The organism is Microbacterium oleivorans (assembly GCF_013389665.1).
GTDB lineage: Bacteria > Actinomycetota > Actinomycetes > Actinomycetales > Microbacteriaceae > Microbacterium > Microbacterium oleivorans_C.
Genome location: NZ_CP058316.1, coordinates 3,237,481 through 3,293,815, shown reverse-complemented (window position 1 = coordinate 3,293,815; position 56,335 = coordinate 3,237,481). Strand labels below are relative to the sequence as shown.

52 protein-coding genes and 2 tRNA genes (2 of these 54 running past the window's edge) are annotated in these 56,335 nt (G+C 71.0%); 26 read left to right on the top strand and 28 right to left on the bottom strand.

The window, feature by feature from the left end; all coding sequences use genetic code 11:
- The 3 genes in view from HW566_RS15650 to HW566_RS15640 are tightly spaced (each overlapping or abutting the next) and all read right to left on the bottom strand, a layout consistent with a single transcriptional unit that may run on beyond the window.
- Positions 1-1,007 carry the 5' portion of an amidohydrolase gene (locus HW566_RS15650; RefSeq protein ID WP_178014440.1) on the bottom strand. 463 nt of this gene lie to the left of the window's left edge, so only the first 1,007 of its 1,470 coding nucleotides appear in the window; it begins with the start codon at positions 1,005-1,007; the stop codon falls past the left edge of the window.
- Entirely contained in the window at positions 1,004-1,651 is a 648-nt protein-coding gene (locus HW566_RS15645; protein WP_178014439.1) for an FMN-binding negative transcriptional regulator, read from the bottom strand. The genes HW566_RS15650 and HW566_RS15645 overlap by 4 nt, the downstream gene beginning before the upstream one ends.
- On the bottom strand, positions 1,648-5,112 hold the full coding sequence (locus HW566_RS15640) for a bifunctional proline dehydrogenase/L-glutamate gamma-semialdehyde dehydrogenase (RefSeq protein WP_178014437.1): 3,465 nt from the start codon (positions 5,110-5,112) through the stop codon (positions 1,648-1,650). The genes HW566_RS15645 and HW566_RS15640 overlap by 4 nt, the downstream gene beginning before the upstream one ends.
- Before the next feature lie 106 nt (positions 5,113-5,218).
- Here HW566_RS15640 and HW566_RS15635 point away from each other — a divergent pair, with 106 nt between their 5' ends.
- Positions 5,219-6,106: a LysR family transcriptional regulator gene (locus HW566_RS15635; RefSeq protein ID WP_178015020.1), complete on the top strand. Its 888-nt coding sequence runs from the start codon at positions 5,219-5,221 to the stop codon at positions 6,104-6,106.
- A 6-nt stretch (positions 6,107-6,112) separates the two neighbouring features.
- Here HW566_RS15635 and HW566_RS15630 read toward each other — a convergent pair whose 3' ends face one another.
- From HW566_RS15630 to HW566_RS15615, 4 genes are all read right to left on the bottom strand, one after another.
- Entirely contained in the window at positions 6,113-6,889 is a 777-nt protein-coding gene (locus HW566_RS15630) for an amino acid ABC transporter ATP-binding protein (RefSeq protein ID WP_306171780.1), read from the bottom strand.
- Positions 6,886-7,884, bottom strand: a complete 999-nt coding sequence (locus HW566_RS15625) for an amino acid ABC transporter permease (protein ID WP_256728769.1) — start codon at positions 7,882-7,884, stop codon at positions 6,886-6,888. Before HW566_RS15625 ends, HW566_RS15630 begins: the two co-directional genes overlap by 4 nt.
- Positions 7,881-8,804: a transporter substrate-binding domain-containing protein gene (locus HW566_RS15620; protein WP_178014435.1), complete on the bottom strand. Its 924-nt coding sequence runs from the start codon at positions 8,802-8,804 to the stop codon at positions 7,881-7,883. The genes HW566_RS15625 and HW566_RS15620 overlap by 4 nt, the downstream gene beginning before the upstream one ends.
- Positions 8,805-9,007: 203 nt before the next feature.
- Entirely contained in the window at positions 9,008-10,432 is a 1,425-nt protein-coding gene (locus HW566_RS15615) for a helix-turn-helix domain-containing protein (RefSeq protein WP_178014433.1), read from the bottom strand.
- A 124-nt stretch (positions 10,433-10,556) separates the two neighbouring features.
- Between HW566_RS15615 and solA the strand changes: the two genes are divergently transcribed.
- Positions 10,557-11,720, top strand: coding sequence for an N-methyl-L-tryptophan oxidase (gene solA / locus HW566_RS15610; protein WP_178014431.1), 1,164 nt, complete (start codon positions 10,557-10,559; stop codon positions 11,718-11,720).
- Positions 11,721-11,737: 17 nt separating this feature from the next.
- A complete protein-coding gene (locus HW566_RS15605; RefSeq protein ID WP_178014429.1) occupies positions 11,738-12,592 on the top strand; it encodes an alpha/beta fold hydrolase in 855 nt (284 codons plus the stop codon).
- A 21-nt stretch (positions 12,593-12,613) separates the two neighbouring features.
- On the opposite strand, the gene HW566_RS15600 is transcribed toward HW566_RS15605, so the two are convergent.
- Entirely contained in the window at positions 12,614-12,988 is a 375-nt protein-coding gene (locus HW566_RS15600) for a cupin domain-containing protein (protein WP_178014427.1), read from the bottom strand.
- A gap of 195 nt (positions 12,989-13,183) precedes the next feature.
- Between HW566_RS15600 and HW566_RS15595 the strand changes: the two genes are divergently transcribed.
- The 4 genes from HW566_RS15595 (at position 13,184) to HW566_RS15580 (ending at position 17,553) form a co-directional block, all read left to right on the top strand.
- Positions 13,184-14,209 carry an ornithine cyclodeaminase gene (locus HW566_RS15595; protein WP_178014426.1) on the top strand — a complete coding sequence of 342 codons (1,026 nt, stop codon included), beginning with the start codon at positions 13,184-13,186 and terminating at the stop codon, positions 14,207-14,209.
- Positions 14,210-14,320: 111 nt separating this feature from the next.
- Positions 14,321-14,935: a TetR/AcrR family transcriptional regulator gene (locus HW566_RS15590; RefSeq protein ID WP_178014424.1), complete on the top strand. Its 615-nt coding sequence runs from the start codon at positions 14,321-14,323 to the stop codon at positions 14,933-14,935.
- Positions 14,925-16,358: an MFS transporter gene (locus tag HW566_RS15585; protein WP_178014421.1), complete on the top strand. Its 1,434-nt coding sequence runs from the start codon at positions 14,925-14,927 to the stop codon at positions 16,356-16,358. The genes HW566_RS15590 and HW566_RS15585 overlap by 11 nt, the downstream gene beginning before the upstream one ends.
- Position 16,359: 1 nt before the next feature.
- Positions 16,360-17,553: a M20 metallopeptidase family protein gene (locus HW566_RS15580; protein ID WP_178014419.1), complete on the top strand. Its 1,194-nt coding sequence runs from the start codon at positions 16,360-16,362 to the stop codon at positions 17,551-17,553.
- Between the two features lie 54 nt (positions 17,554-17,607).
- On the opposite strand, the gene HW566_RS15575 is transcribed toward HW566_RS15580, so the two are convergent.
- Entirely contained in the window at positions 17,608-18,549 is a 942-nt protein-coding gene (locus tag HW566_RS15575; protein WP_178014417.1) for a LysR family transcriptional regulator, read from the bottom strand.
- A gap of 119 nt (positions 18,550-18,668) precedes the next feature.
- Here HW566_RS15575 and HW566_RS15570 point away from each other — a divergent pair, with 119 nt between their 5' ends.
- The 5 genes from HW566_RS15570 to HW566_RS15550 all read left to right on the top strand — a co-directional run bounded on the left by HW566_RS15570 (position 18,669) and on the right by HW566_RS15550 (position 22,635).
- Complete coding sequence (locus HW566_RS15570; protein WP_178014415.1) at positions 18,669-19,661, top strand: putative oxygenase MesX; 993 nt, start codon at positions 18,669-18,671, stop codon at positions 19,659-19,661.
- Positions 19,662-19,678: 17 nt separating this feature from the next.
- Complete coding sequence (locus HW566_RS15565; protein ID WP_256728767.1) at positions 19,679-20,710, top strand: methionine synthase; 1,032 nt, start codon at positions 19,679-19,681, stop codon at positions 20,708-20,710.
- Between the two features lie 118 nt (positions 20,711-20,828).
- On the top strand, positions 20,829-21,662 hold the full coding sequence (locus HW566_RS15560) for a formate/nitrite transporter family protein (protein ID WP_178014411.1): 834 nt from the start codon (positions 20,829-20,831) through the stop codon (positions 21,660-21,662).
- 12 nt (positions 21,663-21,674) lie between these two features.
- A tRNA-Leu gene (locus tag HW566_RS15555) sits at positions 21,675-21,756 on the top strand.
- Between the two features lie 51 nt (positions 21,757-21,807).
- Complete coding sequence (locus HW566_RS15550; protein WP_178014409.1) at positions 21,808-22,635, top strand: DedA family protein; 828 nt, start codon at positions 21,808-21,810, stop codon at positions 22,633-22,635.
- Here the strand turns inward: HW566_RS15550 and ku are convergent, their stop codons facing one another.
- Entirely contained in the window at positions 22,636-23,622 is a 987-nt protein-coding gene (ku, locus tag HW566_RS15545) for a non-homologous end joining protein Ku (RefSeq protein WP_178014407.1), read from the bottom strand.
- 61 nt (positions 23,623-23,683) lie between these two features.
- On the opposite strand from ku, the gene HW566_RS15540 reads away from it, so the two are divergent.
- Positions 23,684-26,110, top strand: a complete 2,427-nt coding sequence (locus tag HW566_RS15540; protein WP_178014405.1) for an ATP-dependent DNA ligase — start codon at positions 23,684-23,686, stop codon at positions 26,108-26,110.
- Between the two features lie 25 nt (positions 26,111-26,135).
- Here the strand turns inward: HW566_RS15540 and rdgB are convergent, their stop codons facing one another.
- From rdgB to murI, 3 genes are read right to left on the bottom strand one after another with little or no spacing between them, the layout of a single operon-like run.
- The gene (gene rdgB, locus HW566_RS15535; RefSeq protein ID WP_178014403.1) at positions 26,136-26,729 is read right to left on the bottom strand and encodes an RdgB/HAM1 family non-canonical purine NTP pyrophosphatase; all 594 of its coding nucleotides are present in this window, start codon (positions 26,727-26,729) and stop codon (positions 26,136-26,138) included.
- Complete coding sequence (gene rph / locus HW566_RS15530; RefSeq protein ID WP_178014401.1) at positions 26,726-27,457, bottom strand: ribonuclease PH; 732 nt, start codon at positions 27,455-27,457, stop codon at positions 26,726-26,728. Before rph ends, rdgB begins: the two co-directional genes overlap by 4 nt.
- A 31-nt stretch (positions 27,458-27,488) precedes the next feature.
- A complete protein-coding gene (gene murI / locus HW566_RS15525; protein WP_178014399.1) occupies positions 27,489-28,325 on the bottom strand; it encodes a glutamate racemase in 837 nt (278 codons plus the stop codon).
- Between the two features lie 38 nt (positions 28,326-28,363).
- Here murI and HW566_RS15520 point away from each other — a divergent pair, with 38 nt between their 5' ends.
- A complete protein-coding gene (locus HW566_RS15520; RefSeq protein WP_178014397.1) occupies positions 28,364-29,689 on the top strand; it encodes a nicotinate phosphoribosyltransferase in 1,326 nt (441 codons plus the stop codon).
- Positions 29,690-29,698: 9 nt separating this feature from the next.
- Here the strand turns inward: HW566_RS15520 and HW566_RS15515 are convergent, their stop codons facing one another.
- From HW566_RS15515 to HW566_RS15505, 3 genes are read right to left on the bottom strand one after another with little or no spacing between them, the layout of a single operon-like run.
- On the bottom strand, positions 29,699-29,965 hold the full coding sequence (locus tag HW566_RS15515) for a DUF3039 domain-containing protein (RefSeq protein WP_178014395.1): 267 nt from the start codon (positions 29,963-29,965) through the stop codon (positions 29,699-29,701).
- Positions 29,966-29,988: 23 nt separating this feature from the next.
- Positions 29,989-31,524 carry a hypothetical protein gene (locus HW566_RS15510; protein ID WP_178014393.1) on the bottom strand — a complete coding sequence of 512 codons (1,536 nt, stop codon included), beginning with the start codon at positions 31,522-31,524 and terminating at the stop codon, positions 29,989-29,991.
- Positions 31,500-32,951: an ABC transporter ATP-binding protein gene (locus HW566_RS15505; protein WP_256728766.1), complete on the bottom strand. Its 1,452-nt coding sequence runs from the start codon at positions 32,949-32,951 to the stop codon at positions 31,500-31,502. Before HW566_RS15505 ends, HW566_RS15510 begins: the two co-directional genes overlap by 25 nt.
- Positions 32,952-33,156: 205 nt before the next feature.
- Here HW566_RS15505 and HW566_RS15500 point away from each other — a divergent pair, with 205 nt between their 5' ends.
- From HW566_RS15500 to HW566_RS15490, 3 genes are read left to right on the top strand one after another with little or no spacing between them, the layout of a single operon-like run.
- Positions 33,157-33,849, top strand: a complete 693-nt coding sequence (locus HW566_RS15500) for a phosphocholine cytidylyltransferase family protein (protein ID WP_178014391.1) — start codon at positions 33,157-33,159, stop codon at positions 33,847-33,849.
- 37 nt (positions 33,850-33,886) lie between these two features.
- Positions 33,887-34,810, top strand: a complete 924-nt coding sequence (locus HW566_RS15495; RefSeq protein ID WP_178014389.1) for a hypothetical protein — start codon at positions 33,887-33,889, stop codon at positions 34,808-34,810.
- Positions 34,807-35,028, top strand: a complete 222-nt coding sequence (locus HW566_RS15490) for an SCO4848 family membrane protein (protein ID WP_178014387.1) — start codon at positions 34,807-34,809, stop codon at positions 35,026-35,028. The genes HW566_RS15495 and HW566_RS15490 overlap by 4 nt, the downstream gene beginning before the upstream one ends.
- 11 nt (positions 35,029-35,039) lie before the next feature.
- Here HW566_RS15490 and HW566_RS15485 read toward each other — a convergent pair whose 3' ends face one another.
- On the bottom strand, positions 35,040-36,308 hold the full coding sequence (locus tag HW566_RS15485) for a CDP-glycerol glycerophosphotransferase family protein (RefSeq protein WP_178014385.1): 1,269 nt from the start codon (positions 36,306-36,308) through the stop codon (positions 35,040-35,042).
- Positions 36,309-36,364: 56 nt separating this feature from the next.
- Between HW566_RS15485 and HW566_RS15480 the strand changes: the two genes are divergently transcribed.
- On the top strand, positions 36,365-37,453 hold the full coding sequence (locus HW566_RS15480) for a glycosyltransferase family 2 protein (protein ID WP_178014383.1): 1,089 nt from the start codon (positions 36,365-36,367) through the stop codon (positions 37,451-37,453).
- A gap of 18 nt (positions 37,454-37,471) precedes the next feature.
- On the opposite strand, the gene HW566_RS15475 is transcribed toward HW566_RS15480, so the two are convergent.
- Genes HW566_RS15475 through HW566_RS15465 form a run of 3 tightly spaced genes read right to left on the bottom strand, consistent with a single transcriptional unit; the run spans position 37,472 to position 41,667 of the window.
- Positions 37,472-38,923 (bottom strand): CDP-glycerol glycerophosphotransferase family protein, encoded by a 1,452-nt coding sequence (locus HW566_RS15475; RefSeq protein WP_178014381.1) that lies wholly within the window; start codon positions 38,921-38,923, stop codon positions 37,472-37,474.
- Positions 38,920-40,167 carry a CDP-glycerol glycerophosphotransferase family protein gene (locus HW566_RS15470; protein WP_178014379.1) on the bottom strand — a complete coding sequence of 416 codons (1,248 nt, stop codon included), beginning with the start codon at positions 40,165-40,167 and terminating at the stop codon, positions 38,920-38,922. Before HW566_RS15470 ends, HW566_RS15475 begins: the two co-directional genes overlap by 4 nt.
- Positions 40,168-40,209: 42 nt before the next feature.
- On the bottom strand, positions 40,210-41,667 hold the full coding sequence (locus tag HW566_RS15465) for a S1C family serine protease (protein ID WP_178014378.1): 1,458 nt from the start codon (positions 41,665-41,667) through the stop codon (positions 40,210-40,212).
- 100 nt (positions 41,668-41,767) lie between these two features.
- Between HW566_RS15465 and HW566_RS15460 the strand changes: the two genes are divergently transcribed.
- Complete coding sequence (locus tag HW566_RS15460) at positions 41,768-42,967, top strand: aminotransferase class I/II-fold pyridoxal phosphate-dependent enzyme (protein ID WP_178014376.1); 1,200 nt, start codon at positions 41,768-41,770, stop codon at positions 42,965-42,967.
- Here the strand turns inward: HW566_RS15460 and HW566_RS15455 are convergent.
- Positions 42,941-43,759 (bottom strand): carbon-nitrogen hydrolase family protein, encoded by an 819-nt coding sequence (locus HW566_RS15455; protein WP_178014374.1) that lies wholly within the window; start codon positions 43,757-43,759, stop codon positions 42,941-42,943. The genes HW566_RS15460 and HW566_RS15455 overlap by 27 nt on opposite strands.
- 134 nt (positions 43,760-43,893) lie before the next feature.
- Here HW566_RS15455 and HW566_RS15450 point away from each other — a divergent pair.
- Positions 43,894-43,967: transfer RNA gene (locus tag HW566_RS15450), tRNA-Met, on the top strand.
- Positions 43,968-44,058: 91 nt separating this feature from the next.
- Here HW566_RS15450 and HW566_RS15445 read toward each other — a convergent pair.
- Entirely contained in the window at positions 44,059-44,487 is a 429-nt protein-coding gene (locus HW566_RS15445) for a MarR family winged helix-turn-helix transcriptional regulator (RefSeq protein ID WP_256728765.1), read from the bottom strand.
- Positions 44,488-44,597: 110 nt separating this feature from the next.
- On the opposite strand from HW566_RS15445, the gene HW566_RS15440 reads away from it, so the two are divergent.
- The 6 genes from HW566_RS15440 to HW566_RS15415 are packed head-to-tail and all read left to right on the top strand — an operon-like array spanning position 44,598 to position 49,644.
- Positions 44,598-45,677, top strand: a complete 1,080-nt coding sequence (locus HW566_RS15440) for a polyprenyl synthetase family protein (protein ID WP_256728764.1) — start codon at positions 44,598-44,600, stop codon at positions 45,675-45,677.
- Positions 45,674-46,555 carry a phytoene/squalene synthase family protein gene (locus HW566_RS15435; protein WP_178014370.1) on the top strand — a complete coding sequence of 294 codons (882 nt, stop codon included), beginning with the start codon at positions 45,674-45,676 and terminating at the stop codon, positions 46,553-46,555. The genes HW566_RS15440 and HW566_RS15435 overlap by 4 nt, the downstream gene beginning before the upstream one ends.
- Entirely contained in the window at positions 46,552-48,132 is a 1,581-nt protein-coding gene (crtI, locus tag HW566_RS15430; RefSeq protein WP_178014368.1) for a phytoene desaturase family protein, read from the top strand. Before HW566_RS15435 ends, crtI begins: the two co-directional genes overlap by 4 nt.
- A gap of 2 nt (positions 48,133-48,134) precedes the next feature.
- Positions 48,135-48,467, top strand: a complete 333-nt coding sequence (locus HW566_RS15425) for a lycopene cyclase domain-containing protein (RefSeq protein WP_178014366.1) — start codon at positions 48,135-48,137, stop codon at positions 48,465-48,467.
- A complete protein-coding gene (locus HW566_RS15420; RefSeq protein WP_178014364.1) occupies positions 48,464-48,769 on the top strand; it encodes a lycopene cyclase domain-containing protein in 306 nt (101 codons plus the stop codon). The genes HW566_RS15425 and HW566_RS15420 overlap by 4 nt, the downstream gene beginning before the upstream one ends.
- Entirely contained in the window at positions 48,766-49,644 is an 879-nt protein-coding gene (locus tag HW566_RS15415) for a prenyltransferase (RefSeq protein WP_178014362.1), read from the top strand. The genes HW566_RS15420 and HW566_RS15415 overlap by 4 nt, the downstream gene beginning before the upstream one ends.
- A gap of 42 nt (positions 49,645-49,686) precedes the next feature.
- On the opposite strand, the gene HW566_RS15410 is transcribed toward HW566_RS15415, so the two are convergent.
- From HW566_RS15410 to aroB, 6 genes are all read right to left on the bottom strand, one after another.
- Positions 49,687-51,261: a Rieske 2Fe-2S domain-containing protein gene (locus tag HW566_RS15410; protein ID WP_178014360.1), complete on the bottom strand. Its 1,575-nt coding sequence runs from the start codon at positions 51,259-51,261 to the stop codon at positions 49,687-49,689.
- A gap of 121 nt (positions 51,262-51,382) precedes the next feature.
- The gene (locus HW566_RS15405; RefSeq protein ID WP_178014358.1) at positions 51,383-54,304 is read right to left on the bottom strand and encodes a DEAD/DEAH box helicase; all 2,922 of its coding nucleotides are present in this window, start codon (positions 54,302-54,304) and stop codon (positions 51,383-51,385) included.
- 51 nt (positions 54,305-54,355) lie between these two features.
- Entirely contained in the window at positions 54,356-54,766 is a 411-nt protein-coding gene (nusB, locus tag HW566_RS15400) for a transcription antitermination factor NusB (protein ID WP_178014356.1), read from the bottom strand.
- A gap of 19 nt (positions 54,767-54,785) precedes the next feature.
- The gene (gene efp, locus HW566_RS15395) at positions 54,786-55,346 is read right to left on the bottom strand and encodes an elongation factor P (protein ID WP_178014354.1); all 561 of its coding nucleotides are present in this window, start codon (positions 55,344-55,346) and stop codon (positions 54,786-54,788) included.
- 53 nt (positions 55,347-55,399) lie between these two features.
- Positions 55,400-55,843 carry a type II 3-dehydroquinate dehydratase gene (gene aroQ, locus HW566_RS15390; protein WP_178014353.1) on the bottom strand — a complete coding sequence of 148 codons (444 nt, stop codon included), beginning with the start codon at positions 55,841-55,843 and terminating at the stop codon, positions 55,400-55,402.
- Between the two features lie 32 nt (positions 55,844-55,875).
- Positions 55,876-56,335, bottom strand: the 3' end of a protein-coding gene (gene aroB, locus HW566_RS15385) for a 3-dehydroquinate synthase (RefSeq protein WP_178014351.1). Its footprint extends 617 nt past the window's final position; only the last 460 of its 1,077 coding nucleotides appear in the window; its start codon lies beyond the right edge, outside the window; it ends in the stop codon at positions 55,876-55,878.

The window sequence follows — 56,335 nt, the reverse complement described above, 5'->3', positions numbered from 1 at the left end:
ATCCCCGGCATCCCGAGTTCTTCGAAGGTATCGAGGACCTCCGTGTTGGCGCGGTCGCCGATGGCGTGCACCGCGGCCTGGATGCCACCGGCGCGGGCACGGACGAGCAGGTCTCGAAGCTGCGACACGGGGATGCTGCTCACCCCGCAGCTGTGTGCCGCATGAGCGTCGAGGCCCGGGTAGGGATCCCAGCAGTACGCGGTCCGTGTGTTGAGCGAGCCGTCGACGACGACCTTGAGTCGCCCCATCGTGACGAGGCCCGAGGGCTCGACGGGGTCGCCGGTGCGCAGGCCGCGCCCCAGCGCGGTGTCGAGCTCGTCGGGCCAGACCGCGGCATCCACGCGGAGGCTGTCGACGCCCCCTGCGACGCGCTCGGCCCACTCGTCGATGTTGAGCACGTTCTCGTACTCCACGATCCCGATGACACCGCGCGCGGCGGCGGCCTCGGCGGCCGTCCGGTAGTCGGCGACGGGCAGGACGGACTCCGTGTGGAACCGCTGCAGGACGCCGATCCACTCTCCCTCGCTGACCACGCCCGACGGATCGGGATGCAGACCGAGGCGCGCGGCCCCCGCGGAGTTCATCCATGCGCTGTGCAGGTCGCCGTTGATGAGCACGACGGGCTGCGCGAAGACGTCGAGAGCCGCCTGGGTCGTCGGCTCGTTCCACAGGCCGTCGCGGTAGCCGTATCCGAACAGCACGCCGTCGGTGGTCGGGAAGCCGTTCACGAGCGCCTGCCGCACGACCGCGACCGCGTCGGACGCACTGCGGGTGCCGGCGAGGTCGACGCGGCGCTGCTGGATCACCCACTGCGTGAAGTGCACGTGCGCGTCCCACAGGCCGGGACCGACGAAGCGGCCGTCGAGGTCGATCGTCTCGGCACCCTCCGGGTCCAGCACGCCCGCGGGGGCGACCGACCCGACCAGCCCGCCCGACAGACGTACGTCCAGCGGTTCTCCTCCGCCGTAGGTGCGGGCGCCGCGCAGCAGCAGGTCGGAGGCGGTCATGCGTTCTCCGTTCCTCGGCGGGGGTGGTGCACCCGCTCCATCCTGTCGGCGAGAGCCGGATTCGCGTACGGACCCGGTGACCGCAGATGCGCGAGCACCCGGTCGACCACGGCCGGCGGCTTGTCCTGGCTCATCTTCTCCTTGGCCTCGAAGCGGTCCACGCGCAGCCGGAAGCCGACGGTGCCGCCGACGATGCGGCGCGCGTACTCCTCGTTCTCGAGGGTGCCCGTCATGAGGAAAGGCGTGGCGAGCGGGCGCTCGAGATGCCGCACCATCCTCTCGAGCACGTCCAGGTTGTCCTCGTCGCTCAGCAGCTCGGGTGTGCCGTAGGCGTGCGCGACGGCGAAGTTCCACGTCGGAACGGCGGGCGTGACCTCGTACCAGCCTGGTGAGACGTACCCCTGCGGACCCGAGATGACGACCAGCAGTTCATGGCGACCGAGTTCGTGCAGCCGCTCATCGGGGCGGCCGACGTGGCTGACGATGACGATGGCGTCCGTGTCCTCCTCGAGCATGATCGGGTAGTGCGAGGCGACGAGGCCCCGGCCCGGCACGAACGAGATCAGCGATGCCCACGGGTTCTCCCGGACGAGGGCCTTCACCCAGTCGGCGTCCCCGACGGCGTAATCGGGGGTGCGCCTCATCGGATGCCGCCGACCGGAGCGGGGACCGGGTGGCGGCGCGGTGTGCCGAAGCGGTGCGCGGTGATGGAGACCGCCTGCTCGCGGAGGAAGGGCAGGGTCTCGATGCGACCGGCCGTCACCACCGGCGCGTCGTACACCGCCACCGCGGGGGATCCTGCCGTCGCTTCGACGAAGTCGGCGGCCGATCCGCCCAGCAGACGTACCCGACCGCCCGAGCGGGCCAGGGATGCCGCGCCACGTGACCACGTCGAGGCGTCCTCGACGCGCGCCGGGACGCCGGAGCCTTCGAGCCACGCCCGCACGCCGGGCGCGAGCTCGGCGGCGGAGCTGACCGAGACCTCGGCTCCCACTCGGAGTCCCGCGGCGACCGAGCGCACGAGAGCGACGTCCGCGGCCGCGTCGATACGCACCGTGACCGGCACCGGCGCGTAGCGGAAGACGTTCTGCTCGGACTGCAGCGCGCTGACATCGCGGGCGACGCCGAACTCCTCGCTCCACGCCGTGGCGTCGCTCGCGAGGGCCGCGGCGAGCCAGTCCCGGTCCTCGGCCGGCACCGCCGCGAGCGCGGCGGATGCGAAGCCATCGGGCCGAGACGGACGCGCCGGAACCGCTGCACCGTCCGACCACGTGCCGAACCCCGACAGGTAGTTCGGACCGCCGGCCTTCGCTCCCGGCCCCACGACCGACTTCTTCCAGCCGCCGAACGGCTGTCGCTGCACGATCGCGCCGGTCGTCCCGCGGTTGACGTACAGGTTGCCCGCCTCGATGCGGCGAAGCCACGTCTGGATCTCGCCGTCGTCGAGGGCGTGCAGACCCGAGGTGAGGCCGTAGTCGATCGCGTTGACGAGATCGATCGCCTCGTCCAGGGTCGCCGCCGTCATGACGCCGAGCACCGGCCCGAAGTACTCGGTGAGATGGAACTCCGAGCCCGCACGCACGCCGTCGCGGATGCCGGGGCGCCACAGCGCGCCGTCGGCGTCGAGCTGCTGCGGCTCGACGATCCACGACTGGCCGGCCTCGAGCGTCGTCAGGGCGCGCAGCAGCTTGCCGGAGGCCGGCTCGATGAGCGGCCCGACGCGGCTGGCGGCCTGCCAGGGCAGCCCCACCTCCAGCGAGGTGACCGCGTCGACGAGCTGCCCGCGGAAGCGCTCCGACGTCGCGACCGAGCCGACCAGGACCACGAGGGATGCCGCCGAGCACTTCTGACCCGCGTGTCCGAAGGCCGACATCGCGACGTCCTTCGCGGCGAGGTCCAGGTCGGCGCTCGGCGTGACGATGACCGCGTTCTTGCCGCTGGTCTCGGCCATCAGGGGAAGGTCGGGACGGAACGAGCGGAACAGTTCCGCCGTCTCGTAGGCGCCCGTCAGCACGACGCGCTCCACGGAGGGGTGGGCGACCAGTCGCGCTCCGAGCGTGGCCTCGTCGAGCTGGACGTAGGTGAGCACGTCGCGGGGCACCCCGGCCTCCCACAGCGCCTCGACCATGACGGCACCCGATCGCCGGGCCTGCAGCGCGGGCTTGATGATGACGGGGCTGCCGGCGGCGAGCGCGGCGAGCGTCGATCCGGCAGGGATGGCCACCGGGAAGTTCCACGGCGGCGTGACGACGGTCAGGCGAGCGGGGGTGAACTCGGCGCCGTCGATGTGCGCGAGGCCGCGACCCTGCTCGGCGTAGTAGTGGGCGAAGTCGATGGCCTCGGAGACCTCGGGGTCGCTCTGCTCCACGACCTTGCCGCACTCCGCCCCCATCACCTCGATGAGGTCGGCGCGTCGGCGTTCCAGCACGTCGCCGGCACGGTGGAGGATCTCGGCGCGCTCGTCGGCCGTGAGTGCACGCCAGGACGCGCCCGCGGCGACGGCGGCGTCCACCGCCGCGTCCACGGCGGCGGCGTCTGCGAGCGCGCTCGTCCGGGCCGTCTCGAACCCGAGGGCCGAATCGGACATGCGCTCGAGGATGCCGTCCGCCCATCGACGGTTGGCCGAGATGGCCGGGTCGGAGTCGGGTGTGTTCGCGAACCCCGTCGTGGGCGCCGGGGCCGGCTGCACGGTGCGGTCCTGCACACGGCGCGGCGCGGGAACGCCTGCCGGCATCGCATCGATCGCCGCGAGGAACCGATCGCGCTCCCGGGCGAACAACTGCTCGTCGGCATCGAGGTCGAACACGGCCGACATGAAGTTCTCGGCCGACGCCCCCTCTTCGAGCCGGCGGATGAGGTAGGCGATCGCGACGTCGAACTCCCGCGGGTGCACCACCGGCGTGTACAGGAGGATCGACCCGACGGTACGGCGCACGACGGCGGCCTGAGCTGTGGCCATGCCGAGGAGCATCTCGATGTCGATGCCCTCGACCACGCCCCGCCGCTCGGCGAGCAGCCAGGCCAGGGCGATGTCGAACAGGTTGTGACCGGCGACGCCGATACGCACGTGCGCGGTGTGCTCGGGTCGCAGCGCGTAGTCGAGCACGGCCTTGTACGACGCGTCCGACGCCTGCTTGGACTCCCACGTGGCCAGCGGCCAGTCGTGGATGTCCGCGTCGACGCGCTCCATCGGCAGGTTCGCGCCCTTCACGACGCGCACCTTGATCGGGGCGCCGCCGCCGGCGACGCGCGCGGCGGCCCACTCCTGCAGGCGGATCATGGCTCCGAGGGCGTCCGGGAGGTACGCCTGCAGCACGATCCCCGCCTCCAGGTCTCGGAACTCCGGCTCATCGAGGACGCGCATGAAGACGGCGATCGTCAGGTCGAGGTCCTTGTACTCCTCCATGTCGAGGTTGAGGAACTTCCGACCCGCGGCGGCGACGCGATACAGGGGGCGCAGCGCGTCGACGGCATCCGCCACGGCGTCATCGAACGCCCAGGGCGTGTGCGGCGCCACGGTCGACGACACCTTGATCGAGACGTAGTCGACGTCCTCGCGAGAGAGGAGCTTGCGCGTGCCGGCGAGGCGGCGCGCCGCCTCCTTCTTTCCGAGGATGGCCTCGCCCAGCAGGTTGACGTTGAGGCGGACGCCCTCCTCACCCCGGATCCGTGCGATCGCCGGACCGAGCTTGCGGTCGGTCGCGTCTACGATGAGGTGACGGACCATCGCACGCAGCGCCATCCGCGCCGCCGGAACCACGACGCCCGGCGCCAGAGGGGCCGCGAAGGCTCCCAGCCGGATGGCGGCCTTCAGCGGCAGCGGCAGGAATCCCGGGATGAGCGGGGAGAGCGCGGCGAGGTTGCGGGCGGCGACCCGGGTGTCCTCGGGCCGGACCACTCCGTCGACGAAGCCCACCGTGAAATCGAGGCCGTGCGGATCGCGCAACACGCCGGCGAGGCGTTCGGCGGAGGCGTCGACCTTCTCGTCACGGCTTGCTTCGAGCCACCGACGCACGAGCGTGACGGCATCGTCGGCGAGGTCGCCGACTCCGATCTCGGCGCGAGCGGCGGCCGGTGAGGCGGCGGGAGCGGTTGGCGCGGTCATGAGGGTCCTTCCGTGGGTGGGCTCAGTCTGCGGGGCAGAGTCCCATCGAGAAAAGCAATCGTTTACGATCAGTACCGTTCGATACTTTCGATGAATGGACTACCGCGTGTTCGACCTCCGACGCCTGCGCCTGTTGCACGAGCTATCGGTGCGGGGAACGCTCGCCGCGGTGGCCGAAGCCCTCGCGTACAGCCCGTCGACCATCTCGCAGCAACTCGCACAGCTCGAGCGCGAAGCGGGCGTCGCGCTCCTGCGCCCCGACGGCCGGCGCGTGAGGCTGACTGCGCAGGGCGAGGCTCTCGCAGCACACGCCGCGCGCATGCTCGCTGCCGACGAGGAGGTGCGCAGCGAGCTCGAGCGGATGCAGCCGTCTCTCTCGCCCGTCCGCGTGTCGGCGATGCAGTCCGCCGTCCACGGCCTCATCCCGCGGGTGCTGGAGCTGCTCGCCGACACGTCGCCCGGCCTGCGGCTCGAGGTCACCGAACTCCCGCCGGAGGAAGGACTGTTCGAGCTCGCCGCACGCGGGTTCGACCTCGTCGTCGCCGAACAGTACCCCGGTCACACCCGCGAGCACCGGGCCGGCCTCGATCGCGCCTTCCTCGGGCTCGACAGCATCCGTCTCGCCGTCGGTCCCGACGAGCGCGAGACCGAGCTCGCCGCACTCCGCGACCGCCCCTGGGTGATGGAGCCGGTCGGCACCGCCGCGCGGCACTGGGCCACGCAGCAGTGCCGGGCGGTCGGGTTCGAGCCGCACGTCCCGTTCGAGCTGACCGATCTGACCGCGCACATCCGGCTCGTTGCGGCCGGACGCGCCGCCGGCATGATCCCCGACCTGGTGTTCGCGGGCGACGACCCGCCGGTCCGGCTGTACGACCTGCCGGGGCGACCCCGCCGCGACGTCTTCACCGCGGTGCGGCACGGCGCCTCCCACCGCCCCGCCCTCGAGGCCGTGCAGACCGCACTCCAGCAGGCCTTCGACGAGATCGCCTCCTGACCGCCCTCAGAGCACCTTGGCCAGGAAGGCCCGGGTGCGCGCGTGCTCGGGATCGCCGAGCACCTGCGCCGGCGGGCCGCTCTCGACGACGACTCCCCCGTCCATGAACGTCACGGTGTCGGCCACCTCGCGGGCGAAGCCGATCTCGTGCGTGACGACGATCATCGTCATGCCTTCGTCCGCGAGGTCGCGCATCACGTCGAGCACCTCGCCGACCAGCTCCGGATCGAGCGCGGAGGTCGGCTCGTCGAACAGCATGAGCTTGGGACGCATGTTCAGCGCCCGGGCGATGGCGACCCGCTGCTGCTGGCCGCCCGAGAGCGACCGAGGGTAGGCGTCCGCCTTGTCTGCGAGGCCGACCCGGTCCAGCAGCGCGCGCCCGCGCTCCTTCGCGTCCGTCGCCCTCTCTCGGCGCACCATCACCGGGGCCTCGATGAGGTTCTCGAGCACGGTCATGTGCGGGAACAGGTTGAAGTGCTGGAACACCATCCCGATGTCGCTGCGCTTGCGCGCGATCTCGTCGTCGCGCAGCTCGTGCAGCCGGTCGCCCGCGCGTCGGTATCCGACGAGCTCGCCGTCGACGCTGATGCTCCCGGCGTCGATCTTCTCGAGGTGGTTGATGCAGCGCAGGAAGGTGCTCTTGCCCGAACCCGACGGACCCAGCAGACACCGCACCTGACCCCGTTCCACGACGAGGTCGATGCCGCGGACGACGTGGTTGGAGCCGAAACGCTTGTGCACGCCGACCGCTTCGACCATGGGCGTGATCGCGGACGCGGTCATCGGCGTCCTCCTTCGGTGTCGGTGTCGGTGTCGATCGGAGCGGTGACGGGCGCGGGGTCCACGGTCGCGTGTCGCGGAACCACACCGCTGAGCCAGGCCATGACGAAGGACGGCTCGACGCGGCGATCACCTCGCGTGAACCTGCGCTCGACGAAGTACTGCCCCGTGCTGAGGATCGTCGTGACGATGAGATACCAGAGACTGACGGTGATCAGCAGGGGGATCACCTCGAAGTTGCGCGAGTAGATCGTCTGCGCGGCGAACAGCAGGTCGCCGATGGCGATGACACTCACGAGGGCCGTCGTCTTCAGCATCGAGATGGTCTCGTTGCCCGTCGGCGGGATGATGACGCGCATGGCCTGCGGCAGCACGATCCGGCGGAAGATCTGCCGCCGCCGCATGCCGAGCGCCTCGGCGGCATCCGTCTGTCCCGGGTCGACCGAGAGCAGTCCCGCGCGGATGATCTCGGACATGTACGCCCCCTCGTTCAGACCGAGACCCAGGATCGCGGCGAGCATCGGCGTGATGAGGGTGTTCGTGTCGGCCTCGACGAACGTCGGGCCGAAGGGGACGCCGAACTGCAGAGTGGGGTACAACGCGGCGAGGTTGAACCAGAAGATGAGCTGGACCAGGAGCGGCGTGCCGCGGAAGAAACCGACATAAGCGGATGCCGCCCCCGATACGACGACGTTCCGCGACTGACGGCCGACCGCCATGACGACGCCGATCACCACCCCGATGACCATCGCGACGACCGTGAGCCACAGGGTCGTGCCGAGACCGCGCAGGATGCGGCCGTCGAGGAAGTACCCCCAGACCTTCCCCCACTCGAAGTTGGGGTTCGCCACGACCGACTGCACGAGCATGGCTGCCAGGAGCAGGATGATCGCCGAGGTGATCCACTGCCCCCATCGACGGACGGGCACCACGCGCAGCGGCGCCGCGTCGACGATGGCGCCGTCCGACCCGGCGATGTCCGGGGTCGCCGTGCTCACTTCGCCGCCTGCGACGGGTCGGTGTAGACCTCGGCGGTGTCGACGGCGCCCACCTCGACGCCGAAGCGCTCGAGGTTCTCGAGGTACAGGCCCTCGTCCATGAGCTTCTGCAGCGCTGCAGCGACGGCCTCGGTGAGCTCCGACCCCTTCGGGAAGGCCAGCCCCCACGGGGTGGGCTCGTGATTGATGTCGAGCGCCTCCATGGCGCCGTCCGACTGAGCCGCCTGATAGACGGCCGGCGGCAGAGCGCTGACCGTCGCCTCGACACGCCCGGACGAGAGCGCCAGCACCGCGTCCGCCGCGGTCGCGAACGTCGATATCTCGATGTCGGAGTCACCTGCGGCGGAGCACGCCTCCGCCCACACCGGGAGGGTGATGGTCTCCTCGGTCGAGCCCTTCAACACCCCGACGGCGTGGCCGCAGAGCGTCTCGATCGACAGGTCCTCGGGATTGCCCCCGGCGACGAGCAGCGTCGTACCGCCCTGGAAGTCGCTCACGAAGTCGACCGCCCCGAGCCGCTCCTGCGTGATGCCGAGCGAGGCGGCGGCCATGTCGACCTTGCCCGACTCGAGGGCGGGGAAGAGCGCGTCGAACTTGATGTCGTCGAAGACGATGTCGATGCCGAGCACCTCGCCGATCAGGCGCACCTCCTCCGGCTGCGAGCCCGACAGGGTGACCCCGTCCTCGGCGAGGTCGAGGATCGGCGGATAGCCCGGTCCGCTGGCGACGTGGATCTCACCGGCCTCGGCGATGTCCGCCGGCAGGAGGTCGGCGATGGCCTGGTCGAACAGCTCGCTCTCGCCGGCCGCGGGCGATGCCTCCCCCGACGATGCGCAGCCGGCGAGGAGGGCGACGCTCGTGAGAGACGCCCCCACGAGGAGTCCGAGGCGAGGGACGGGACGGAACGGACGGCGATTCATGGCACTCCTTGTTCGGGCGGGATGCTGCACGGTGACGGTGTCCGCTCACGGATCGAGCCGGTCTCCGATGCCGGAGGTCGCGGCATCCGTGGCGAGTGCGCTCATGATAGGAACGGCCGTTTTCGCCCCGTCGACGCCCCCGAGAACACGCAAACCCGACGCACCCGGATCGCGGTTTCGCGACCCGGCGAGGGACGCGGCCGTCAGGCCGCCGCGACCGCGGGGTCGGCGGCGCGGTAGCCGACCAGGCTGGAGAGGTCGGCCGAGAGCTCGAGCGCGACGGTCTTCAACTCGGGGATACGGGGCCGCATCTCGTCGGTCGTCCCCACCAGGCACACAGCGGCGGCCACGGCACCGCTCGCGTCGCGGATCGGCGCGGTCACGGCGGTCTGCCCTGCCTCCTCGAACGATTCCGTCGCGAGCACGCCGTCGCGCAGGAGCACCTCGACGCGCCGGCGGAAGTCGGCGAGCTCGCGCGCATCGGTCCGCCGCGGCAGGAAGGCGGGGATGTCGTCCGGGTCGAAGTCCATCACGAGCGTCGGCCCCCCGTCGGCGCTGGGGATCGGGCACGGGCGACCGAGCCAGGGCGTCATGTCCAGGCCCGCCCCCAGGCTGCGGATCTCCTCGACGAGGGTCACGGAGCGCATCCCCCGCAGCACCGTGATGAAGGCGCAGACGCCGGTGGCGTCGGCGGCTGCCGCGACGACGGGGGCGCCCTCCGACACGAGTGTCGGCCGTACGGCCGCCCGGAGCCAGCCGTGGAGCATCCACGACAGGTGCAGGCGCTCGCCGTCGGCGTCGAAGCGGATGAAACCAGCGCGGTGACACGACTCCAGCAGGCGCAGAGCCCGGTCCCGGCGGATGCCGGTTGCAGCGCAGAGCTCCGAGACCGAGGCCTCTGCGGGCCCGAGCGCCTCGAGGAGCATCTGGGCGGCCGCGAGAGCAGACGATGGGCGGCGTCTCGCACCCGGCGGCGTCGCACGCGACGTCGGAGCGGCCAGCGTGCGCTCGAGCGTGCGGCGCTCCGCGGCCAGCGCGCGTCGCGCGACGGGGACGCCCTCCTTCGCCCGGTTGACGGGCAGGCGCACCGCGAGGACCCCGACGCCCTCGCCCCCCGGATCGAGCACCGGCACGGCGAGCTCGACGCACTTGCCGATCCGCGACTCGGTCAGCTGACCGCCCATCCCGACGCCGACGCGCGCAAGGGCCTGCACGCTCGCGCTGCGCTGATCAGCCACGAGCTCCCCGACCCCGGCCGGAGAATGCAGCGTCCAGGGCGACGGGACGGCGTCGACGACACGAACGCCCCCGAGCGCGCCGACGGCGAGCACCGCCGTCTCGCCGGTGCCGTGCGCGAGCCGGGTGAGGGCCGACCGCGCGGCCGCGACGGTGGGCTCCGACGCGACTCCCGACAGGCGCAGCCCGGCGGGCCCCACCCGATACGAGCCGTAAGCGTCACCGCGCGCGAGCAGCCCGAGGTCGACCAGCTCCGCGCACAGCCGCGACGCACTGCTCAGCGGCATCCCCGCCGCTCGCGCGATCGCCCCGGTCAGCATCGGTTCGGTGGGGTCGGGGCGTCCCGACACCACCTGGACGACGCGGAGCCCCGCTTCCACGCGTGCGGTCATGCGTCCCCCTCGCCCGTAATCGGCAAACCTCTCGCATCGGGTTTGCGCGAGGCCAGCAGTGTAACAGCGTCGGGCGACGGCGCTCAAATAATGGCCAGCACCGAAGGGGAAGGACTGAAGCCACATGGAGAGATTCGATGTCGCGGTCGTGGGCATGGGCGCTCTGGGCAGCGCCGCCGCCTACCACCTGTCGCACACCGGGGTGCGGACGATCGCGTTCGAGCAGTTCGAGCTCGGCCACGTCCGCGGGGCGTCGCACGACACGTCGCGCATCATCCGGACCTCGTACGGCTCGTCCCCCTACGTCCGTCTCGCACAGGCGTCGTATCGCGACTGGGCCGCATTCGAGGCGGCCACAGGAGAACGTCTCACGACCGTCACCGGCGGGCTCGTGTTCATCCCGACCGACGGCCCCTTCGCCGCGTCCGACTTCGTGTCGAGCCTCACCGAGGCGCAGGTTCCCCACGAGCTGCTCGCCCCGGAGGACGTCCACGCCCGCTGGCCGCAGTTCTCCCTGCCCGCGAACGTCGAGACCGTCTACACGCCCGACTCCGGCATCGTCCACGCCGCCCGGTCGGTCGCCGCGTTCCAGATGCACGCCCGCATGAACGGCGTGGTCGTCCGAGACCGAACGCCCGTGCTGAGCCTCGTCCCCGACGAATCCGGCGTCATCGTGCGGACCGAGCACGGCGACGTCCACGCCGGCAAGGTCGTCCTCGCGGCCGACGCGTGGACCAACACGCTCCTTGCTCCGCTCGGCGCGGAGATCCCCCTCATCACGATGCAGGAGCAGGTGACGTACTTCGCCCCGGAGGAACCCGACGCGTTCGACCGCGACCGGTTCCCGGTGTGGATCTGGGAGGACGAGCAGTGCTTCTACGGCTTCCCGACCTACGGCGAGCCGACGATCAAAGCGGCGCGCGACCGCTCCGACAACGTCATGTCGCCCGAGGAGCGCACGTTCGTGCCCTCCCCGGAGCTGCTCGCGGAGCTCACGGACTTCATGTCGTCGACGATCCCCGGCAGCGGCGGCGTGCTCCGCACGGTGACCTGCCAGTACGCCATCACCCCTGATCGCAACTTCGTCATCGGCCCCGTGCCCCGGCATCCCGACATCATCGTGGCGCTCGGCGCCGGACACGCGTTCAAGTTCACCCCGACCATCGGCCGCATCCTCGCCGAGCTCGCGGTCAACGGTGAGACGACCGAGGACATCTCGACGTTCGGGGTCGCCGACGCGCACGATCCGGCCTCGGGCATCGACCACCGACCCGTCTTCGTCGACTGACGCCGGAGAGGAACCCCGTGCCGTACACCGACACCACCGACGTCGCGCTCTATTTCGAGGCCTTCGGCGACGAGGGCGACCCGCTCGTCGTGCTGATCTCGGGCGGCGGTGCGCAGCTGCTGTCCTGGCCCGAGCCCTTCGTCGAGCTGATCGCAGCTCAGGGCTTCCGCGTCGTCCGCTTCGACAATCGCGACACCGGTCTCTCACCCCGCTTCGGTGGACGGGACGACATCGACGGCGGCTACGGCCTGGAGGACCTGGGCGACGACGTCATCCGCATCCTCGATCACCTGGGCGTCGCGGGCGCGCATCTCGTCGGCCATTCGATGGGAGGCATGATGGCGCAGATGGCCGCGATCCGGCATCCCGGCCGTGTCCTCAGCCTGGGCCTCGTCTCGACGATCCCCGGACGCGATCCGCGTTACGTCCTGCACGACACGCGGCCCGAGCTGCAGCAGGCACCGGTGCGGGTGCCCCGGGCCGTGCAGGTCGAGGCCGCGGGCGCGTACGCCGCGGTCGCCGGCAGCGCCCGGTACCCGATCGACGTCGACTGGATGCGGTGGGCAGCGGGCGAGGCCTTCGACCGCGGCGACGCGCCGGAGGGGTTCAGCAGGCAATGGGCGGCGCTACTGCGGGCGCCCGAACGCCTCGACCTGCTGCGCGCGGTGGCCGCGCCCGCGCTCGTCTTCCACGGCCGCGACGATGACGTCTGCGGCCCCGCTGCCGCGATCGACATGGCTGCGGCGCTGCCCGAGGCCGAGCTGCAGCTCCACCCCGGCATGGGCCATCTGATCCCACCGGGCGTGTGGCCCGTGCTCGCGGACGGCATCGTGCGCACCGCGCGACGCGGCGAGCAGCTCGCGGCGCGCTGACCACCGGCGCCGCGCGAACGGTCAGACGCCGGGCGGCCCGTAGACGAGCACGAGCTCCGCGGGCTCGTCGGAGGCGTTGCGCACGCCGTGCGGCACCCCGTGGGGGGCGTAGGCGGCATCGCCCGCTCGCAGCACGATCGGCTCGGGCCCTCCCGTGATGACCACCTCTCCACGGGTGACCACGTACATCTCATCCGCGCTCTCGGCGGAGCAGCTGGCGGGGTCGTCCGCGAGGTGGTGATGGACGCCCTCCTCGGCGCCCGGCTCGAGGTGGTAGAACATCACGCTCGACCCGAGCCGCGTCGACGCGCGGAAGTAGCGCTCGACCTGCACCTGACCGCTGCCCCGGTACATCCGCCAGTCGAGCGCGTCCTCGCCTCGTCGTTGCGTGCGCATCGCGATCTCCCCTCGCCGTCGTGCCGCCACGGTAGGGACGTCGCGTCACCGCGGCGGACGAACCTGCGAGAAGCGGCAAACGGCCGATCGCCGTTTTGCTTCTTCCGGCGCCGGAAATCCGGCTGACGCGCGCCATCGGGAGAATGTCGCCACACGCGGTGCCCCGAAGCACCCTCCGCCGAAAGGACATCCGTCATGCGTTTCGTGAGCGTCAGCAACATGGTCTCCTGGGTCCGCGAGACCGGCCCGGAGAAGATCATCGCCGGGATGGTGGACGCGATGGAGGTCGACTTCCGACGGTGGGAGCGCTTCGAGCGCGAGCCGCGTGTGGCGAGCCACTCGCCCATCGGCGTCATCGAGCTGATGCCCACGAGCGACGGCGAGCTCTATGCGTTCAAGTACGTCAACGGCCACCCCGCGAATCCGTCCCGCGGCTTCCAGACGGTGACCGCTTTCGGCGTCCTCGCAGACGTCATGACGGGGTACCCGCTCTTCCTGTCGGAGATGACGCTCCTCACGGCGCTGCGGACCGCCGCAGCGTCGGGCCTCGCCGCACGGTGGCTCGCGCGCCCCGACGCCCGGGTGCACGCGATGATCGGCGCAGGTTCGCAGGCCGAGTTCCAGGCCCTCGCCATCCGCTCCCAGCTCGGCATCACCGACCTGCGCCTGTTCGACACCGACCGGGCAGCCGCCGATGCTACGGCACGCAACCTCCGGCCCCTGGGGTTCGAGGTGACGGTCGCCGACTCGGCGGCCGCGGCGGCGGCGGACGCCGACCTCATCACGACCTGCACCGCCGACAAGGCGAACGCCGTCGTGCTGCGCGCCGACGAGGTCCGGCCCGGCGCGCACATCAACGCGATCGGTGGCGACTGTCCCGGCAAGACCGAGCTCGACCTCGCGCTCGTGCGGGAGAACCGGCTCTTCGTCGAGCACACCCCGCAGACCCGCATCGAGGGTGAGCTTCAGCAGCTCCCGGCCGACTGGCCGGCGACGGAGGTGTGGTCGGTCATCGCCGGCCTCGCACCGGGCCGCGTCTCCTCCGACGAGATCACCGTCTTCGATTCGGTCGGATTCGCGATCGAGGACTTCACGGCCCTGCGCTATACGCGCGATGCGACCGCGAACACCCGCTACAGCGAGTCGATCGACCTCATCGCCGAGCCCGAGGACCCCAAGGACCTGTTCGGCATGGTCGGAGCGCCCGTGCCCGTCGTGTGACCTCGGCGAGCGCAGCGCGCAATCACGGCTGCGCGCGCTGTCGGGGTCGATGGCGCGAATCGTGATCGACTCGTCATACTTACGAAACACGCCGTTTCGTATCGTTGAAACATGATCCAGCCGTCGCCCGAGAGAGCGGGCCGCCCGACCGATGAGGACCTGACCCGGCGCATCCTCCGCGCCACGGGAGAGATGCTCGGCGCCCACGGTTACCAGCAGCTCAGCGTCGAGCAGGTCGCCCGGTCGGTCGGATGCGGCAAGACGGCGATCTACCGCCGATATGCCGACAAGGGCGCACTCGTCGCCGCGGCTCTGCGCTCCCGGGTCGACATCGGCGAGATGCCCGACCGAGGCGACGTGCGTGGCGACCTGCTCGAACACGCCCTGCAGAATCAGCGGAACCAGGAGCTCTCGACCGAGCAGAGCAACGGGCTCCGCGCCATGTTCGAGCCCGACGTCTTCCCCTCCCTATGGGAGTCGTTCTTCCAGCACCGCCGCCTGCAGGGCATCGACATCCTCGATCGCGCCATCGCCCGCGGCGAGCTTCCCGAGAACGTCGACCACGACATCGTCCTCGACACGATCGCCGGGCTCACCCTGTACCGGCAGTCCGTCAAGCGCATCCACATCGATGAGCGCCACTACGTCGACATCATCGACGCCCTCGTGTCACACCCTCCCCGTCGACTGCCCGACGCCGATGAACAGGTCTCCGATGTCCCCTGAATCCCCGCCCCTCACCACGTCCCTGCCGAAGGTCGGCGTCCGCGCCGTGGTCGGCTTCCTCGTCTTCTGCGAACTCGCGAGCGGCTTCGTGCAGGGGTTCTATGCCCCGCTTCTCGGGGAGATCACGGGCAATCTGCGCGTGTCCGACGCCGACATCACCTGGTTCCTCACGGTGCAGACCCTCGCGGCTGCCGTGAGCGTGCCCCTCCTGTCCAAGCTCGGCGACATCTTCGGGCATCGCCGGATGCTGCGGATCGCGGTCGTCGCGGTCCTCGTGGGGACGCTGGTCACGGCTCTCCTCCCCAGCTACCCGGCCGTGCTCGCCGCCCGCATCCTGGTCGGCCCGCTCGCCGTGTGGCTGCCGCTCGAGATCGCGCTCGTGCACAACCGCATCACCGGAGAGACCGCGCGAACGGCCATCGGCCTGCTCGTGTCGTGCCTGACGGGCGGCGCGATCCTGGGCACCCTGGCGGCGGGCTTGTTCTCCGCCGTCCTGCCGAGCCTCACCCTCACGCTGCTCGTGCCGGTCGTCTTCGTCGCGGTCAGCGCCTACGCGGTGTTCTTCAAGGTCCCGGAATCGACCACGCGCACCGCGGTGAAGGTCGACGTCCCCGGCTTCGTCGGGATCGGCCTCGCGATGGTTCTCCTGCTGTTCGGCCTGCGCCTCGCCTCGACCGCGGGCTTCGCCTCGCCCGCGACGATCGCGACCCTCGCGGGCGCGCTCGTCGTCTTCGTGCTCTGGGTCGGCTGGGAGCTCCGGACGCCGTCACCGGCGATCGACCTCCGCCTCGTGGTCTCCCCGGGCCTCGGTCCCGTCTATCTGACGGCCTTCCTCTTCGGGATGGTGATGTTCGGCGCCCAGTCCCCCACGACGACATTCCTCACCGCCGACCCCGAGATGACCGGCTACGGATTCGCCGCATCGGCGAGTACCGCCTCCGCCGTCACGGCGGTCGTCACCATCCTCGCCACCGTCGGCGCCGCGACGTTCGCGCCGATCGCCCGTCGCGTCGGCATCCGCGCGGTCCTGATCGCGGGCGCGCTGGCAGCGGCATCCGGCTCGCTCATCCAGATCGCCTTCCACGACCATCTCTGGCAGATCTTCCTGGTGTCGGCCGTCAACGGGATCGGCATGGGCCTGCTCCTCGGCGCACTGCCGGCACTCGTGGCCGAGATAGCCCCGAGCGACTCCACCGGCATCGCCGCGGGCGTCTACAACTCGCTCCGGACCCTCGGCGGCTCGGCGGCCGGAGCCGTGTTCGCCGTCGTCCTCGCGGGTTTCACGACCACGGGCGCCCTGCATTCGTCGATCCAGGGCTACATCACCATCTGGGGCGTGTGCGCGGCGGCGTTCCTCGTCGCCGCCGTGGCCCTCGCCGCCATGCGCATGCCCCGTGCCGCCGACACCGCAGCGAAAGGCTGACATGCCCCTCCCCGACTTCACCGCCGACGCGGGCGCGATCCTGCCCGAGCTCGTGACGCTGCGCCGCGCTCTCCACGCCGACCCGGAGCTCGGCCTCGATCTGCCCCGGACGCAGCGACGCGTGCTCGACGCGCTCGCGGCGCTCCCGCTCGAGATCACCACGGGCACCGCGACGACGTCGGTCGTCGCGGTCCTGCGAGGCGCTCTGCCCGGACCGACCGTCCTGCTGCGCGGCGATATGGACGCGCTGCCGATCGACGAGGCGACCGGTCTCGACTACGCCGCGACCAACGGCAGCATGCACGCGTGCGGCCACGACCTGCACACGTCGGGGCTCGTCGGCGCCGCCATGCTGCTGTCCCGTCGGCGCGAGGAGCTGCACGGTTCTGTCGTCTTCATGTTCCAGCCCGGTGAGGAAGGGCACGGCGGGGCTCGGATCATGCTCGACGAGGGACTGCTCGAGGTCGCGGGCGAACGGCCCGTCGCCGCCTATGCCATTCACGTGGCCCCGGGCCCGCGGGGCGTGTTCGCCACCCGGACGGGCGCCGTCGCCGCGGGCTCGAATCAGCTGTTCGTCACCGTCGCAGGACGGGGCGGGCACGGCTCGCAGCCGCATCAGACCCTCGATCCGGTGCCGGCCGCCGCCGAGATCGTTCTCGCGCTCCAGAGCTTCGTGACCCGGAGCTTCGACGCCTTCGATCCGGTGGTGCTCTCGGTGACGCGCCTGTCGACCGGAGAGGGCGCCGTCAACGTCATCCCCGAGAAGGTCGAGATCGCCGCGACCGTGCGCAACATGTCGCCGGCCTCGCTGGCGATCCTGCAGGAGGGCCTGCCTCGGGTCGTCGCGGGTGTCGCGGCGGCGCACGGGCTCACGGCCGACGTCCGCTTCGAGACGATGTACCCGGTGACGGTCAACGACGCCCGCGAGACCGAGGCCGTGCTCACCGAGCTGCGACGCACTTTCGGCGAGCAGCGCGTGATGGTGATGCCCTCGCCCATGATGGGCTCGGAGGACTTCGCGTTCGTGCTCGCCGAGGTGCCCGGGACGTTCATCGCTTTGATGACCTCGCCCGCGGGCACCGACCTGCGCACCGTGGAGTGGAACCACTCCCCCCGCGTGGTCTTCGACGACGGAGTGCTCGGCGACCAGGCCGCGGCTCTCGCCACGGTCGCGTTCGCCCGCACGTCGGCCTAGCCGCTGCGTCGGGGCGGCGGCCGATCGTGGCGGGACCGCGGCGCCGACACCGGCTCAGCCCAGCAGCTCGATACCGAACCCCGCGACGACGGCACGGACCTCGCCGAGATACCGCTGAGCCTGCTCGGTGAGCGGGATCGCGGTGCGGCCGATCCAGCCGATCTCGATGCGCTCGTCGACCTCGAGCGGCACCGCGACGATCTCGGGGTCGAGGTCGTCGCTGATGATGCCGGTCGAGATCGTGTAGCCGTCGAGGCCGATCATGAGGTTGAAGATCGTGGCCCGGTCGGAGACCCGGATCTCCTGCTTGCTCGACAGGGTGGAGAGGATCTCCTCGGCGAAGTAGAACGAGTTGTTCGCCCCTTGGTCGAAGGTCAGCCGAGGCAGATCGACGAGATCGTCCAGGGACGCGCGAGCGCGTGATGCCAGCGGGTTCCTCCGGGAGACGAAGATGTGCGGCTCCGCCACGAAGAGCGGATGGAAGCCCAGACCCGAGTCGCGGAGCAGCTTGTCGATGACGTTGCGGTTGAAGTCGTTGCGGAACAGGATGCCGATCTCGCTCCGGAGCGTGCGGACGTCCTCGATGATGTCCCAGGTGCGCGTCTCGCGCAGCGAGAACTCGTACTCCGGGGCGCCCGTGCTCCTGACCATGCGCACGAACGCGTCGACCGCGAACGAGTAGTGCTGCGTCGACACGCCCAGCAGGCGCCGCGACGGCGGCCGACCGAGGTATCGCTGCTCGAGCAGCTCCGCCTGTTCGACGACCTGTCGGGCGTAGCCGAGGAACTCCACCCCGTCGGTCGTGAGGGTGACGCCCCGGGCCGAGCGGAGGAGCAGGTCCCGCCCGACGCGGGTCTCGAGGTCCTTCATCGCCGCCGACATCGTCGGCTGGGCGACGTAGAGGAGGTCGGCGGCCGCCGAGATCGACCCCTCGGCGGCGACTTCGATGAAGTAGTGCAGCTGCTGCAGCGTGATCCCGCTCCGCGTTCCGGCCATAGGCACAGCCTATGACACCGCATAGCAACGATGAATTACCCGATGCCCCCGTCGCGCGCGCACGATGGAGTCACCGCTGACCGCATCGCTCTCCCGAGCTCCGCACCGATTGGCCGACCATGGCGAACGAGTTCACGTTCCGCATCACCACCACCCGTTTCGACGAGGACTACGCCCCGTCCGACAGCTCGCGCATCACGACGAACTTCGCGAACCTCGCCCGCGGCGAGCGCCGTCGCGAGAACCTGCATGATGCCCTCGCGATGATCGACGGCCGACTCAACGACCTCGCCCGCACCGGCAACCCGGCGGGCGACCGCTACACCGCCGAGCTCGACATCGTCTCCGTGCAGCTGCGGTTCGCCGACGAGGGCGACGACCAGGAGTTCCCGCTGCTCGAAGTGCTCGACATCCACATCCTCGACCGGGTGACCGGCGAGCGCCACCAGGGCATCGTGGGCAACAACTTCTCGTCGTACCTTCGCGACTACGACTTCAGCGTCCTCCTGCCCTCGGTGCAGCACACCCCCGGGGAGTTCAGCGTGCCCGAGGGCTTCGGCGACCTTCACGGCAAGCTCTTCCAGCACTTCCTCGAGTCCTCCGCCTACCGCGAGCGCTTCGTGCTCCCACCGGTCGTCTGCATCAGCGTGTCGACGAGCAGGACGTATCGCCGCAACGGGAACCGCCACCCCGTCCTCGGCGCCGAGTACGAGCAGGACGCCTTCTCACTCACCGACGAGTACTTCGGCAAGATGGGCCTCCAGGTGCGCTACTTCATGCCGCGCGGCAGCGTCGCGCCGCTCGCCTTCTACTTCCGCGGCGATCTCCTGAACGACTACACCGACCTGCAGCTCATGGCGACGATCGCGACCATGGAGACGTTCCAGAAGATCTACCGCCCGGAGATCTACAGCGCCACCGCGGCGGCGGGCGAGGTCTATCGCCCGTCTCTCGAGAGCGCGGACTTCGCGCCCACGGGGATCACCTACGACCGTGTCGAGCGCAGTCAGCTCGCATCCACGCAGGGCAGGTACGCCGACGAGCATTTCGTCACCCCGCACCGTCACGTGCTGACCCGGTGGGCCGCTCGTTACCCGGCGCCCGTCCGATGACCCGGGGAGCATCGTCCGTGACCGAGCCCCTGCTACCCACCTCGATCGTCGGGAGCCTGCCGAAGCCATCCTGGCTCGCCAAGCCCGAGGTGCTGTGGTCTCCGTGGGAGCTGGCAGGGGACACCCTCGCGGAGGGCAAGCGCGACGCGCTGCGCGCCGCCGTCCACGAGCAGCGCCGGCGCGGCCTCGACATCGTCAGCGACGGCGAGCAGACCCGTCAGCACTTCGTGACGACGTTCATCGAGCACCTCGACGGCGTCGACTTCGAGCAGCGTGAGACGGTTCGCATCCGCGACCGCTACGACGCGAGCGTTCCCACGGTGGTAGGCGCGGTGAGCCGCCCGAAGCCGGTGTTCATCGACGACGCCGCCTTCCTCCGTGGCCAGACCGACCAGCCGATCAAGTGGGCGCTGCCCGGTCCGATGACGATGATCGACACCCTGTCCGACCGGCATTACCGCAGCCGCGAGAAGCTCGCGTGGGAGTTCGCGACGATCCTCAACCAGGAGGCGCGGGAGCTCGAGGCCGCCGGCGTCGACATCATCCAGTTCGACGAGCCCGCGTTCAACGTCTTCTTCGACGAGATGAGGGACTGGGGTGTCGCCACGCTCGAGCGCGCGGCCGAGGGTCTTCGCGCAGAGACGGTCGTGCACATCTGCTACGGCTACGGGATCAAGGCCAACAACGACTGGAAGGCCACCCTCGGGCCGGAGTGGCGGCAGTACGAAGAGTCGTTCCCGCTGTTGCAGCGCTCGGCCATCGATGTGGTCTCGCTGGAGAGTCATCACTCGCACGTTCCGCTCGAGCTCGTCGAGCTCATCCGCGGCAAGAAGGTGATGCTGGGGGCGATCGACGTCGCCAGCGATCAGGTCGAGACGCCCGACGAGGTCGCCGACACCCTCCGGCGTGCGCTGCGGTTCGTCGACGCCGACAAGCTGATTCCGAGCACCAATTGCGGCATGGCTCCCCTGCCGCGCGGCGTGGCGTTCGAGAAGCTCAGCGCCCTGGTCGCCGGCGCCGATCTCGTCCGATCCGAGCTCGCCGGCTGAGCTGACATCGCGGGTCGGCGCCACGGGGACCTCACTTCGGCGTCCGGTTATCCCCGGCCCGCCGCCCCGTCGCGCCCGAGCGCGTGCGCGCAGACTGGCGGCGGAAGGACGGTGACCCGTGCTCTCGATCCCCGAAGCCCTCGCGGTGCAGGCCGACAACGGCCGACACAAGGCGCGTGGCATGCACACCCCCGCACGCTTCACCGTCTCGGGCATGCTCGCCGGCGCGTATATCGGCGTCGGGGTGGTCCTCATGGTCACGGCGGCCGGACCGCTGCTGGCGACGGGGTCGGGGTGGGCGAAGCTCGTCTCGGGCCTGGTGTTCGGCGTGGCACTCACGATCGTCGTCGTCGCCGGCGGCGAGCTGGTCACCTCGACGATGATGACGCTCCCCCAGGCGGCCCTCATGCGCGCGGTCCCGCCGGGACGGGCCGCCACCGCGATGCTCTGGACGTTCGCCGCGAACCTCGTCGGCTCGATGGCCTTCGCCGCTCTCGTCGTGGCCTCGGGAGTGCTGCACAGCAATGCGGCCGCGGGTGGGATGATCGCCGGGATGCTGTCGGCCAAGGCGCACGAGACACCGGCGGAACTGTTCGTCCGCGGCATCCTGTGCAACATGCTCGTCTGCGTCGCGGTCTGGATGACGGTGCGCCTGCGGAGCGAGACAGCGCGCGTCCTCGTCGTGTTCGCCGCGATCCTCGCATTCATCACCTCGGGGTTCGAGCACGTGGTGGCGAACATGACGACCTTCACGATCGGGCTGCTCACCGGCGATGCGTCGGCGACCCTGCCGATGTTCGCGCTGAACCTGCTGTGCGTCGGACTCGGCAACCTCGTCGGCGGCGGGGTCGTGATCGGCGCCGGCTACTGGATCGTGGGTGGTTCGCCGCGGCTTCGGGATGTCCCGAAATCTGCGTCGCACGCACAGGTCGGCGAGCGCTCCGCTGGTTAGACTGAGCCGTCCGCGGGAGTGGTGGAATTGGCAGACACGCAGGATTTAGGTTCCTGTGCTTCACGGCGTGTGGGTTCAAGTCCCACCTTCCGCACGGATCGGGCGTTCGCCCTCCCTCGCGTCATCCTCCTCCGACGGGAAAACTGTGCACCAGATCGCCCTCATCCCCTGGCTCGACCCCGCCACGATCATCAGCGCGGCCGGCCCGTGGGCTCTGCTCGTGGTCTGCTTCATCATCTTCGCCGAGACCGGCCTGCTCGTGGGATTCCTGCTGCCCGGTGACACGCTGCTGATCATGGCCGGGCTGCTGTCGAACCCCGTCACGCACGCCCCACACGGCGTCTTCGGCGTCAACGTGTGGATCGTGGCGCTGCTGATCGGACTCTCCGCCTTCCTCGGCGGCGAAGTCGGGTACGTCATCGGGCGCAAGGGCGGCCCAGCGGTGTTCGAGCGCAAGGAATCCGGGCTGTTCAGCCGGCGCAACGTCGAGCGCACCAATGCGTTCTTCGAGCGCTACGGCGGCGTCACCGTGATCCTCGCCCGCTTCGTTCCGATCGTGCGCACATTCGCACCGGTCGCCGCGGGTGTGGGCAAGATGCCCTGGCACCGCTACTCGCTCTACAACCTCATCGGCGCGGTGCTCTGGGGCTTCGGCCTCACGATCTTCGGGTACCTCGTCAGCCTCATCCCCGGCGTCGGCGAGTTCGTCGCCGAGTACATCGACGTCATCCTGCTCGCCGCCGTCGTCGGCACCGTGTTCTTCATCGTGTGGCACTACTTCGCCGAGAAGCGCAAGGCCAAGAAGGAGATGGCCGCCGGGCCCGACGAGTTCACCGATGCCGACGAGGCACAGGACCTCGTCCTCGGCTCCGAGGTGTTCCAGCAGCGCGGCCACGTGCACGGTGAGGGGACCCCCCGCCCGCACGGCCACGACGAGCCGCGCATCGAGGGCGGCGAGCCACCCCGAGGCTGATCAGGACGCCTTCGCGCTCTTCCGGCCGGGAGCCTTCTTCTCGCGTGCTTTCTCACCGGTCGGCGTCGCGTTCGCCGATTTCTTCGACGACGCCTTCTTCCCGGAAGCCTTCTGGGCGGGAGTCTCGTCCGATGCGTGGTCGCCCGTCGCCGTCGATCCGGCCCGCGTCGCGGAGGCCGCTCCCGAGCCTGATGCGCCGCGAGCGGCGCGGCTGCGCTCGACGCTCGCCCGCAGCGCCTCCATCAGGTCGATGACCTCACCGCCCTCCTTCTCGGCCTGCTCGCCGAACGTCTCGGACGTGTCGAGCGCATCACCCTGTTCGAGCTTCGCGTCGATGAGGGTCCGCAGCTCCGCCTGGTACTCGTCGGTGAACGACGCCGGGTCGAAGTCGCTCGAGAAGCTCTCGACGAGGGATGCCGACAGTTCCAGCTCCTTGGCCGAGATGCGCACCGACTCGTCGAGCGACGGGAACGCGGCCTCGCGCACCTCGTCGGCCCACAGCAGCGTCTGCAGCACGAGGACGTCATCGCGCACGCGGAGGGCCGCGAGTCGCGTCTTCTGCCGCAGCGAGAAGCGCACGATCGCGGTGCGGTCCGTCTGCTCGAGCGTCTTGCGCAACAGGACGTAGGACTTCGGAGACGACGAGTCCGGCTCCAGGTAGTAGGCCTTGTCGAGCGTGAGCAGATCGATCTGATCGCTCGGCACGAACTCCACGACGTCGATCTCGCGGCTGCGCTCGGACGGCAGGGAGGCGAGATCATCCTTCGTGAGCACGACGGTGCGCTCACCGTCGTCGTAGGCGCGGTCGATGTCGGCGTACGGCACGACCTCGCCGTCGATCTCGCAGATGCGCTGATAACGGATGCGGCCGCCGTCGGCGTTGTGCACCTGATGAAGCGGGACGTCGTGGTCCTCGGTCGCCGAGTAGACCTTCACCGGCACGTTGACGAGCCCGAAGGTCAGGGCGCCTTTCCAGATCGATCTCATGAAGGCAGTACACACCGCAACCACCGCGCGCCACCAGCGGGTGGCGCAATACCCTGTCGCCATGGCAGGGGAACAGACGGTGCGCGTCGACGGTCGGCGCCTGCGCCTGTCGAACCTCGACAAGGTGCTGTATCCGCAGACGGGCACGACCAAGGGCGAGGTCATCGACTACGTCTCGCGGATCGCGCCGCTGATGCTGCCGCACCTCGACCGCCGTCCGGTGACCCGGAAACGGTGGCCCGAGGGGGTCGAGCAGCCCGACTTCTTCGCCAAGGACCTCGAGCGCGGCGCGCCCTCCTGGCTCCCCCGCCTGCCCATCGACCACTCGACAGGCGCGAAGGACTATCCGCTCGTCGACGAGGTCGCCGCCCTCGTCTACCTCGCGCAGGTCGCGAGCCTCGAACTGCACGTGCCGCAGTGGCGCTTCGGCGACACCGGTGAGCGCGACGCCCCCGACCGGCTGGTGCTCGACCTCGATCCCGGCCCGGGCGTGGGCCTGGCGGAATGCGCCGAGGTGGCGCGATGGGTGCGAGACATCGTCGCCGGCGTCGGGATGACGCTGTTCCCAGTCACGAGCGGCAGCAAGGGGATCCATCTCTACGCCTCCCTCGACGGCCGGCAGACGAGCGAGCAGGCGTCGGCATTCGCCAAGGAGCTCGCCCGTTCGCTCGAGGCCGACCACCCCGACCTGGTGATCAGCCAGATGAACCGCAGTGCGCGCGCCGGCAGAGTGTTCCTCGACTGGAGCCAGAACAACGGCGCCAAGACCACCATCGCGCCGTACTCGCTGCGGGGGCGGGCGGAGCCGACGGTCGCCGCGCCGCGGTCCTGGGGCGAGCTCGATGACCCCGGGCTGAGACAGCTCCGCTTCGACGAGATGCTCGAGCGCGCGGCCGATGTCGGCGATCTCCTCGCCCCCCTCGCCCCGGCCCGCACCGCGCCCCTCGCGCCCTATCTCGCCAAGCGGTCGGCCGATCGCACCCCGGAGCCGATGCCGACGGCAGCTGCCGCCGGCAGCAGCGGCGCGCGGCCGCGCTTCGTCGTGCAGGAGCACCACGCGCGACGCCTGCACTACGACCTGCGCCTGGAGCGCGACGGCGTGCTCATCAGCTGGGCAGTGCCACGCGGCATCCCCGAGACGCCCGAGCGGAACCATCTGGCGGTCATGACGGAGCCGCATCCGCTGGAGTACCTGACCTTCTCCGGCGACATCCCCGCCGGAGAGTACGGAGCGGGCACCATGAGCATCTGGGACACCGGCACGTACGAGCTCGAGAAATGGCGCGACGACGAGGTGATCCTCACCCTGCACGGCAGCCCGGGCGGGGCCGCGGAGGCGGCGCGGCTGGTGCTGATCCGCACGAGCGGGTCGGGTGAGAAGTCGCAGTGGCTGCTCCATCGCATGAAGGCCGGGGCGAGCCGGCATTCCGCGGGGCTCGAGCCGGCGCAGCATCACCCGTCGACTGCTGGCGACGACGGGGCGGCGGCCGGGACCGCGCTCGATCGCGCCGCGCCCACGGGTCCCGTGGCACCGATGCTCGCGGTGTCGTCGGCGCCCGGTCCGGCGCACGCGGCCGCCGAACGCTGGGGACGCTGGGTGGAGTTCAAGTGGGACGGTGTGCGCGCGATCGCGCACTGGGACGGCGAACGACTGCGACTCCACGCCCGCAGCGGAACCGACATCACCGCCCGCTACCCCGAGCTCACCGACGCCGACCTCGGGCTCGGTCCCGACCCGCTCGTCCTCGACGGCGAGATCGTGGCCCTCGACGGATCGGGGCGCCCGAGCTTCCCGCTGCTGCAGAACCGCATGCATCTCACGAAGCCCCGGGAGATCGCGCGGGAACGCGACCGGACGCCTGTCGACTTCTTCGTCTTCGACCTGCTGGGCCACGGCGACCGCGATGTGACCGCCCTCCCCCTGCGGGAACGACGGCGACTCCTGGAGTCGGCGACGACGCGGACGCGCGCTCCGCTCACCGTGCCGCCCGTCACCGACGACCTCGATGCGGCGCTCGCGGTCGCCCGCGAGCTCGATCTGGAGGGTGCCGTCGTGAAGGATCCGAGGTCGCCCTACCGCGTCGGAGTCCGCTCGGAGGAATGGCTGAAGGTCAAGCTCACCCGTACGCAGGACGTCGTCGTGGGCGCGATCCGACCGGGCAAGGGGTCTCGACGCGGCGGCATCGGGTCGCTGCTGCTCGGCATCCCCGACGAGACCGGCCTACGCTATGCCGGGCGGGTGGGCTCGGGCTTCTCCGACCTCGAGCTCACCCGATTGACCGCGGCTCTCGACCCGCTGCGAACCGATGAGAACCCCTTCGTCGACGTCCCGCGAGCTGATGCGTCGGACGCGCTGTGGGTGCGCCCCGACCTCGTCGGCGAGGTCGCGTTCGCCGAGTTCACACCCGGCGGCATCCTGCGCCACGCCCGGTGGCGCGGCCTGCGCCCCGACCGCAGCCCCGGCGACGTCCTCCGCGACGACGGGTAGCCCGAACGTGCGCGCAGCGGGTCGCTCAGAGGGCGCGCAGCAGCTCGGTCAGAGCCACGAAGGCTCGCGCCCGGTGCGAGGCGGCGTTCTTCTCGGCGGCCGACCACTCGGCGACCGTACGCGCGGGCCCGGGCTGCTCGTCGGGTACGAACACCGGATCGTAGCCGAAGCCTCCCGCGCCGGCGGGGGCCGTTGCCAGCCGCCCCGGCCAGACACCTTCGACGACATGCTCGGACTCGCCGTCGACGAGGGCGATGACCGAGACGAACTGCGCGCCACGTCGGGGATCGGCGATATCGGAGAGCTGGTCGAGGAGCAGCGCCGTGTTCGCGGCGGCATCCTTGCGGTGCCCGGCCCAGTAGGCCGAGAAGGCACCCGGGGCACCGCCGAGCGCGTCGACGCAGATGCCCGAGTCGTCGGCCAGAGCGGGCAGACCGGTATGCGCGGCGGCCGCGCGGGCCTTGATGAGCGCGTTCTCGGCGAAGGTGATGCCGTCCTCGACGGGCTCGGGCCCGTCGTAGCCGATCACCTCGAGGTCGGGACGCACCGCCGCGACGATGGCGTGGAACTCCTCGACCTTGTGCGGGTTGTGCGTCGCCAGGACGATCCGGTCGCTCATGCGAGCGTCGCAGCCTGGATGTCGCGCAGGTCGGCGCAGCCGGCCACGCCCAGTTCCAGCAGGGCGTCGAGCTCGCGCTTGTCGAACGGCGCGCCTTCGGCCGTGCCCTGCACCTCGACGAACAGGCCGCGACCGGTGACGACGACGTTCATGTCGGTTTCGGCGCGCACATCCTCGACGTAGGCGAGATCGAGCATCGGCGTGCCGTCGATGATGCCCACCGACACCGCCGAGACCGAATCGACCAGCGGCGTCGCTCGCTGGGCGATGAACTTCTGCGACCGCCCCCACTCGATGGCGTCGGCGAGGGCGACGTAGGCGCCGGTGATGGCTGCGGTGCGCGTGCCGCCGTCGGCCTGCAGCACGTCGCAGTCGATGACGATGGTGTTCTCGCCGAGGGCCTTGGTGTCGACCACGGCGCGCAGCGCACGCCCGATCAGGCGGGAGATCTCGTGCGTGCGGCCGCCGACCTTGCCCTTGATCGACTCGCGATCGTTGCGGCTGTTCGTCGCGCGCGGCAGCATGGCGTACTCGGCGGTGACCCAGCCCTTGCCCTTGCCGGTCAGCCATCGGGGGACGCCGTTCGTGAACGACGCCGTGCACAGCACCTTCGTGCCGCCGAAGCTCACCAGCGCCGACCCCTCGGCGTGAGCGCTCCAGCCGCGCTCGATCGTGACGGTGCGCAACTGGTCGGCGGTGCGCCCGTCGGCGCGCAGGGAATCGGTCATGGGATGTCTCCGATCGAACGGCGGGTGGGGTTCAGGAAGCCGGCGGCCTGGGCGCGGGCAGCGAGATGGCGCCGGTCTGCACGAGCCGCACCGACGACACGCCGCGACCCATCAGACGGTCGGCGAGGGCGAGGAAGTCGTCGGCGGAATCGCCCGTGGCCTCGTAGACGTGGCGGGGCACGGCCGCGGCACCGGCCAGCAGATCTCCCGAGACGAGCTGCCGGTAGACGTCCTTCGCCGTCTCGGAGTCGCTCGAGACCAGCGTGACGTCCGGCCCCATCACGTAGCTGATGGCGCCCTCGAGGAACGGATAGTGCGTGCAGCCGAGCACCAGGGTGTCCACGCCCGCTCCGCGCAGCGGTGCCAGGTACTCCTCGGCCACGGCGAGAACCTCGGGCGACTGCGTGATGCCCGCCTCGACGAACTCCACGAACCGGGGGCAGGAGGCGGCGAAGACCGACAGGTTCTGGTTGACCTCGAGCATGTCCTGATATGCCCGGGAAGCGATCGTGCCCACGGTGCCGATGACGCCGATGCGCCCGTTGCGGGTCGCGGAGATCGCCGTGCGGACGGCGGGGTTGATGACCTCGACGACGGGGACGTCGTAGCGCTCGCGGGCGTCGCGCAGCAGTGCGGATGATGCGGTGTTGCACGCGATGACGAGCATCTTCACCCCCTCGTCGACGAGGCTGTCGAGCACCTCGAGGCCGTAGCGGCGCACGTCGGCGATCGGCTTCGGTCCGTACGGGGAGTGGGCGGTGTCGCCGATGTACAGCAACGACTCGCGAGGCAGGAGCTGCGAGATGGCTCGCGCCACCGTGAGTCCCCCGACGCCCGAGTCGAAGATGCCGATGGGCGCGTCGTTCACGATCATCGAGCCTACCCCGCGTCGCTACAGTGGCAGACATGACGGCCTCCAGCGCTCTGCTCACCGACCGGTACGAGATCACGATGCTGCAGGCGGCGCTCCGCGACTCCACCGCCGACCGGCACTGCGTCTTCGAGGTGTTCGCACGCCGCCTGTCGGGTGGCCGACGGTTCGGCGTCGTCGCCGGAACCGGCCGTCTGCTCGAAGAGATCGAGAACTTCCGCTTCGGCGACGACGAGTTGCGGTTCCTGCGCGAGCACGGCGGAGTGGATGCCCGCACTCTGGACTGGCTGGCCGACTACCGCTTCACCGGCACGATCACCGGATACCGCGAGGGTGAGCTGTACTTCCCGGGGTCGCCCGTGCTGACCGTCGAGGGTAGCTTCGTCGAGGCGGTGGTGCTCGAGACTCTCGTCCTCAGCATCCTGAACTACGACTCCGCAGTGGCGACGGCCGCGGCGCGCATGGCGATCGCCGCGGGCGATCGCCCGCTCGCCGAGATGGGGTCGCGACGCGCGCACGAGCGCAGCGCGGTCGCGGCGGCGCGCGCCGCGCACATCGCCGGTTTCGGCGCTACGAGCAACCTCGAAGCCGGGCGCACGTGGGGGATCCCCACGATGGGGACGGCCGCGCACGCGTGGACCCTCCTGCACGACAGCGAGGAAGCGGCTTTCCGCAGCCAGATCGAGGCGCTCGGCGTGGACACCACCCTGCTCATCGACACCTACGACATCACCGAGGGTGTGGCGACGGCGGTGCGCGTGGCGGGACCCGCGCTCGGCGGCGTGCGGATCGATTCGGGCGACCTGCCGACCGTCGCCGCGGACGTACGCCGACAGCTCGACGAGCTGGGCGCCCGCGACACCCGGATCACCGTCACGAGCGACCTCGACGAGTACGCGATCGCTGCGCTCGCGGCATCCCCGGTCGACGCCTACGGTGTCGGGACCTCGCTCGTCACGGGATCGGGCACGCCCACGGCCGGCATGGTATACAAGCTCGTGGCACGTCAGAACGAGGACGGGTCATGGCTGCCGGTGGCGAAGGCCTCGGCCGACAAGGTGTCGCACGGCGGGCGCAAGTCGGCGTTCCGGGTCCTCGACGGCGGCACGGCGAAAGAGGAGGTCGTCGTGGTCGCCGATGGCTTCGAGCCCCTCGACTCCCCCGCCGAGCATCCCGACGCCCGCGCGCTACAGACGACCCTGTTCTCCGACGGCCACGCCGTGGCGGACTGGACCGGTCCCGCCGGCGTCCGGGCGGCTCGCGCTCATCACGCCCGCGTGATCGAGGAGCTTCCGGTGCGCGCGCTCGCGCTCAGCCGCTCCGAGCCCGCCATCCCGACGACCTACCGCGACGCCGACTGAGGCCGCGGCTCAGCGCGTCATCGACTCGTAGATCTCCTTGCACGTGGGGCACACGGGGAACTTCTCGGGGTCCCGGCCCGGCGTCCACTTCTTGCCGCAGAGTGCACGCACCGGCTTCCCGGTGATCGCCGACTCGAGGATCTTGTCCTTCTTGACGTAATGCGAGAACCGCTCGTGGTCGCCCGGATCGAGCGACTCCTCGCGGATGAGCTCCTCGAGCTCACGGTCGAGGGTCGCGAGGCCGCCCTGGTCGGGGGAATCGAGAGGAGTGCTCATGTCGGGATTCTATCCGCGAACGCTCAGGTCGTCTCGGCGAACGTCATCAGTCGATCGCCGCGACGGTCGAACAGCAACCCGCCGATGAGGATGCCGCACGCGAGCACGACGGCGCCGGTTCCGAGGCCGACCCCGAGAGTCCACCACTGCGCGTCGGGCTCACCGTCGAGGAAGCGCCAACCCCACCAGAGAGTCGGAACCGCCGTCACGACGGCACCGCCGAGCACGGTGGCCTGCGACGCACCGCCACCGGTGCGCTGAGGCTGCTGGAAGGGGCTGTCGCCGTGGCGCGCGACGGCGTAGGGAGCCACGACCGACGCGACGGACGAGAGCCCGAGACCGCCGAGGAGCAGAGCCGCACACACCCCGACCATCGCCGGCAGCGCCGCCCAGTCGCCGTGCACCCCGATGCCGACCGGGATCGCGATGGCGAGCAGGGGCAGCGCCACCAGGAGAAGCGGGACGAGGCGACCCGCGCGGTCGGATGCGCCGCGCACGGCGCTGGAGATGTGGAGCCACACGGCCGAGCCGTCGTAGGCGAGGTCGTTGTGCACGACCCATCCGAGGAGCAGTGCCACGAGCGGGGCGGGGATGAGAGCGGCGATCTCGTGGGGCACGCCCACGATGATGAGGGGGATCACGGCGACGACCGCCGCCACCGGGATGATCGCGATGTCGACCAGGTAGCGCGGATCGCGCAGCCAGTAGATGAGCGAGCGCGCCGCCACCGCTCCGCCCGGGGTGCCCGGAGTCACCGTGAACCAGCCCAGCCCTCGGCGCTCGCGCACCGACACGGGACGTTCGGTCCGGGTGAGCATGCGTCGGACGATGAGCACCCATGCCGTGGCGAGGACGACCGGGGTGAGGACGGCGACGGCCACGACGGGCGGGCTCGGATCGAGGGGCAGCACCCACGCGGCACCGATCGGGGTGAGCGCGAGCGTGTCGACGGCCGCGCGCAGGGGCGCCGGGATCCCGGCCTCCCCGTTCAACGAGGCGAGGAACACCGCCACGGGAATGGCGATCACGGCGAGACCCAGCACCAGGAGGGACGTCAGTTCGCGGGAGCGCCGGTCGGGCAGGAGGAGCGCCGTGACGCCGAGAGCGACGCGCGCGAGGAGCATCTGGGTGACCGCGACGAGCGCCGCGGCGAAACCCGCCGCCGCTGGGTCGACGCCCTGCGCCGTCCAGGCGAGGGCCAGGAACACCCCCACGACGACGACCGCGACCGATGGCAGGCTGAGCGGGCTCGCCAGCGCCGTGGCCGCTGCGACGGCCCGCCAGTCGCGACCGGTGACGGCGAAGCGTCGCGGGTCGAGCGGGTCGCGAATCGGTACGACGACGGGCACGAGCGCGAAGCAGAACGACACCGCCGAGCCGCCGATCGCGAGGACGACGAGCGCACTGTCGAGCGACGCCTCCCGCAGCCGGAGCAGCGCGAGCGCCACGGCGACCACGAGCACGACGGTCACGCCGACCGCCAGGAGCGCCCGAGCGCGCTGGTGACGCAGCGCTCCGACGAGGAGGGCGAGCCTCAGTCGGAGAACGTGTGCAACCACTCGAGTCCCTCCACCGCGCTGGTGCCGCCCGCGAGTTCGAGGAACCGCTGCTCGAGGGTCCGTCCGTCGCGCACCTCGTCGACCGATCCCGACGCCAGGATCCGGCCTCCGACCATCACCGCGACACCCGAGCATGCCCGCTGCACGAGCTCCATGCCGTGGCTCGACAGGATCACCGTTCCGCCGTGGGCGACGTACTTCTGCAGGATGTCGAGGATGACCGCGCTCGAGACCGGGTCGACCGATTCGAAGGGCTCGTCGAGCACCAGCAGTCGCGGCGAGTGGATCATCGCGCCCGCGAGCATCACCTTCTTGGTCATACCCGCCGAATAGTCCGCGACGCTGCGCCCCAGCGCGTCGGTCAGATCGAACGCGCGCGCGAGGTCGGCGATCCGGTTCTCGACGACCGCGGGCTTCAACCCGCGGAGGACCCCGTAGTAATAGAGCAGCTGTCGTCCGGACAGACGATCGAACGTGCGCAACCGGTCGGGCAGGATACCCATCTGACGCTTGGCGCGTGCCGGATGGCGGCGCAGATCGACACCGGCGACGTGCACCGTCCCGCTGTCGGGACGCAGCAGCCCCGCGATCATCGACAGGGTCGTCGTCTTGCCGGCACCGTTGGGGCCGACGAGGCCGTAGAACGAGCCCGCCGGGATCTCCAGCTCGATCCCGTCGACGGCACGCGTGTCACCGTAGACCTTCGTCACCCCGCTCAGCCGCAGCGCCGGAACGTCGGATGCTGCGGCCGTGGCCTCGTGGGACGACGGCTCATCCTCGACGACGGCGGCCTCCGACTCGGCGGCGGGCGCCACGAGCGCCGGCGTGCTCGCCTCGGGCTCGGGATCCGAATCCCACTCGATGTGGACCGTCGGCTCCGGGTCCGGGTCCGGGTCCGGTTCCGGCTCCGGGTCCGGCTCAACGACAGGCTCCGGCTCGACGACAGGCTCCGGCTCCGGCTCGGGCTCCGGCTCGGGCTCGGGCTCGGGCTCGACGACAAGCTCGGGCTGCGGCTCCGGCTCTACGACAGGCTGGGGCTCGGGCTCCGGCTCCGGCCCGACGACGGGCTCCGGCTCGACCTCCGCGACGGGGAGCTGTTCGGCCTCGTCGGCGGGCGGCGTCTCGGCGTACGCGGCGGCCGCGATGGCGGCGGGGATCTCGGGCACGGGCGGCACCGAGGCCCGAGGTTGCGGGGACGCGGGCTTGCGCGGCTTACGGGGCTTCTTCGCTCCGGTGGCGGCCGACGAACGCGGCTGCCGCGGCGGGGTGGGCCGCGGCGACTCGGAAGCCGGCGACACCGAGGTCTCTCCCGCGGCCGTACCGGCGGCGACGACGTCGGCGGGTACGTCGGGGACCGGCGGCGCTACGGTGTCGACACCGGATGCGACACGCCGATCGTCCTGCGGGGCGGGGGTATCGGCTGTCACCGGTCCAACCTATCAAGCGTGGTGTCCGCTCAGCGGGCCGTACGACATCCGGTGACGCCGGGCGCGGGCTAGCAGCAACATCACGAAAGCACAACGGCGCAGGCGTGTCCTGCACCCTCACAGGAGGCATCGGTACCATCAAAACGGAGGACCCGGGTGACGTCTCGGTGAATCCTGCACAAACTCGCAACCCCAGGAGATGTCCGTGAGCCTTCAGATCGTGATCCTCGCCGCAGGGATGGGTTCCCGTCTGGGCCGCTCCCTCCCCAAACCGCTCACCGAGCTCGGTGACGGACGCAGCATCATGCAGCAGCAGCACGACAACGTCCGCTTCGCCTTCGGCGACGACGCGCGCATCACGACGGTCGTCGGCTACCGCGCCGAGACCATCGTCGAGGCCTTCCCCGACGTCGACTACGTGTACAACGCCCGCTACGACCAGACGAACACGTCGCAGAGTCTGCTCCGTGCGCTCAAGGCGACCGGGCGCGGCGGCGTGCTCTGGATGAACGGCGATGTCGTCTTCGACCCGCGCGTTCTGGGCCGAGCGGTTCCGCTGATTCAGCGCGACACGTCCTTCGTGACGGTCAACACCGCCAAGGTGAGCGACGAAGAGGTCAAGTACACCGTCGATTCCGAGGGCTTCATCAAGGAGCTGTCGAAGACCGTCCGTGGCGGCATCGGTGAAGCGGTCGGCATCAACTACATCTCCTCGCGCGACAAGAAGGCGCTCATCGCCCAGCTCGGTCGCGTCGACGACCAGGACTACTTCGAGCGCGGCCTCGAGCTCGCGATCGCCGAGAACGACGTCCTCATCGAGCCGATGGACATCTCCGACCTCTACGCGGTCGAGGTCGACTTCGCCGAGGACCTCGAGCGCGCGAACCTCTTCGTCTGACGCCCCCACCGCGCCGCTGCGCGAGAGGATGGGTGCCATGGCCCGCACGGTGCACCGCATCGATTCGCTTCCCGACGACGCGCCCCGCCGCGACGCGGAGGGTTCCGACGACGCTCGTCACCCTCTGACGGTCCGCACGCTCGACCGGTTGCTCGCGGTCCAGCGCCCGGTGGTGCTCGCGCACCTGCGCAGCATCCGGCAGCACAACCCTGCCGCGACGACGACGCAGGTGGTGCGGATGCTCGAACGCCGCTACCTGACCGCGGTGACCACCGGCGGGGCGGCCGTCGGTGCGACAGCCGTCATCCCCGGCATCGGCACGGCCACCACGCTCGCCCTGAGCGGCGTCGAGACGGCCGGATTCCTCGAGGCGACGGCGCTGTTCGCCCAGTCGCTGTCCGAGCTGCACGGCATCCCCGTCGACAACCCCGACCGCGCCCGGGCCCTCGTGCTCGCCCTGATGCTCGGTCGCGAGGGTGCCGACCTGGTCGGCCAGTTCGCGCGCCAGGCCACCGGCCGCGGCGGCCCGATGAGCGCGTACTGGGGCGAGCTGGTGACCGCATCGCTGCCGCGCGCGGCCGTCGGTCCGGTGCTCGACCGGCTCACCCATACGTTCCTCCGGCGGTTCGCCGCCGCGGGCGGCGCCTCGATCATCGGCAAGGCGATGCCTTTCGGCATCGGCGCCGCGATCGGCGGCACCGGCAACCACATCCTCGGTCGCCGGGTCGTCTCGGGTGCCCGTCGCGCCTTCGGCGTCGTGCCCGGGGCTTTTCCCCCCGACCTCGATCCGCGCCCCGGAATCCATCCGATAGGGCGAAGCAGCGGGATCGTGCGGCACGTCGGCGGCGCGGTCACCGGTGCCGGTCGTTCGATCGGCAGCATCGCCTCGCGACCCTTCCGGCGCGGCACGGCCCGGCCGGCCATCGATCCAGACGCACACCCCGAAACGGAGACGCCGTGACCGCCTTCCTGATCACCGTCCTCGTCGTGGGGGCGACCTTCAACGTCGTCACCTGGCCGACGTTCCTGCGCCGTGTGTCCCGCGACCCGCGGGCGACGGACGCCGCCGGACGCCGCACGCGCTTCTTCACGGTGCACCTCGTGCTCGTCGTCATCGCGATCGCGCTGGCCGCGCTCTTCGTCGTGGCGGCCATCGTGCTCGGCACCGGCACCGTCTGAACGAGGGCGCCTCAGGCGTCGTCGAACTCCGCCTCGTCAGCCTCGTCGGCGACGTCGACCGTGCGGGCGTCCCACTCGTTCCAGCGCTGCATCAGCAGGGCGATCGCCGCATGGAACCGCGCTGTCGCGGCGCCGGGTGCGGTGTCGCCGAAGTAGTGGCGCGACCAGCCCTGCAACCGCGTCGTCGCCTCGGGGTCGTCGGCGACGCGGTCGGCGATGTCGACCACGGACGCCGCCTCGGCTGCATCGAGCCACTCGGCGTCCGACAGATACCCACCTCGGTCGACCAATGCCGCCGGATCTGCGGGGCGCGTGACCAGGAGCGGCTTATCCGCCGCGAGACGGTCGTAGACCATGGCGGAGATGTCGACCACGGCGAGGTCCGCGGCGGCGAGCTGCCAGCCGAGGTCGGGGCCGTGGTCGAACACGTGATGTGCCAGCGGATCCGCCGCGTTGGCCGCGGCGATCGCCGAGACGATCCGCTTGTGCGCGTCGCCGTAACCCCGGTCGACGACGCCCGAGCGCGGGTGAGGTCGGTAGATGAGCCGGTGCCGCGGCGAGGCCAGCACCGCGGCCGCCAGCGCTTCGCCGTGGGTGGCGATCGACCCGTAATGGGCGGCGGGCCGATCGCCCTCCCACGTCGGCGCGTAGAGGATGACGGTCCGGTCGTCGTCCGGGTACGGCAGCGAGCCGGAGTAGTGATCCGCCTGCGGGCGCCCGATCGCGATCGTGCGGCTGTCGAGGTCGTAGTCCCACAGCACGCGACCCAGCCGCTCGCGGGCGGCGTCGCCGGCGATGAGCGCGTAGTCGTACGCCTTGAACTGGTTGGTGGTCATGTACATCTTGTCGGACTCGCCGTGGTTGATGAACACGTGCCAGCGGTGACCGTAGCGGAACATCTGGAAGTTGCGGGTGTTCTGGTTGACGTAGAGCACGACCCGGATGTCCTGCGCTGCGACGAACGACTCGAGCGAGCGCACCGACGGCGTGAACGCGACGGGCAGCGCGCCGTCGGCGAGCAGCGCCTGCGCCCCGGTGGCGTTGCGGCTGATCACGACGAGCGGCCAGGTCTCGGCCAGCTTCTGCAGCGGCTTGTACCACTGGCGCATCTGGTACATGTTGACGTCGCCGTCGGCGAAGTACACCGCGATGCGGAAGTGATTGCGGGGCGGCCGCGGCCGCTTGGCGAGCGATCGCAGCACGTCGAAGTGCGCCGCGCGGTTCGACACCGCCCGCCCGACGAGATCGACGGCCTTGCGCGCGTCCGTGATGATTCCCACCCCTCCAGGGTACCGACGGTGCCGGTCGGACGCGGGACGCGTGGCATGATCGACGGATGCATGACGTCCCGCGCCGCCCGCGGCCGGCCCCCGTGCCGGCACCGGAAGACGGGGTCTCGTTCGTCATGCCGGTGCTCAACGAGCGCGCCTATCTCGAGCGCGCGGTGCGCAGCGTCCTCGCGCAGGATGTCGACGCCCCGACCGAGATCGTCCTCGCTCTCGGCCCGTCCACGGACGGCACCGAGGCCGTCGCGCAGCGCCTCGCGGATGCCGACCCGCGCGTTCGACTCGTCCGCAACCCCGCCGCGCACATCCCGGTGGGGCTCAACATCGCCATCCGCGCCGCGCGCTACCCCACGGTCGTCCGCGTCGACGCGCACTCCGAGCTCGAGCCCGGCTACACCGGCGCGGCCCTCGCGACGCTCGCGCGCGTCGAGGCCGCGAACGTCGGCGGGGTCATGCGCGCCGACGGCCGCACACCGTTCCAGCGCGCCGTCGCACGGGCCTACAACTCGAGGATCGGTCTCGGCGGCGGGGCCTACCACGGCGGCACGACCGAGGGACCCGCCGAATCGGCCTATCTCGGGGTCATGCGCCGGGCCGTGCTCGAGGAGGTCGGGCTCTTCGACGAGGGCATCCGGCGGGGTGAGGACTGGGAGCTGAACCTCCGCATCCGGCACGCCGGATACCGCGTGTGGTTCGACCCCGAGCTCGAGGTGACCTACTGGCCGCGGGAGAGCTGGACGCGTCTGATCCGCCAGTTCCGTGCCACCGGATCGTGGCGCGGCGAGCTCGTGCGGCGGTTCGGGCGGCGCAACGGTCTGCGGTTCTTCGCTCCCCCGGCGCTGGTCGTCGCCGTCGGCGCGTCGCTGGCCGTGGGCGTCCTGCAGGTGACCGGTGCGATCACGGGGTGGGTGGCGATCGCGGCGTCCGTGGTTCATCTTCCGGTGGCCGCCTATGCCGCCCTCGTCGCCGTCGCCGCCGGCCGCGGCGGCGGGCGCGGGCTGCGCGATCGGCTGTGGACGCTCGCCGTGCTGCCATCGATGCACCTGTCGTGGGGCGTCGGCTTCGTGCAGGGCCTTCTGCGCGGGGCGCGTGGCACCGTCGACACGTCGCGTCTCGCCCGCAACACGCCGCTGCCCTGACCCGCGGAGCCGCTGCCGTCAGTCGCGCGCGACGTACCCCTGATCGAGGATGCGGGCGACGACCCGTTCGGCGGCGTGCCCGTCGTCGCGATCGTTGAACCGCGCCCGCCATCGGGTGTATCGCTCGTCGAATCGGCGCGTATCCGCGCCCAGCGCCTCGACCAGGTCTTCGAGGGTGGTGACCAGCGGCCCCGGCGCCTGCTCGGAGAGGTCGAAGTAGAACCCCCGCAGCTCACCCCGGTAGTGCTCGAGGTCGGGTACGAAGAAGTACATCGGCTTGCCGGTGACCGAGTAGTCGAACATCACCGACGAGTAGTCGGTGATGAGCGCGTCCGAGGCGACCTGCAGCGCTGCCAGATCGGGGTGCCCCGTGACGTCGATGACGCGAGGGCCCCGCTCGTCGGACCCGGGGAGCAGGGTGCGCGAGTGACCCCGCACGAGCACGACGGCATCGGCGGCGTCTGCGAGCGCGGGCAGGTCGAGGAAGTCGACGATCGTCTCGCGGTCGTCGCGCCACGTGGGCGCGTACAGCAGCACGCGCTCGTCCGGGTCGATGCCGAGGCCGGCACGCACGTCGTCGCGGCGCCGGTGGTGCAGATCGTCGGTGCGGGGATATCCCTCCACCCACACCGGGCGACGCAGGAAGGCGTAGGCCTTGCGCAGCACACGAGCGCCGTACGGGTTCTGGGCCAGGAGCACGTTCCACCGTCGACTCTCGCGCACGACGGCGAGAGCGCGACGCGGATCGAAGCCGGGGCGGTGCAGTGCGAGGCGCTTGAGCGGCGTGCCGTGCCAGGTCTGCAGCACGATCTGGCCGGGCCGGCGCACGAAGCGGCGGCGGAGCCAGTCGTTGACCACGAGCAGCCGGGCCGCGCCGCGTGCCCGCCACCACTCCGGGCTCCCCTCGACGATGGCCACCGCACCCGCCGGGACCGGTACCGAGAGGTCGACGACACTCCAGTAGCGCGTCACGGCCGGAGCCACACGCGCGAGCTCGCGGTCGATGGCGCGCGGATTGTCGCCGGCGGTGCGTCCGTAGAAGCTCTCGAAGAAGACGGCGTTCTCGAGCGGCTCCCGGCGTCCCGCGTAGCGCACTTCGAGGGCGCTCTGCCCTTCACCCGACGCCAGAGCCGGATCCAGCGGCGGCCCGATCGTCACGCGCGTGCCGTCCCACCCCGCCCGCAGCGTGCTGAACACGACCGGCGGTGCCGGCGCCTCCGCGGCGGAGGGCGGCGCGGCGCGCCCGTCGATCATCAGGTCGTACACCCCGCTCGGCAGCGGCAGCTCGGGCCCGCCCCAGCGCGCCGCACGCAGCGGCACCCGCGCCTCCCATCCGGAAGCGCGCTGTTCGACCCCGACCGCGACGCTCGCGCGTGCGCCCGAGAGAGCGACCGACGCGGGTGCCTCACCGTCGGCGGCGACGACCATCACGGGACCGGGGTCGGTGCCCTCGAATCGCACGCGGATCATGCGGTCTCCTCTCGGGCGGCAGGCACGGCGGTCACGATGGCCTCATGGACACGACGGGCGTTGCCGCCGTCGCGCCAGGCGTGCATCCGCGCGCTGAGCACGGCCGCACGGTCTCGTCGGCGGCTCGATTCCGACGGATCGGACAGGGTGCGCTCGAGCACCGGCGCGAGCTCGGACCAGGATGCCGCGGCATCGTCGCCCGCCACCTCACGGTACGTCCCGTAGAAGCCGCGGGTGCGGGCGTAGTCGTCGACGTCGGGTGCCAGGAACAGCGTCGCGAGCGGAACCAGCCCCGCGTCGTAGGCGAGCGACGAGTAGTCGGTCACCAGGACGTCCATCGCCGGGAGCAGCGGGGTGACGTCGGCCACGATGTCACTGTTCAGCGAGCGGACCCGCGGATGCGGCGGATCGGGCGCGTAGTCGCCGCCGCCCAGCGGGTGCGACCGGACGAGCAGAACCGCGTCGTCGTCATCGAGCAAGCCCGTCAGCTGTGCCCACTCCGCGGTGTCCGGTACCGCCGGATCGGGCGCGCCGTCCCGCCAGGTCGGTGCGTACAGCACGAGGCGGGCGTCGCCGAGCCCGGGTACGAGCGCCTCGAGTCCGGCGCGCGCGTCGGCGCGCGCGGCATCCCGATCCTCCGGTGAGAGCACGTCGACCCGCGGCTCCCCCAGCACGCGCACCCGCTCGTCGTCGAGCCCGAAAGCGCTCTCGAGCCGGCCGCGCGCGAGGTGCGATGCCGCCGGAAGGAGCGCGATCTGCGCCTGCGTGCGCCGGTAGGCGCGGGCGATCAGCCGGCGCGCACCGGGGATGCGCGCCAGCCGGCCCGGGTCGGCGGTGACCGGCGCGTCGAGCCCGATGCGCTTGAGCGGGATCCCGTGCCACAGCTGCACGATGTGCGCACCCGCGACGGCATAGCGGTTGACGTCGCCGAGACCGTGCGTCACCACCACGACGCGCGCTCGAGCGGTCAGCCAGAATCCGCGCAGCGAGTCGCGGGGGACGCTCGGGATGCCGCGACGGCGAGCCTCGGCGGCCTGACGGTCGTCGCTCACGAGCCAGACCGCGCGCGAGCGCGGCGTCACGTTCCACAGTGCCAGCGCGCCGTCGGCGATGCCGACAGCGCAGCCGAACACCCAGTCGCCGCGTGTCCGCGGGATGACGGCGGTGGCGAGGCGTCCGGCCGCGTACAGCGGGAGGCGCAGGAGCTTTCCCGCGTTGCCCGCGCCGAACGAGAAAGACGCCACCCCGCGAGCCTATCGCGGGGTGGCGTCGGTTCCCGAGGCGGGCTACTGCTGCAGCTCGCCCAGGGTCACGGTGGCGGTCTGCTCGCGACCGTCGCGCACGTAGGTGACCTCCACCTCGCTGCCGGCGGCCAGCGCCCGCACCTGAGCGGTGAGGTCGACCTGATCGGTGATGGCGATGTCGTCGAACGTCGTCACGATGTCGCCCTGCTGCAGGCCCGCGGTCGCGGCGGCCCCGCCCGGGGTGACCTCGTTGATCAGCGCGCCGGCTCGCGTGGCGCCCTCGACGGCCGCGGCGTCGCCGACGGTCGCGCCGAGCAGGCCGTGGCTGGCCGATCCGTCATCGATGATCTCGTTCGCCACCCGTTCGGCGACGGTCGAGGGGATGGCGAAGCCCACGCCGATCGATCCGGCCTCGGTCGAGGTCCCGCCGGCGCTGGCGATCGCGACGTTGATGCCGATGAGGCGACCCTCCCCGTCGACGAGCGCGCCGCCGGAGTTGCCGGGGTTGATGGCCGCGTCGGTCTGGATCACCGAGATGGCGATCGACGACGTCGCCTGGGTCGGCGACTGCTGTCCCTGACCGAAGTCGAACTCGAAGGGGGTTCGACCCCCGGGCGACCCCTGGTCGGTGTCGCCCTCCGATTCCGGGGCGGCGGAGGATGCGATCTGGATCGACCGGTTCAGTGCGCTGACGATTCCGGTGGTGACGGTGTTCGACAGGCCGAGCGGCGCACCCACGGCGACGGTCTGGTCGCCGACGTTGAGCTTGCTCGAATCGGCGAACTCGATCGGGGTCAGGCCCGATGCGTCGGTGAGCTTGATGACCGCGAGGTCGTAGGTGGGGTCGGTGCCCACGATGGTCGCGGCGAACACCCGGCCGTCCGACGTGGTCACCGACAGCCGGGGGTCACCCGTCGCACCGTCGAGGGTGACGACGTGGGTGTTGGTGAGGACGTAGCCGTCATCGCTGAGGATGACACCCGAGCCGGTGCCGCCCGAGGTACCCGACGAGGCCGAGATGGTCACGACGCTCGGCAGCACCTTCGTGGCGATGGCGGTCGTCGCGTTGACCGAGTCGGGGTTGTTGACGGTGATCGACGAGGGACCGGCGCTCTGCGAGGTGGGAGCGGCGACGAAGGACGAGCCCACCGCGGCCGCCCCGCCGATGCCTGCCGCACCGCCGACGAGCGCGGCCGCGACGAGGATCGCGGCGATCTTCCCCCCGCCGACCTTCTGCTTGTCATGCGTCTCGGTCGTCGTCACCGGCGGACCGTAGGAGTACAGGGGCGCGCCGTACGGCTGCGTCGGCTGCGTGTGGAATGCCGAGCCGGCGGCCGCCTCGTACCCGGGCAGCGGCGGCCGCGGCGGGATGGACGCCTCTGCACGTGCCGCCGGTGCGGCATCGGGAGAGGGTGCGGAGGTCGGGGTGTGGTCGGCGGGCTGCTCGGCGGCGCGCGGCGCGTCGGGAGTGCGGTCGTCGGGGGTCTGCGGGTCGCTCATCGAAGTTGCTCCTTTGTCCAAGCGAGACCAGACTGCCGCCCGACTCTGTGGTTTGCCTATGCCGAGGTTGGGACGGTCCTATGCGTGTAGCCTGAGCCGGATGCACGAGGTTTCCGGCGCTTGGCGCCGCGCCGCCCGCGGCGCCGGCCTGCTCACCGAGGACGGGTCCGCCGTCCCCACCATCTTCGCCGAGATGAGCGCCCTCGCGGGCCGCACCGGAGCTCTCAACCTCGGCCAGGGCTTCCCCGACGACGACGCTCCCGCGCCCGTCCTCGAGGCCGCGCGCGAGGCCATCGCGAGCGGCCGCAACCAGTACCCGCCCGGGCGGGGCGAGCCCGACCTGCTCGCGGCGATCGCCGAGCATCAGGCCCACTGGTACGGCATCCCTCTCGACCCGGAGACGGAGATCCTGGTCACGGCCGGAGCGACCGAGGCCCTCGCCGCGACGATCCTCGCCCTGGTCGACGGGCCCGACGACGAGGTGGTCGTGTTCGAGCCGTACTACGACGCCTACGCCGCGCTCGTGGCGTTGGCCGGCGCCCGCCTCGTGACGGTACCGCTGCGCTGGCCCGACTTCCAGCCCGACCTCGATCGGCTTCGCGCCGCCGTCACCGATCGCACGCGCATCATCCTGGTGAACGATCCGCACAACCCCACCGGCGCGGTGTTCAGCCGCGAGGTGGCAGGCGAGATCGTCCGGCTCGCCGACCGGCACGATGCGGTCATCGTCACCGACGAGGTCTACGAGCACCTCACCTTCGACCAGCCCCACGTGCCGTTGTCCACCCTGCCCGGAGCGGCCGATCGCACCCTGTCGATCTCGTCCGCCGGCAAGACCTTCTCGGTGACCGGCTGGAAGGTCGGCTGGATCTCGGGGCCGGCCGAGCTCGTGCGTGCGGTGCTCGCCGTGAAGCAATGGCTCACCTACGTCAACGCCGGGCCGTTCCAGCCGGCCGTCGCGACCGGACTGCGCCTTCCCGATGCGACGTTCACCGCCATCGCGGCGCGACTGCGCGCCGGACGCGACACGCTGGGCGCGGGCCTGCGGGCCGCGGGCTTCGCCGTCTCGACTCCCGCCGGGTCGTACTTCACCGTCGCCGACGCCGCCCCCCTCGGCGCCGTCGACGCCGCGGCGTTCTGCCGAGAGCTGCCCGCGCGTGCGGGCGTCGTCGCGATCCCGCTCACCGCGTTCGCCTCCGAGGCGCACCGCGACGAGTACGCCACCCTGGTGCGGTTCGCGGCCTGCAAACGACCCGACGTGCTCGAGGAGGCCTCAGCGCGCCTCGCTGCCGCCTTCTGACCGCGGCACGACGACGAAGCGCCGCAGCCGCAGCGCGGGATTCAGCCGCCGGACCCGGTCCACCGCGTCGGCGTCGAGATGCGCCACCGCGACGTCGCTGGTCGTCCCGACCGCCGCGACCTCGACCCCCTGCGGGTCGAACACCGCGGAGTTGCCGACGCCGAGAGGCGGCGGATGGTCGGCGGCGGCGACGAACAACGTGTTCTCGATCGCGCGCGCCCGCAGCAGCGTCGTCCACTGCAGCTCTTTCAACGGGCCCCGTACCCACTGGGCCGGGACGAGGACGACGTCGGCGCCGGCGTCGGCCAGGGTGCGCGCGACCTCCGGGAAGCGCAAGTCGTAGCAGGTCATCAGGGCGAACCGCATGCCGCCGACCACGAACGTCTGCGGCTCGTCGATGTCTCCGGCCTCGACCCAGTCGGACTCCCGCTGGCCGAACGCGTCGTACAGGTGGAGCTTGCGGTACACCGCACGCACGCCATCGCGTCCGACCGCCACGACGGTGTTGCGCACGCGTTCGCCGTCCGAGGCGCTCTCGAGCAGCCCCGCGACGATGTGCACCTCGTAGCGGGCCGCGAGACGCTGCAGCGCGTCGACGAAAGGCCCGTCGACGGGCTGTGCGTGGGCGAGGAGGGTCTCGTCGAAAGGGTCGACGAAATAACTCGAGTACTCCGGGAATACCACGACGTCGGCTCCGCGCCCGGCGGCTCGCTCGACGAGCCCCTCGATCGCCCGGAGATTGGCGTCGGGGTCGGCGGCCGGGGCGAACTGCGCGACGGCGAGTGCGGTCATGGCGCCATCCTCTCCTCCACCGCCGCCGACGGCAAACATGGCTCGCGCCGTGACGGCCGACACGCCCGGCGCATCCCGGATCGGGGCCCCGATTGGACCCACTCCAGGATGCGTGCTAGCTTTATCTCTTGTGCCGCGGGGTGGAGCAGTTCGGTAGCTCGCTGGGCTCATAACCCAGAGGTCGCAGGTTCAAATCCTGTCCCCGCAACAGAAACGACGAAGGCCCCGCTGAGAAGCGGGGCCTTCGTCGTCTCTCCCGCAGCCCCGCCCGATCCGAGCGGGCCGCGGAATCCGGCGGGTCACTCGTCGACGACCGCCTCGCTCATCCCGTCGAGGAAACGGGCGACGGTCGCCAGTTCGGCATCGTCGAACGGCTCCATCGCGCCGCGCATCCGCGCCATGCGCGTCGCGAAGTGCCGACCGAAATCCGCGCGCGACGAGTCGGTCAGGGTGATGACGAGGGCGCGCCGGTCGTTCGGGTGAGGCTCGCGCTCGATGAACCCCTCGCGCGAGAGGCGGTCGAGGAGTTTCGTGGTCGACGCGCTCGAGATACCGAGATGACGCGCCAGATCGTGCGGCTTGACGAGCTCGCCCCGCTGTTCGCGGATGCTCAGCATGCGCAGCGCCGACAGGTCGGTGGCGTTCATGTCCATATCGGCTCGCAACCCCGTGTGCATGCGGTCCATCGCGTCGCTGAAGGCACGCACGGCTTCGAGCGTCGAGCGCACTACACGATTCCTTCCCGTCGAGGGCTGCGGGTCAACCATGTGGACACCACCTCTCCGCCGTGGTTATCATCGGCTCAAACGCTAGTTAAGCTAGCAAAAAGGCCCGCTGAATGGCAGACCCGTGGATGGTGAACATGATCTCGCTGCCGGAAGACAGCTCGACAGCGGTCGACCACGCGTTGGATGCCGTGCTCACGCGCCTCACCGAGCGGGCCATCCCCCGCGGCTCCGCCGCTCTCGCTCTCATCCGTGCGACCGGTGAGGCCACCTCGGGCGGCAAACGGTTCCGTCCCGCGCTCGTGGTCGCCGCCTTCGACGCGTTCGGTGGAGACCGCGATCACGCCGACGGTCTCTGGGACGTCGCCGCCGCCTTCGAACTGCTCCACACCGCCTTCGTCATCCACGACGACCTCATCGACCGCGATATCGAGCGGCGTGGTGTGCCCAATGTCGGGGGGACGTTCCGTTCACGCGCTCGTGCCCTCGGCGTCGGCGACGCGGGCGCCGAACGCGTGGGCGACGCGGCGGCGGTCCTGGCGGGAGACATCCTCCTCTACGAGGCGGCGCGCCTGGTCGCGATGGCCGACGTCGACGCGGATCAGCGCGTCCGGCTCTTCTCGCTGCTCGACGACGCCGTTCTCGTCTCGGCGATCGGGGAGCTCGCCGACGTCGAGCATGCCCTCGTCCCCACCGAGCCCGATGCCGCGCAGCTGCTCAGCGCCGCGCACGACAAGACCGCCGTGTACTCCTTCTGCGCCCCGCTCGCGGCGGGCGCCGTTTTGGCGGGTGCCGACGAAGGCGACCGCGCCGTGCTGATGACGGCGGGAGCCGACCTCGGGCTCGCCTTCCAGCTCGTCGACGACCTGATCGGCACCTTCGGAAGCGCCGCGCAAGCCGGTCGCCTCGCCGGTGCCGACCTGCGTGAGGCCAAGCGCACCCCGCTCATCTCGTTCGCGAGGGAGACGGCCGCGTGGCCGCAGATCTCGTCCGCGCTCGCGATGGCTCCCACCGGCCCCATCGCCGTCCAGGCCGCGCAGCGCGAGCTCGATGCGAGCGGCGCACGCGAGCAGCTGGTGACGCTCATCGGCCACACCCTCGCGTCGGTGCGGCGCCGCGCCGCCGAGCTTCCGGACGAACCCCATGCCCTCATCGAGCGGCTCGCCGCCGGCATCGAAGGACGCATCCCGTGACCGACGACACCACCACCGGAATCGCGCTCTACGATCGAACGGCGCGTGACGCCGCGGCCGTGGTGATCTCGGCCTACTCGACCTCGTTCGGCCTCGCCGCGCGCCTCCTGGGCGGCCGCGTCCGCCCGCATGTGCGCAACATCTACGCCCTCGTCCGCGTGGCCGACGAGATCGTCGACGGCTCGGCCAGTCAGGCCGGGCTCCCGGCCTCGGCGCAGCGCCGGGTGCTCGACGCTCTGGAGACCGAGACGCTGGCGGCCGTGGACGAGGGGTTCAGCGCCAACCTCATCGTGCACGCCTTCGCCCGCACCGCGCGCGAGTGCGGCATCGGCGCCGATCTCGTCCGCCCCTTCTTCGCCTCGATGCGCACCGACCTCGACGTCACCGAGCACGACGCGCTCTCGCACGACTCGTACGTCTACGGCTCCGCCGAGGTGGTCGGGCTCATGTGCCTCCAAGTGTTCGTCAATGCCGGAGGGACGCAGCCGCGCCCCGCCGATCCCGATCTCGTCGACGGCGCACGCCGCCTCGGCGCCGCTTTCCAGGACGTGAACTTCTTGCGCGATCTCCCCCACGACGTCGGCTCCCTCGGCCGCGATTACCTCGGCGTCGGCGACGCGGGTGCCGGAGCCGTCTCGCGGCTCGAGGTCCTCGACCGCATCGACGCCGATCTCGACGCCGCCGGCGCCATCATCCCCCGGCTCCCCGCGGACTGCCGCCGCGCGGTCACGGCCGCCCACGACCTCTTCACGGCCCTCTCGCGCCGCCTGCGCCGGTCCGGCGGAACCAGCGCCCGCGTGCGCGTTCCCAACGGCGTCAAGCTCGGCCTGGCGGCCCGCGCCACGGTCGGCGCCGCACCCCTGCGAGCCGGCTCATGAGCGCCGCATCTCCCGGGCCCCGCCGGATCGTCGTCGTGGGCGGCGGCATCGCCGGCCTGTCGACGGCCGCCCTCCTGGCCGAGGAGGGCCACGCCGTCACGGTCATCGAGGCTCGCGACGAGACCGGCGGGCGCGCCGGGTCGTGGGAGCGCGACGGCTTCCGATTCGACACCGGACCGAGCTGGTACCTCATGCCCGAGGTGTTCGATCACTTCTTCGCGCTCCTCGGCACGACCGCGGCAGCGGAACTCGACCTCGTGCCCCTCACCCCCGCCTACCGCGTGTACGGGGAGCCCGCGGGGTCCGGTCCGGGTGAGCACATCGACGTCGTGTCGGGACGCGCGGAGGCCACCGCGCTGTTCGAGAGCCGCGAGCCCGGCGCCGGCGAGCGCCTGGAGGATTACCTCGACTCCGCCGCGGATGCTTACGACCTCTCGGTCTCGCGCTTCCTCTACGACACCTACGCGACGACGGAGGGTCTGCGCGACCCCGAGATCCTCGGACGCCTCCCCCAGCTCGCACCGCTGCTGACCCGCTCGCTCGTCCGCCACGTCGAGAGCCGGTTCTCCGACCCGATGCTCCGCCAGATCCTGGGGTACCCGGCGGTCTTCCTGGGATCGTCGCCGTACGACGTGCCGAGCCTGTATCACCTGATGAGCCACCTCGACCTCGACGACGCGGTGTACTACCCGCGCGGCGGGTTCACGGAGGTCATCGCGGCCATCGAGCGCCTCGCCGTCGCGCGCGGCGTCGAGGTGCGCACCGGCACCGCCGTGTCGCAGATCCTCACCGGCGCCGACGGCACCGCGAACGGTGTGCGCCTGGCGGACACCAGCGAGCTGTCGGCGGATGTCGTCGTGTCGACGGCCGACCTGCACCACACCGAGACGGTGCTTCTCCCGCCCGATCAGCAGTCCTACCCGGAGCGCTGGTGGCGCAAGCGCACGCCGAGCTTCGGCGCGCTGCTCCTCCTGCTCGGCGTGGACGGCGAGCTCCCCCAGCTCGCCCACCACACGCTGCTGTTCACGAGCGGCTGGCGCGAGAACTTCGATGCCATCTCGGGCCGCGATGCGCACATCCCCGATCCCGCCTCGCTGTACGTGTGCCGCCCGAGCGCGACCGACGACACCGTCGCACCCGAGGGCTCCGAGAACCTGTTCGTGCTCGTCCCGATCCCGGCGGACCCCGCACTCGGACGCGGGGGCGTCGACGGGGAGGGCGACGCGGTGATCGAGGCCGCCGCCGACCGCGCGATCGCGCAGATCGCGGAGTGGACCGGCATCCCCGACCTCGCCGACCGCGTCCGCGTCCGCCGCACCATCGCCCCCGGCGACTTCGAGCGCGATCTCGGCGCGTGGCGGGGCAACGCCCTGGGGCTCGCGCACACACTGCGCCAGAGCGCTCTCTTCCGGCCGGGCAACGCCTCGAAGAGGGTCCCCGGTCTGTACTACGCCGGCGGCTCGGTCCTGCCCGGCATCGGCCTGCCGATGTGCCTCATCTCGGCCGAGCTGGTCGTCAAGCGCCTGCGGGGCGACACCACCGCCGGCCCCCTGCCCGAACCGGCCGCGACCGCCTGAACGTGCCGGGTCTGTATCTGCTCGCGCTGCTGGTCTCGTTCGGCGGGGTCGCGCTGCTCGACCGTCGCTTCAGCCTGGCCTGGTGGCGCGACCGCCGCACGACGCTGATCGCCTCCCTCGCCGGGACGGTGTTCTTCCTCGCCTGGGATGCCGTGGGAATCGCGACGGGCGTCTTCGTCAAGGGCGACAGCACGCTGCTGCTGGGGCTCGACCTCGCGCCCCATCTGCCGATCGAGGAACCGGTCTTCCTGCTCTTCCTCAGCTATCTGGCGCTGGTGGTCCACGGCGCCGCACATCGCCGCAGCGCCCGCCGCGACGGGAACGCACCATCGTGACCTACACCCTGATCGTGGTCCCCTTCGTCCTCGTGACGGCGGCGGCGACAGTGGCCACCGTCCGCCGTCCGGAGTTCGGCCGGCGCATGATCCGGTCGGCCGTCGCGGCGCTCGTGCTGATCGCGCTGACGGCGGTCTTCGACAACGTCATGATCGCCGTGGGCCTGTTCACCTACCCTGAGGAGCACCTCAGCGGCATCCGCGTCGGGCTCGCGCCCATCGAGGACTTCGCCTACCCCCTCTGCGCGGCCTTCCTCGTGCCGGCCGTCGCGACCCTCGTGGAAAGACGACCCGAACGATGACCGTCGCCTCGCTGTCGCGCCAGCTTTTCGTCGCCTCACGCCCGGTGAGCTGGATCAACACGGCGTACCCGTTCGCCGCGGCCTACCTGCTCACCGTGCGCGAGGTCGACCTCACGCTCGTGATCGGCACCCTGTTCTTCCTGGTGCCGTACAACCTCGCGATGTACGGCATCAACGACGTCTTCGACTACGAGTCCGACCTGCGAAACCCCCGCAAGGGCGGTGCGCACGGCGCCATCCTCGATCGACGGGTGCACCGGGCGACGCTGTGGGCGTCAGCGCTGTCGTGCGTGCCTTTCGTCGTCTACCTCGTCGCGGTCGGGTCGCCGCTGTCGTGGCTCGTGCTGGGCCTCAGCCTGTTCTTCGTCGTCTTCTACAGCGCCCCGCCGCTGCGGCTCAAGGAGCGGCCGTTCGCGGACTCCGCGACCAGCAGCATCCACTTCTTCTCACCCGCCGTGTACGGGTTCGTGCTGGCGGGGGCGACCTGGACGTGGCAGCTGGTGCTCATCGTGCTGGCGTTCGCCGCGTGGGGCGTCGCCTCGCACGCCTTCGGGGCCGTGCAGGACGTCGGCGCCGACCGCGACGCGGGCATCGCCTCGATCGCCACCGTGCGCGGCGCGCGATGGACCGTGCGCTTCGCCCTCGTCTGCTACATCGTCGCGGGTGTGCTGATGCTCGCGACGACCTGGCCGGGCCCTCTCGCCGCGCTCGTCGTCGTGCCCTACCTGATCACCCTCTGGCCGTTCCGCGACATCACCGACGAGACCTGCGAGGACGCGACCGCCGGGTGGGATCGGTTCCTCTGGCTCAACCAGCTCGGCGGCTTCGTGGTGACTCTGCTGCTCATCTGGTGGTGGCTGCTCACCACCGGCTGAGCTCGCCTCGGGGCCGGGCTGGGCGATCGGCGCCCGCCGGGCTCAGGCCACCGGGCTGACGGCTTCGGCGCGCTCGACGGCCTCGGTCCGGCTCGCGCGGATCGGATGCCCCTGCGTGGTCAGGCACCGACCGCTCGCCAGATCCCACTTCCAGTCGTGCAGCGAGCAGGTGAGAACACCGTCCTCGATCTTGCCGGTCTTGGTCAGGTCGGCGCGCAGATGCGGGCACCGACGCTGCACCGTCCAGTCCCCCAGCTCCGCATCCTCGGTCTGGTCGGACTGCTCGGCGTACCAGTTCTCCACGTACTCGATGCGGTCGCGCGAGAGGCACTTCAGGAAGGTCGTGAGGAACTCGTTGAACTTGCCGCTGCGTCCGACCTCGAACTGCATCGAGAGGAAGATCGAGTTCGACCAGTCGATCTCGTGGTCGCGGATGTTCGTCGAGACGAGGTCGGCGGGGATCGTGTACCAGTAGATGCACTCCTCGCCGGCGTACTCGCGGACCTTGGCCCGCGGGAAGTCCACGACCATGTCGAGCTCGCCGATGCGGAACCGCACCATGCCCCCGACACCGTTGCGGACCGTCCGCGCACGCCGCAGCAGCGGCTCCCACCACTCCTTGATCGCCTGCAGCATCTCGGCCGGCGGCAGCACCTCGGCGCGCGTGGCTATCTCGGCTCGCACCTCGTCCTGCCGGCTGTCGCGCTGCTCGGCGAGGTAGGCCCATTTGTCCGAGAAGATCCGCTCGATCTCGGCATCGGTGTAGAGGGTCTGGGTGATCTCGACGTCGCCGCCGTTCACGTCGACCTGCGTGCCGGGCACGAACAGGTATCCCTGCTGCTCGGGACGCTCGGTCGCCATGTGCTCCAGGAACTGCGCCTGGTCGGTGAAGATCGAATCGTCCTGCTCGCCCCAGCCGTTGTAGCGGAAGAGCTCCTCGCGCAGGAACATCGGCGGTCCGGCCATCGGGAAGACATGGGGCGCGTCGACCTTGTCGATGTAGTACATCGCGCGCTTGTTCTGCGCATCGCGCTTGAGCTGGGCGAAGTTCTGCTTCGCGTCCTGCGGCAGGTCGTAGACCATCGGCCACCAGATGGCCCCCGAGACCTGGGTGAAGTACGCGTCCGGCTTGCCGAACGAGAGGAGCTTCTCGAGGTCGAGAGGGTGGGAGTCGTTCTGATTCAGCACCGACGCCGTGCCGTCGTCGACCGACAGGCTCGAGTCGCCGATCGGCCCGTCGCTCGGCGCACGCAACGGCGTGACCATGACCTTCAGGTCGCCGAACTCCAGAGGAACACCACTCTGGGTGTAGACGATGTTGTCGTAGCCGAGTGCCCGCAGATCGGTCTCGAGATCGTCGGTGGGATAGTCCGGCAGCAGCACGCGGATGCTGGTGGGCACGTGCTTGCGCAGCAGCGCCGGGTCGAAGTGGTCGCGGTGCCGGTGCGAGATGTAGAGGAAGTCGGCGCGGCCGAACCGGTTCCAGTCGAGCCCGCGGTTGTCGGGGAAGGGGAACCACGAGCCGAAGAAGCTCGGGCCGACGACCGGGTCGCAGAGGATGCTGCCCCCCGCCGTCTCGATGAACATTCCGGCATGTCCCAGGCCTGTGATGCGCATGACGATGACCTCCTGTTGCGACTGATCGAGTCTACGTGAGGCCCCACCGGCCACCGGGCCGCCCGGGCCGTGTCAGTTCGCCGGATCGGCTGCGACGCCACCGGATCCCCGCCCCCGGGGGTCAGGAGAGCAGCGCGCGGATGTCGTCGGCCGTGAGCGCGCTCGAGAAGGCCCCGTCGGCGTCGAAGACCGCGCTGAACAGGCGGGCTTTCCGGCGCTGCAACTCGACCACCTTCTCCTCGATGGTGCCCGCCGCGATGAGCCGGTACACCGTGACCGGCCGGTCCTGTCCGATGCGGTGGGTCCGATCGATCGCCTGCTGCTCGGCCGCCGGATTCCACCAGGGGTCCAGGAGGAACACGTAGTCCGCCTCGGTCAGCGTCAGCCCCACGCCGCCGGCCTTCAGGCTGATGAGGAACACCGGGTCGTCGCCCCGGCGGAACGCGTCGATGACCGCCGAGCGCCGCGTGGTCGAGCCGTCCAGACGGACCACGCCGACACCGTGTGCGCGCAGGTCGGCCTCGACGATGTCGAGATAGGAGGTGAACTGGCTGAACACGAGCGCGCGGTGCCCTTCGGCGATCACTGCGTCGAGCCGGTCGCGGAGCGCGCCCAGCTTGCTCGACGCCAGGCCGGGGCCACCGGCATCCACCAGTGCGGGAGCCAGCGCGAGCAGACGCAGCAGCGTCAGCGATCGGAACACGATGAACCGTTGGCTGTCGAGATCGTCCAGCAGACCGAGCACCTTGCGGCGTTCGCGCTGCAGCACGCGCTCGTAGACGGCACGATGGCCGCTGGAGAGCTCGACGTGGATGTCCTGCTCCTGTCGGGGCGGCAGGTCGGCGGCGACGACGTCCTTCGTCCGCCGCAACAGGAAGGGACGGATGCGGCCGCGCAGACGTCCCAGCCGGCGCTCTCGCGCCGCGCCGCCTTCGCGGTTCTCGTCGACACCGCCGTGCTCGATCGGCGTCACGTACTCCTCGCGGAACCGGCGAGCCGACGGGAACAGGCCCGGGGAGGTCAGGGAGAGGATCGCCCAGAGGTCGGTCAGGCTGTTCTCGAGCGGTGTGCCGGTGGCGGCGAAGACGACGTCGGCGCGCAGCGCGAGAGCAGCCCGATGGACGTGGCTGCGGGGATTCTTGACGTACTGGGCCTCATCGAGGACGACGCTCGACCACTCGCGATCGGCGTAGGCCGCCGCGTCGAGGCGGAGCAGTGCGTAGGACGTCACGACGACGTCGGTGTCGACGTCGTCGAAACGGCGACCGGAACCGTCGACGATCGTCACGCGAAGCGCCGGGGCGTGGCGGGCGGCCTCATCGCGCCACGCGCCGACCACCGAGGTCGGGGCCACGACGAGGGCCGGACGCGTCTCGCCCGCCTCGCGTGCGTGCTGCAGCAGCGCGAGGAGCTGCAGTGTCTTGCCGAGGCCCATGTCGTCGGCCAGGACTCCACCGAGCCGCGCGTCGCGGAGCGCGCAGAGCCAGCCGAGGCCGTCACGCTGGTACGGACGCAGCGCGGTGGCGAGCCCGGTCGGCAGGAGAGCGGCCGCGCCGCCGTCGCCATCCGGCTCGGCGGCGCGCAGCGCGTCGGCGGCGCGGCGCCAACGGACCGCGGGCTCGCTCTCGTCGGCGAGGTCTTCGAAATCCGTCCACAGCTGCACGTGGTAGCGGCTGATCCGCGCGCCCGTCTCCCATTCGACGAGGTCACGCGATTCCTCGATGAGGTCGCGGAGCCGGTCGAGCGCGGGGTGCGCGAGCGAGAAGTACGCGCCATCCGACAGCAGCATCTTCTTCCGCCCCTGCGCGAGCGCGGTGAACAGCGGCCGGAACGGGACGCGTCGGCCCTCGACGACGACGTGCACCGCCAGCTCGAACCAGTCCGCATCGGTCGTCTCGACCGTCTTCACCGTGATGCGCGGGTCGCCCGCGAGTTCGCGGTACGCGCGACGCAGCCCCGACACCTCGACGCGAACGGCATCCAGCTCTTCGAGGGCGGGAAGCACCCGGGTCGTGAACTCAGCGGCGTCGACGCCGCTGCGGCGCCCGCTCGGTGCGAACGGTTCGCCGCTCGCGCTCGCCCAGGCCCGTTCGAGCGCCCCGCGGAGGTCTGCCCGCTCGGGGTCGCGTTCCCGCTCGACCGAGACCGCGACAGCTCCGACTCCGGGCAGGTGCCAGGAGATGGCGTAGACCAGCTCGTCCCGGGGATTCTGCTCCACGGCCACGACCACGCTCACCCGCTCGGGCGGCGGCAACCGCACCCCCGTCGCCGCGACCACGGTCGCCTCCCGCGTCAGGCGCGGGTACGCCTCGCGGAAGAAGTCGTCGACCTCGTCGGCGGGGACGCCCACCGGGCGGCCGGAGGCGAGCAGCGCGCGGACGCCGCCGCCGAGCGGCACGGGCGCGAAGGTGATGCGCAGCACGTCGCCCACCCGGTCGATGGCGTACACGCCCACGTGTCCGAGCGGGCGCGCGTGCGCCGCGGCGACGCCGTCGACGCTGACGGTGGTCACGAGGACGAGACCGCCCTCCCGCGCGTCCACACGCACCTCGACCGAGGCGGCCTCGCCGAGCTCGACCTGCTGGTCGGGACGGGTCGCCACGATGGGGATGCCGAGCTCGGCAGCCGCCCGCAGGTGCGGCCACAGCAGGTCGGAGTCCGCCCCGTCGAGCGTCAGCCACTCGGAGTCGCCGAACCCGCCGAGGAGCCGGGCATCGTGGGCGATGCCGTACAGGGTGGCGAACCACCGCGTCCGGGCGGCGTCGATGCGCCAGGCGCCGCGACGCAGGGATTCCCAGGTCTCGTCGCCGGCGACCCACCGCGCGCTGGACGAGCTGCGCACGAGCGGGCGCACCGCGAGCCGCAGATCGCCGGTGGACGTCTCGACGCTGCGGGCCGTGGCCGGCGCCACTCGCCGTGGACCCCAGTGCGCCTCGTCGGCGCTCTCGCGCTGGCGCAGCTGCACCCCGAGGGCGATGGGGGTGTCGTCGGCCGAGGCCGGCGCGAGCACGGCACGCCATGACGGCCCGCGGAGTGCGGTCACGACCGCGACCTCACCCGACTGCCCTCCCCGCCCCGGCGACGTCGTCGCCGGTCAGGAGGCGCGGGCGACGCGGCCGAGGACGCCGTGCACGAAAGCGCTCGATCCGTCGGTGGAGAACTCCTTGGCGAGCTCGACCGCCTCGTCGATCGCTACCGCGGCGGGGACCGCCTCGTTGTAGAGGATCTCCCACACGCCCAGGCGCAGGATCGCCCGGTCGACGGCGGGCATGCGCGCGAGGGACCAGTCCTTGGCGAAGGTGGTGATCTGCTCGTCGATGTCGTCGCGATTGTCGATGACCCCGTCGATGATCTCGCGGGCGTAGAGCCAGGACGCCTCGCGTGCGGGCTCGAGAGCCGCGCGCTTGGCCTCGGCGGCCAGCGTGACGCTCAGGTCGTCGCCGCGGACGTCGGACTGGTAGAGGATGTCGAGGGCGCGCTTGCGCGCCTTGGAACGGGCACTCATGTCGAGGGCGCCGCCGCGATCAGTTCACACGGCCGAGGTAGTCGCCCGTGCGGGTGTCGACCTTCACCTTGGTGCCCTGCTCGACGAACAGCGGGACCTGGATCTCGTACCCGGTCTCGACGGTCGCCGCCTTCGTGCCGGCCGACGAGCGGTCGCCCTGCAGGCCGGGCTCGGTGTAGGTGATCTCGAGCACGACCGACGCCGGCATCTCGACGTACAGCGGGTTGCCGTTGTTCAGCGCGATCTGCACCTGCTGGTTCTCGAGGAGGAAGTTGGCGGCGTCGCCGACGGTGGCGGCCGCGACGTTGATCTGGTCGTAGTCGTCGACGTCCATGAAGACGTAGTTGTCGCCGTCGTTGTACAGGTAGGTGAAGTCGCGGCGGTCGACGTTCTCGATGTCGATCTTGGCGCCGGCGTTGTAGGTGCGGTCGACGACCTTGCCCGACATGACGTTCTTCAGCTTCGTGCGCACGAACGCCCCGCCCTTGCCCGGCTTGACGTGCTGGAACTCGATGACGTTCCAGAGCTGACCGTCGATGCTGAGGACGACGCCGTTCTTGATGTCTGCGGTCGATGCCATGAGTGTGGAGTTCCGTTCGTGAGGTCGGGCGGCCGGCAGGCCGACGATCGATTCTACGTGAGGTTGTCGAGCAGCTGCTGCGTCGCGCGCGCGTAGCCCGCGACGCCCTCGCCGATCACGTGCACCGACGCGATGTCGGCGACGTAGGAATGATGCCGGAACGACTCGCGCTCGTAGACGTTCGAGATGTGCACCTCGGCGACCGGCAGCGAGACCCCCGCGAGCGCGTCGCGGAGCACGACGGACGTGTGGGTCAGGCCGCCCGGATTGATCACGATGCCGACGCAGTCCTCACGGGCGGCGTGGATGGCGTCGATGAGCACACCCTCGTGATTGCTCTGCACCGAGCGCACCGCCACGCCGTGCTCGGCGGCGGTCGCCACCACGAGCGCCTCGACGTCGGCGAGCGTCTCGCGTCCGTAGATCTCGGGCTCGCGCGTGCCGAGCAGGTTGAGGTTGGGCCCGTTGACCAGCAGCAGACGTCGCGGGGTGCTCATGCGCCCAGCCTACCCACGCACCTCGCCCACGATCAGGCCCCGACCTCCTGGTACGCGGCGAAGAGCAGCGACTCGTCGGGGGCCTGCAGCACCGTCGGCTTGCCGATGTCGTCGAGCACGATGAAGCGGAGCATCGCACCGCGAGCCTTCTTGTCGCGCTGCATCGTCGCCAGCAGCTGGCGCCACGCGCCGGCGCGGTACGAGGTCGGCAGGCCGAGCGTCTCGAGGATGTCGCGGTGCCGCTGCGCGGCGGCATCCGGGAGCCGTCCGGCGAGGCGGGACAGCTCGGCCGCGAACATCATGCCGACCGAGATCGCGGCGCCGTGGCGCCACTGGTAGCGCTCGGCGTGCTCGATCGCGTGGCCCAGCGTGTGGCCGTAGTTGAGCACTTCGCGCAGACCTGCCTCGCGCAGGTCCTCCCCCACGACACGCGCCTTCATGTCGATCGCGAGCTCGATGCTCCTGCGGAAGGCGGGACTGTGCGGATCGACC

What these genes read in the sequence shown, in the direction of transcription:
- HW566_RS15645 (WP_178014439.1), bottom strand. Translation starts at nt 1,651, where the DNA reads ATGAGGCGCACCCCCGATTACGCCGTCGGGGACGCCGACTGGGTGAAG.
- HW566_RS15640 (WP_178014437.1), bottom strand. Translation starts at nt 5,112, where the DNA reads ATGACCGCGCCAACCGCTCCCGCCGCCTCACCGGCCGCCGCTCGCGCC.
- HW566_RS15630 (WP_306171780.1), bottom strand. Translation starts at nt 6,889, where the DNA reads ATGACCGCGTCCGCGATCACGCCCATGGTCGAAGCGGTCGGCGTGCAC.
- HW566_RS15620 (WP_178014435.1), bottom strand. Translation starts at nt 8,804, where the DNA reads ATGAATCGCCGTCCGTTCCGTCCCGTCCCTCGCCTCGGACTCCTCGTG.
- HW566_RS15615 (WP_178014433.1), bottom strand. Translation starts at nt 10,432, where the DNA reads ATGACCGCACGCGTGGAAGCGGGGCTCCGCGTCGTCCAGGTGGTGTCG.
- solA (WP_178014431.1), top strand. Translation starts at nt 10,557, where the DNA reads ATGGAGAGATTCGATGTCGCGGTCGTGGGCATGGGCGCTCTGGGCAGC.
- HW566_RS15600 (WP_178014427.1), bottom strand. Translation starts at nt 12,988, where the DNA reads ATGCGCACGCAACGACGAGGCGAGGACGCGCTCGACTGGCGGATGTAC.
- HW566_RS15595 (WP_178014426.1), top strand. Translation starts at nt 13,184, where the DNA reads ATGCGTTTCGTGAGCGTCAGCAACATGGTCTCCTGGGTCCGCGAGACC.
- HW566_RS15590 (WP_178014424.1), top strand. Translation starts at nt 14,321, where the DNA reads ATGATCCAGCCGTCGCCCGAGAGAGCGGGCCGCCCGACCGATGAGGAC.
- HW566_RS15585 (WP_178014421.1), top strand. Translation starts at nt 14,925, where the DNA reads ATGTCCCCTGAATCCCCGCCCCTCACCACGTCCCTGCCGAAGGTCGGC.
- HW566_RS15580 (WP_178014419.1), top strand. Translation starts at nt 16,360, where the DNA reads ATGCCCCTCCCCGACTTCACCGCCGACGCGGGCGCGATCCTGCCCGAG.
- HW566_RS15575 (WP_178014417.1), bottom strand. Translation starts at nt 18,549, where the DNA reads ATGGCCGGAACGCGGAGCGGGATCACGCTGCAGCAGCTGCACTACTTC.
- HW566_RS15570 (WP_178014415.1), top strand. Translation starts at nt 18,669, where the DNA reads ATGGCGAACGAGTTCACGTTCCGCATCACCACCACCCGTTTCGACGAG.
- ku (WP_178014407.1), bottom strand. Translation starts at nt 23,622, where the DNA reads ATGAGATCGATCTGGAAAGGCGCCCTGACCTTCGGGCTCGTCAACGTG.
- HW566_RS15540 (WP_178014405.1), top strand. Translation starts at nt 23,684, where the DNA reads ATGGCAGGGGAACAGACGGTGCGCGTCGACGGTCGGCGCCTGCGCCTG.
- rdgB (WP_178014403.1), bottom strand. Translation starts at nt 26,729, where the DNA reads ATGAGCGACCGGATCGTCCTGGCGACGCACAACCCGCACAAGGTCGAG.
- rph (WP_178014401.1), bottom strand. Translation starts at nt 27,457, where the DNA reads ATGACCGATTCCCTGCGCGCCGACGGGCGCACCGCCGACCAGTTGCGC.
- HW566_RS15520 (WP_178014397.1), top strand. Translation starts at nt 28,364, where the DNA reads ATGACGGCCTCCAGCGCTCTGCTCACCGACCGGTACGAGATCACGATG.
- HW566_RS15515 (WP_178014395.1), bottom strand. Translation starts at nt 29,965, where the DNA reads ATGAGCACTCCTCTCGATTCCCCCGACCAGGGCGGCCTCGCGACCCTC.
- HW566_RS15495 (WP_178014389.1), top strand. Translation starts at nt 33,887, where the DNA reads ATGGCCCGCACGGTGCACCGCATCGATTCGCTTCCCGACGACGCGCCC.
- HW566_RS15480 (WP_178014383.1), top strand. Translation starts at nt 36,365, where the DNA reads ATGCATGACGTCCCGCGCCGCCCGCGGCCGGCCCCCGTGCCGGCACCG.
- HW566_RS15475 (WP_178014381.1), bottom strand. Translation starts at nt 38,923, where the DNA reads ATGATCCGCGTGCGATTCGAGGGCACCGACCCCGGTCCCGTGATGGTC.
- HW566_RS15465 (WP_178014378.1), bottom strand. Translation starts at nt 41,667, where the DNA reads ATGAGCGACCCGCAGACCCCCGACGACCGCACTCCCGACGCGCCGCGC.
- HW566_RS15460 (WP_178014376.1), top strand. Translation starts at nt 41,768, where the DNA reads ATGCACGAGGTTTCCGGCGCTTGGCGCCGCGCCGCCCGCGGCGCCGGC.
- HW566_RS15455 (WP_178014374.1), bottom strand. Translation starts at nt 43,759, where the DNA reads ATGACCGCACTCGCCGTCGCGCAGTTCGCCCCGGCCGCCGACCCCGAC.
- HW566_RS15440 (WP_256728764.1), top strand. Translation starts at nt 44,598, where the DNA reads ATGGCAGACCCGTGGATGGTGAACATGATCTCGCTGCCGGAAGACAGC.
- crtI (WP_178014368.1), top strand. Translation starts at nt 46,552, where the DNA reads ATGAGCGCCGCATCTCCCGGGCCCCGCCGGATCGTCGTCGTGGGCGGC.
- HW566_RS15415 (WP_178014362.1), top strand. Translation starts at nt 48,766, where the DNA reads ATGACCGTCGCCTCGCTGTCGCGCCAGCTTTTCGTCGCCTCACGCCCG.
- HW566_RS15410 (WP_178014360.1), bottom strand. Translation starts at nt 51,261, where the DNA reads ATGCGCATCACAGGCCTGGGACATGCCGGAATGTTCATCGAGACGGCG.
- nusB (WP_178014356.1), bottom strand. Translation starts at nt 54,766, where the DNA reads ATGAGTGCCCGTTCCAAGGCGCGCAAGCGCGCCCTCGACATCCTCTAC.
- efp (WP_178014354.1), bottom strand. Translation starts at nt 55,346, where the DNA reads ATGGCATCGACCGCAGACATCAAGAACGGCGTCGTCCTCAGCATCGAC.
- aroQ (WP_178014353.1), bottom strand. Translation starts at nt 55,843, where the DNA reads ATGAGCACCCCGCGACGTCTGCTGCTGGTCAACGGGCCCAACCTCAAC.